Origin of the sequence: Vibrio breoganii, from assembly GCF_001677275.1 — a bacterium.
Taxonomy (GTDB): domain Bacteria; phylum Pseudomonadota; class Gammaproteobacteria; order Enterobacterales; family Vibrionaceae; genus Vibrio; species Vibrio breoganii.
The window spans coordinates 1,152,199-1,209,869 of sequence record NZ_CP016178.1 but is presented as its reverse complement, the minus strand read 5'-3'; the positions used below and the strand labels follow the sequence as shown (position 1 = coordinate 1,209,869).

Below are 57,671 nucleotides of genomic sequence, written 5' to 3'. Positions count from 1 at the left end.
CAATTAGGTTGTGCGCAATCTAATTTTGAGTTCATACTAATTGATAAAATCTAAGTGCGCAAGTATATTGTGCACAATGTAATTGCGGGGCGAGATGAAGATGAGCGATCAAGATGAATACCTAAAGCTAGACAATCAGGTGTGCTTTGCACTTTATAGTGCGTCAAATGCAATGGGCAGAGCTTATCAACCCTTGCTTAAAGCGCTTGACCTTACCTACCTTCAATACATCGTCATGATGGTGCTTTGGGAACAAGAAGAAGTGAATGTGAAAACGTTAGGAGAGAAAACTCATCTAGATTCTGGAACGCTAACACCACTGCTTAAACGCCTAGAAGCAAAAGACTATGTGCGCAGAACGCGAAGTAAAGAAGATGAGCGAGTGCGTGTGATTACATTGACACCAGCAGGTGTAGACTTGAAACAGCAGGCACAACAGGTGCCTGTAGAGATGTTTTGCCTTTCAAAGATGGATGAACAAGAACTTACGCTTTTGAAGAAACAGTGCGAACAGTTGCTGGTAAACTTGCAATCATAAGCCATTGAAAGATTAATTTAAGCCCAGGTCTTATTTACAGTTTTCAGGCTTTTCTAAACATCTGTATTGGTTTTTCTGGGTTGAATTTGAAGTTGCCGGATTGCTTTGGTGCTTGATATGGCAATTACAAATTTAGTGCGACGTGTTTGATCCCTCGCGATACATAGCCGGTTTAATATCTAGAAATGCATGCAATTGAGGCAAAGGAGTTTTTGCTTGCCGGTATTTGATAGTCCACTACACTGTTAGTCGTTGGGAGTGGTTAAGCCGCACTTTTACTTTAAAAAAATGGCCACTAGAGGACTTGTTGCCATTAAATTGTCATATTTTCGAGCTTATTGCGACGAATTGGTAAAAAGCCTGCCGTTCCGATGCAGTTTGTTCTACAATCTGCGACCGTATTTTTGGTTATGCTTTACGTGGTCGTAGCCGCTTAATTTAGGAACACAACAATGTCATTTTCATCTCAGAATTTTTCTCCAGAAATTGTGAAAGCACTGTCCGAGTGCGGCTACGAAAAACTTACTCCTGTTCAGCAGAAAGCGATCCCTCTCGCTCGTAAAGGGCACGATATCTTAGCGAATGCTCAAACAGGGACAGGTAAAACTGCCGCTTTCGCTCTGCCAATTATTCAGCAGCTATTAGACAAGACCAAAGTGACTAAGCACTTTCAAACACGAGCACTGGTTCTTGCACCAACTCGTGAATTGGCTGCACAGATTGCGCAAAGCATTGAAGATTATATCAAGTACACATCATTGAGTGTTGCTGCCATTTATGGTGGCGTGAAAATGTCATCTCAGGTTCAAAAGCTAAAGAACGGCGTCGACATTTTAGTGGCAACACCAGGTCGCTTAATTGAGCATCTGGATGAGAAAAATGTTTCCCTACAGAATCTTGAATTCTTGGTTTTCGATGAAGCTGACCGTATGTTAGACATGGGCTTTATTTCATCAATTGAAACCATTATGTCTGGTGTTTCAACGAAGCCACAGACGATGCTGTTCTCGGCGACGTTCTCATCGCAAATGAACAAACTAGCGGCGGAAATGTTGAATCAACCGAAAAAAGTTTCCGTCACTCAAGAAAACGTGACGGCAGATACTGTCGCGCATGTTGTCTACCCAGTGGACCAAGAAAGAAAGAATGAAATGCTGTCTGAACTTATTGGTCGTAAGAACTGGCAACAGGTATTGGTCTTTGTGAACTACAAAGAAACGGCCAACATGCTATTGAAAGAACTCAAACTGGACGGCATTAAAGCGGTACTCTGTCACGGCGATAAAGCCCAAAGTGCCCGTCGTAGAGCGCTTGATGAGTTTAAAGAAGGCAAGGCACGAGTGATGATTGCAACCGATGTGGCTGCTCGTGGCTTAGATATTAAAGGCCTTCCACACGTAGTGAATTTCGATATGCCATTTTTGGCAGAAGATTATGTCCACCGCATTGGCCGAACAGGCCGCGCTGGTCAAAAAGGTCATGCTGTGTCTTTTGTCAGCCGTGAAGAAGAACTGACATTGCAACAAGTTGAGTCGTTGATTGGTCATACGATTCGACGTGTAGAGCAAGCAGGATACGAGCCAAAAAGCCGTGATGCTCTATTGCAGAAAATGCACAGCAAACCAGCATTCAAAAACCGTAAAACCCGCACGAACAACCCTTCTGATGCCAGTCAGGGTTCTGCTGAGAGAAGCGCACGATTACGTAATATCGTGAGAAATAAAGCTGCAGGCACTAAGAAGTAAGCGAATCAACACACACTAAACGCCGATGATGCAAATCAATCGGCGTTTTTTTTGTTTTGCTCAATGACATCTCTTTCTACTCTCGCTTTATTTCCAACCTTCGAGCTTGTCACAACTTGGCTGTTAAGTTAATTCTGCTTGATAACCGAGCTAATCATGATGTATCGATCACTAATAATTGCAATCAAAGCGAAGTCTTGGAACGGTTTAGCTCTGTGGTAGTAATTCTTTTTTGTCCCAAAGTTTGTTTCGTTATACCGAGCCAGTTTTGTGGGTCAAAAGTTTTGCGATACAAAAACTAATGCCCTTAGAGCATAAAAGGTAACTTGGATAATCAACGTCTGTACAGGATTAATGAGCGTGGGCATAAGTTTCTCGAAAACAGGCTTGTTTACGCTTCTGATACTTCTCGTTTTGTCGCCATGGGATGAAGTTTTTGTCTACCTATCAATGCATTACAATCTGCGTGCAACAGCGATAATGGGAATGAGTTAGTGCAATGTCTCGTTTTTTCTGGGAATAAATGATTTGGTTCAAAACTTTACCTCATAAAAACAATAAGTTGCACTTAGTTTTGTATTATGAGTGACAGGTGCATTTGAGATGTCGCACTATTAAGCTGTTATGCCTCATCGACGCAAGGGTATTAAATGAGCACCACATGGATCGAAGTTGCCGATACGGCGTTAAAAATTGGCCTTGGCGCGATGATTACCGCAGTTTCTGGCTACTTGATGTTAAAAAGGAATCAGAATCACGAGCTAGAAAAGGAAAGGCGCGCTAGATTTTATGATCTACAAGAACAAAAGAAAAAGATCTACGTAGATTTTTTGTCAAAATCTGAAGCTCTGGTTCAGTCATATCTTAGCAGCACCTTCTGTGGCGACACAGAGGACTACAAAGAATACCTGACCTCATTTAACCAAGTGCAAATAATGTCTGAAGATGAAATCAGGATTGCAGCTTATAATTTATTGTCGTCGGTTAATGTGTTTATCTGCAGCAATAAGAATACACCTGACTACGATGATCTAAAGGCCTACAGAACAGATGTAAATGCTAAAGTCGGATTTTTTCAAAAGGTTGTTCAGGTAGAAGTTACTAGAGAGTATGAAAGTGCATAACAAGGGCAGTCACGCAGACTTGTTTTAAGCTGCTTTCGCTGCTCGCTCAATCAACTTAAAACAAGCTGGTGCTGCCGGCGTTATTTCGCAATCAATTATCTAACCTTTTCATAGCTTTAACGTAAACATCGCTTCGTTCTCGTTTTCCTACTGCTAAGACGGTTACAATGACGACATCGTCTTCAACTTTGTAGACGAGACGGTAGCCTGATTGACGCAGCTTAATTTTATATATGTTTTCAGCTCCAGAAAGTCTTGACGCCGGAACATGTGGGTTGTCTAAGCGCTCGATTAGCTTTTTCTTAAATTGTTGTTGTAATGTTGAACCAAGCTTTTTCCACTCTTTGAGTGCGCTCTTTTTAAAGTTGAGTTTAAAGGTCATCAATATTTACCGAAATGCTCTCTTCAGATTCACGCTCTTTAGCAATAGCTAGTAGTTCAAGATCTTCGAGTCTGTCTATCATCATTTCGTACGCTTCGGCAGGTACGCAATAGAATGCTGGTTCATTTCGGTTTAGTACAGCGACAGGTTCGCCATAAGCACTAGTTGCAACTTTCATAGGGTTAGCTTTCAACTCAGTGATGCTTGCGGCAACATCAGCTAAAATTCTAGTGGTCATATAATAGGTCTCTAAGGTGGTCTTTAATTAGGTCATTTTAGCCTCTGCCAAGCGGTATAACAAGGCGATTAATTTCGTTGTCCTATCAAAGAGTCGCTAGGACAACCGGACGCAAAAAAGGCCGCGCCTATTATCTTGGCGTTACCTTTCCCATACATAAGATAATCCGCGAACTACTAAATTAGTAAAACCACTGACACACCTTTGTCCATCTCGAGTCAGCCTATTGTCGGAAAGCATCTGTTGCTCATTTCTATGCGTATAATATATCGTAGTCACACAATTCTCTTGGCATACTGTTTAAATGTTCTGGATAGTCCTATTACTCATAATCGCGATATGCGTCTTCCTGCCGGGCCTGTGGGTCAAGCATGTGATGCAAAAGTACAGTCAGCCGGCTGATCGCTACCGCAAGCAGGGAAGCGGGGGTGAACTTGCTCGCCATCTGCTGGATTGCTCCGGCTTGAGTAACGTCGTGGTAGAGGAGACCTCTGCAGGTGATCACTATGACCCGGTGGCTAAGGCTGTGCGACTGACGCCGGAAAACCACTCAGGATATTCGCTGACAGCAGTGACTGTAGCCGCCCATGAAGTGGGGCATGCCATTCAGGATTCTCGTGGAGAGGCTTTGTTCCTGGCGCGGCAGAAACTCGTAAAGACTGCCATGGTTGGCGAGCGTATTGCCGGAATAATGCTGGTGGCTGCTCCGCTTGTCCTAATGCTAACCCGTCTGCCGCAAGCGGGAGCGATAACGATAGTGATTGGTATTGTTTCAATGGCACTAAGTACTATGGTGCACCTGGTGACTCTTCCGGTTGAGTTCGATGCTAGTTATGGCAAGGCTCTGCCTATCCTCAAGGAAGGCGGCTACCTGCACGATGGTGATCTGGAGCATGCGGGAAAAATTCTCAAGGCGGCGGCGCTGACCTATGTTGCTGCCTCGCTGACCAGCTTGTTGAACTTGGGGCGATGGATCGCGGTGCTCCGTCGGTAATGGGTGCTTGATGTCTGAGGTTTAGCGATTGTCTGTGTCATTGAGCACGTGTGGTATCAACTGGGCGCCTGAGTTAGTACTTCCTTACCTCATATTATCCTCTATGCACTAGATGGGCGTTGTTGACTAAATCAGTTGAACCTTTTCTAAATCCTGCGATCTGATCCCATGTAGTAGAAGCATGGTGGTGTTATGGGTAAATCGAAGAAGAAGATAGTGAATTGGAGTGAGTATAATGAAGCCTTGTGTAAGCGAGGCTCAGTAACGTTTTGGATTGACGACTCAGCCGTTGAAGCGTGGCAATGCAAAAGACACCATGGAAAACGTGGCAGAGGCTTTCAGTTTTCTGATACTGCTATTGAAACCGCTTTGATGGTTAAAGGGATATTCTCACTCCCGTTACGTGCGCTTCAAGGTTTTATCGACTCCATTTTTGCCTTGATGAACGTCCCTTTGCGCTCCCCAAACTACAGCAGTATTAGCAAGCGCTCAAAGACCGTTCAGGTACAATACAAGAACAAATCTAAAGGCTCAGTTCGCCATATTGCTATTGATTCAACAGGTCTGAAAGTCTTTGGTGAAGGTGAATGGAAAGTTAAAAAGCATGGAGCAGAAAAACGTCGGACTTGGCGTAAACTGCATCTGGCCGTTGATGTTGATACTCATGATGTGATTAGCGCAGAAGTCAGCCTCGTCAATGTCGGTGATAGTGAAGCTCTCCCAACATTGCTGAATCCGCTTCGTAGAAAAGTGCATTCTGTATCAGCAGATGGTGCTTACGACACGAAAAAGTGCCATGAAGTATTGCAGAATAAGGGTTGCAAACCTCTCATACCTCCTCGGAAAAATGCTGGTTATTGGGAAGAGGGACACCCTCGGAATAAAGTGGTCGATGCACTTAAAAGCGATTCGTTAGCTCAGTGGAAAACTGACTCTGGCTATCACGACCGTTCAATCTCTGAGACGGCAATGTCCCGATATAAAGGACTGACTAGCGGAACATTGAGCTTGAGATGTTATAACGCTCAAGTTGGTGAGGCGTTGGCAAATGTCAAGGCGATGAATAAAGTCCTAGGGCTAGGTATGCCCATTAGAAGCTAGCTGGCAAGTTCCGTAGGATAGCTACGTCCTTTTCCTGATTTGATCAACAACGCCCACTAGATGACTAAAACATCCAACACGCAAATGTCCAAAAAACTACAAGTGAGGTACTCCTCCAACATAACTAATCTCCAATCCCAGTCAGTTACATTCCCACTTTTCCCTTTTCCAAGCACTTGTGCAAGATCTGCATAAGTCTTATTCCATTCCGCTAGTTTTTCAAAACCCCTCGCTCTCTATAATGCCCGACATCCGCTACAGCGAACAAGATTCACTAACGAGAGTGTCGAGTATGACTAAGAAATATGAAAATGCAGTGCTGGATGACCAAGCACTGATTGATGGCCTTAAATCAATCAATCCAGTATGGGGCGATATGACAGTGCGCGTTGCTGGAGAAGCATGGGGCATGCCTTTAATTGACCAGAAAACTAAAGCACTAATCACCATCGTCATTGACCAAATGGCGTTGAGTGTAACGGGGGAAGGTAATCCATTTGGAGCCCACGTTGATATGGCGCTTAAGCAAGGTGCTACCTATGCAGAGCTTGAAGAATTAATTGTGTTTGCATCGGCATACACAGGCTTCAATAAGGGTGCGACCACTATGGGTGCATTAAATAAGATTCGTCACGAACGAGGAGATTTCTAATGGCTATTCCAGGCTTAAAAAAACCAGACCACATCGGCTTCACGGTTCCAAATCTAGATGAGGCGATTACCTTTTTCCAAGAGCTCTTTGAGTTTGAATTGGCGTACCAGTTTGGCCCATTCGCTTCAGATGATAATTGGATGACAGATCACCTAAATGTTAATCCACGCGCTGAGATCACCAAAATAGCGGTGATGAATGCCAAAGGGATCAACTTAGAGATCTTTGAATACGCAGACACGGTAGAACGCAACAAAACTGTGCCTAATAACGCAGACATTGGCGGTCATCACCTCGCTTTTTATGTTGAGGATATGAATGCCGCAGTATCGTATCTAAGAGAGCAAGGTATTCAAGTCCTTGGAGAGCCGACCACTATGACGGAAGGTCCCACAGGTGGCGAGTCTTGGGTCTACTTTATGGCGCCTTGGGGGATGCAGTTAGAGCTTGTCTCTTATCCGAACGGCAAAGCCTATGCTTATCACTCAGCAGTAGCGCTGTTTGATCCACGATGAACATTATCTTTATTGTTCTGATCGTGATTGCAGGAATGGGGCTGTCTTTCGAGGCAGGCCTGTTAGGCCCTCTAGGCGAGCAAGTTGGTCATCTATGGGCAACATTGAGCATCTTTGGTGTTGGTACTGCGCTCCTTTGGATTATCCGCCACTTCACACCGCAAGGAAAGTTTAAGGCTTGGAATACGATTCCAAAATGGCAGCTTGTTGGTGGCTTGCTGGGGCCCGTGTACGTGGTGATTCTTACGTTATCGACACCCATTTTAGGTGTGGCGATGACGATGGTTTGTGTCCTGTTTGGGCAAATCACAAAGAGTTTTGCCATCGATTACTTCGGTTGGTTCTCTATGCCAAAGCAAGCAACAAACCCATTGCGTGTGCTTGGCTTGATGTTTATTTTTCTAGCGCTTTGTTTTGTCTACTTAGGGGGACAGCAATGACCTTAATTATTTTACTGGCGATTGCGTCAGGTATGGCGCTTAGCGCTCAAGCGGCGATAAATGGGCAACTTGGCGCCAAAGTGGGTGTGATTGAGAGCTCGCTACTGACATTTAGTATGGGTACTGTCATTACCGGTTTATTGATCTTTTTCTTTGAACCTAGCTATGACGCCACACTGTTGACGGTTCCCAAATGGCAACTGGCAGGGGCACTGTTTGGCATCTTTTATATGATCGTTATGGTTGCTGCGGTACCCAAGGTTGGTGTTGCCATCGCAACAGTAGCGACTATTTTGGGTCAGATGATCATGAGTCTGGTGATCGATACTCAGGGCTGGCTCGGTAATGCTCCAATTGAACTGAATTACTGGCGCATTGCCGCCATGGTGTGTATTGCATGCGCTTTGCTATGCATCTATTTAGCGAATCAACAAACACAATCTGTGTTGGATGCACCTGTAGCAAAGCCAACAATTATCAAGGAAACACTGCATGTCAGCTAAAACACTGATCGTATTTTTTAACCTAAAAGCGGCAACAGACGAAACACAGTATCTGCAATGGGCCAAAGAGTCCGATTTACCCACGGTAAACAAGCTCAGCAGCGTGTCATCGTTCGAAGTATTCAAAGGGATCAGCATGTTTGGCCAAGATAAACCCTCACCATGGGATTACTTTGAGGTAATACATATTGAATCTGAGGACGCATTTCTGAGTGATATCCAAACCGAAGAAATGCAAAAGATTGTCGACCAGTTTCAGTCTTTCGCTGAGGATGCTCACTTTATCGTTGCCGAGAATATTCTCGCTGCATAATAGATAAAGGTTAAGGCAAGCTAAGTATTAGCTTGCCTTTTTTTGTGTTTAGAACTTAATCTTTGTTTATCGCTGGTAGGAGAAATTTTGTGAATTACGATGTGTCTTTATTGGAAATAAAATTGTTTTTGATGACCACCCAGTTTGGCAATTTTTCTGAAGTGGCACGTCGGCAAGATATGACGCCATCTTCGGTGTCTCGTAAAATGGCGCATCTAGAAGAGAAAGTCGGAACCAAGTTATTGCACCGCCATACTCGCTCCATATCACTGACCGATGAAGGCATCGCGTTTCATAAGCACTGTGCCGAAATCATTAACCAATATGAACGTGTCGTTGAACATATTGAACAGCGCGCAAATACCCCTCGCGGCACAGTAAAGATAAGTGCTCCAGTTGCCTTCGGACGCCTTCATATAGCGCCATACCTCACGGAATTACTCGAACGTTATCCACTTCTCAAGGTTGAAATCCAGCAGACCGATGCCTTTGTAGATCCCGCCGCCGAGGCGATTGATCTGATGATCCGAATCGGTGTGCCCCAAGACTCCTCACTGAGAATGAAACGTTTTGCAAAGCAATGTTATGTGATGGCGGCAAGTTCCAGTTATCTAAAGTCTTATGGCGTACCAAGCACACCCGAAGAGCTCAAACAGCATAACTGCTTAGTGTTTAAGGGGACCAATGGCTTGCAGCGCTGGTTTATCGGTAAGGATAAATTAGAGCCGTATGAGGTTACAGGCTCACTTTACGGCAATAACGCGGAAACCTTAGTGACCAACGCGGTGGACGGCAGTGGTATTGTGGTCTTTCCCACTTGGTTGATTGGTAAAGAGCTAAAGAGTGGCAAACTAGTACCTGTGATGGAAAACTATCAAGTATCGACCAGTTTGGAGCAGCAAGTGATTGGTGCTCTCTATCTTGAGACCGATAATCTTGCTGCAAAGGTGAGGGTGGTGATTGATTTTTTAGCGGAGAAATTCAGTAGCACAAACGATAAAGACAAATGCTACTGGGATGATGTTTAGCCAAATGCTCTTGCCGTGAGATTGTTTAAGCAAGGGAGAAAAACAGACACTGTGCATGCCACGATTGCCACAATAGACGCATTAATGCGCAAAATACTACCAATTAGCGCTTCTATCCTGCCTATACTGAAAATACTTAATCTTTGAAATAAAATATTACAATTATAATGGTTTCGTGGGGTGTTAATATTATTCACGGTATGCCTTAGAGCGTGAAAATTGATTCTATTTTAAGTTGTAATAGTCGGATTTTCCGATGGTTAAAGTCAGCCAAATCATATGCTTACATGTATTTTGTTCTGCTTTCGTACTACACGGCTTGCCACTGCATAACTGGCTTTACTAACTGGAACTTTTGCTTTTTACAAGCCTATGTTGCCTGAGGTTCATTTGTATTATTAAATTATTTGAAGGTGTCCACAAAATGATAAATTAGGTTGGTGTAAGTAGACATTTCTGGGCAAAAGAGAGTTTCTATAGATGCAACATGTTGCTAATCTCGCGCTCAACGGAAACACCTTATAAAGAGATACTTATGAAAAAGTCACCAATTCTATTAATCGCAGGTTCACTACTATTAGCGGGTTGTACTTCAAATCAGGGAAGTACAGTGCCAGTTACTCAGTCTACATTCATCATGGTAGACCAAGGCGTTGCTATGGCTTCTATGCAAGAGGTTTTAGAGCTACGAGAAAGCATTCTTAACGCTCAAGATGGCGACGTAATCAGCATCAAAGAAGGTCGTTATAAAGACCTAGGTAGTGTTACGCTAACTGCGAATAACGTAACCATTAAAGCTGAAAAGCCAGGTTCTGTTATTTTTAATGGTTCGACTCAATTTGTGATCAAGGGTAACAACAACCTAATTGAAAGCTTGGTATTCACTGACGGTGGCGCGACACTAAATACAGAAAGCCATGGTGCAAACATTATGGGTGTATTTGGGATCTTCGGTAAAAACAATACGCTAAACAACTCTGTGATCTACAAGTTCAATGACTATGAATACGTTGCAGACGAGAAAGGCAAATACCCTAACATCCGATGGGTAACTGTTGGCGGCGAGAACAACAAGATCACCAACAATACCTTTGAAGGTAAGTACAAGCGTGGCGCTATGCTTGTGGTTGCAACTTCAGACAAGCTAGAAAAGACATTGATTGAAGGTAACATCTTCAAAGACTTAACTGCTTTGGATATCGAACTGATCGAAAACTCTGACCCTAAGATGGTGAGAACAAACCGTAACGATCGTCAAGCAATCCGAGTAGGTGATAGTCACAACTCTCTGTTTGATTCTCAAAGCATCGTAAGAAACAACTACTTTGACAACATTAGTGGTTATGTAGGCAAAAATGGCTCTGGCGAAATCGAGTTAATCTCAGTTAAAGCGAGTGGCATTACATTTGATGGAAATACCATCAAAAACAGTACTTCAATGATCTCTCTAAGACATGGCCACAATAACGTCGTAACAAACAACGTTATCTTGCCTGGCGATACACCAAACTCTGGCGGTATTCGAATCTATGATGAAAACCATATCATTGAAAACAACTACATCGAAGGAACGTTAGGCAAAGGTACATACCGAGGTGCGCTTGTTCTTAATACCGGTATCATCGATGTATCTAAAGGTGAAGTACTAAGCAAGGACTCTACAGACGGTAAAACGCTACAAAAGCAGTGGACGCCTAAAGATATCGTTGTTAAGAACAATACTTTAGTGAATAACACTCAAGGCATCTTTGCTAGTAATGCGATTCACCGCGTAAGCCTAACTGACGATGCTCGTGTAGAGACTATCTTCCCAGCTGTTGATACATTATTTGAAAACAACTTATCTATCGCTGCAAACGAAGGTACCAACGCGTTCAGACAATTTGAAGGCGAGAAATTCCAAATGGTTGGCTCTGAATATGTGAACAATATCTTCTACGGTCAGGTTGACGGGCTTGAGCCACTTCCTGCAGGGATCTCAACGGAAGCGCCAGCGATGGAAAGAGACGAGCAAGGCTTGATCAAAGCGGTAGGTACAGTGGGTGCAACTAACCTAACGGTGCTAACCGAAGATATGGTTGGTTCTTCAATCGTATTCAAATAGTAAAACTATCTAAAGTCTAAGGCGTGTCATTCACTTTTTACGAAGGTACAAAGTGAATGACACGCCTTTTTGTATGTCTAGAATTTGGCGTTCGCTACGGATTTAGAACACTACGCTAACCGTTTATCTGCAACATGAAGCTCGATGGTTGCAATGCCAATGAAATTCCTAGCTACAGGCAAACCTTCAATTTACATGTTAGGTTCCGCAGAACTGGTTTTCGGCAGATCTAGACTATTGAAGATAGTTTGATATAGAGCTGAGGTATCATTTGGCAGCATAACGATAATTTAGCGGTTCATTTCATTGATGATCAGCAAGTCGAATTAGGCTTTACTATTGCCCCTGACACTCAAAAGTTAGGCTTCTATTTTGTATTAGAGGTAGAGGTGCTGTGCTTCCCAAGAGAAGCGCACTTTGTTCAGAGTGTTTTTGCAAAGGCGCTTGGGCGAACAATATCAATATACTGCCTATGTCTCAAAATCTACAGCAGAGAATAGAGCGTGTGGTGCTTCACTCATAGCGGCCCAGTACTTGTCTCCATAAGACCAGTGCCACCATTCAAATGGGTAATTAACAAAGCCCACCGACTCCATGCATCCAAATAGAATCTCTCGATTCTTTAGAACATTCGGTGGTAGGTCATCGAAGAAGGAGTAACACTTGCCACTAGATGCGGTTGGATCCTCATCGTACTTGCAACCAAGGTCAATCTCAGCTCCATTTTTGTCTATCAATGACACGTCAACGGCTCCACCTGTTGGATGACCGGCGACATTAGGTGGTGCTATATATTCAGACGTAAGCTTATGAACCTGAGCAGATGAAAGGTTCTTATGTTCTTGCAGGCAGAACAGTTTAATTAGTCTTCGATTATAAATAAAAGACTGGAATGACTTAGGTCTATGGGTCTCTTTTACCAATAGATAGAGCCCTTCGGGAAGAAGAAGTGACGCTTGCTTTAATCTATCCACTACGCTTTTTCGCGCTATAAATTCGTTCGCATATCCCAGTTCTACATCATGGTCTAAAACCAACTTAGCCCCCTGCAGTGCTATTGAGATCATTGGCTCATTGTTTTCAATGACAGCCATTTTCTGAACGCTAGGGTGCAGTAAGTTGATGTTATCCAATGTAAATATCCTACTGATAGAAGTGAAAAAAGCGATGAATGATAGGTTTTGGGAAATGTTCATGCAACAAAAAGTTTGTGGTCATCACAACGTGCTTAGAGGCTTAGGGGAAATCTCGTGCTATGGCTGCAACATGATAGTCGAGTAAAAGAGTGGTCGAGCCCTTTAAGTCCCATGAAACGTTTCATGAGTATCACTTCTTTCATAATTTGCGATGCAAATAAAGTTTATCTGTTACATAAAAAGGTGATGCAGGTCTTGTTGTGAACTTATAAATAAGGCTTTACCTCTGTCTTTTTATGGCTAAACACCTAGTAAGCCTAGGGTGAGGCTCTTTTTATTTTTTCGGCTTTATTAATCGGAAATGAGCTGTGAAGGCCTTCAATATTTTCGCGTGTTTCATTCCATATAATTTTCCCGTCCTAAAACACATTCAAAAATTGGGAAATAATAATAATGAAACAATTTAATCTTTTACCTGTATCTTTAGCTGTTGCAGCCACTTTGGTCGCAGCACCTTCTTTTGCGGACACTGAACTGGAAGAACTAAAACAACGTTTGGCGGAGCTAGAATCCAAACAACAAACTTCTAGCTATGCAGATGATCAACAACCACTCGTACTTTCTTCCAAAAGCGATGTTCCTGATGGCGTAGTCTTTACAGGTTATGCTCGTTACGGCATGCAATATGCTGCAGATGATGCGGGGCGAGTTACCACTGATGGCGCACTCACAGGTAACTCGACAGGTCGTCTAGGTAACGAAGGCAATGGTGGAGAGTTCCAGTTTGGTAAATTCTTTGAAAGTGATGGTGGGGCGATCTGGGATGTACAGGTCATGCTTGAACACTGGCAAGGTGATGCTGATGGCGATGCGGTAGGCCTTAAAAAGTTCTATGCCGGTGTTACTAATCTGTTTGAGTCTCAACAGGATCTCTATATCTGGGCTGGACGTGACTTCCACCAACGACCTGCAACAGACCTAAACGATTACTTTTGGATGATGCACGATGGTCAAGGTGGTGGTTTCTATAACCTTGACCTAGGCGGCGTGAGCTTTGATATGTCTGTGGTTGGCCAAGTTGATGGTGCTTCAGTTGAAGACAACGGCCGCTATGCGGTGACCTCTAAGTTGCACGGTATCTCTTTGGGTGAAGCTGATTTTAGTTTCTACGCTAACTATGGTTTTACATCGAAGGATGATTTGACCAATATTTCTGAAAAAACAGGAAGTAGCGTAGATGCTGCTAGCAGTGCTTACCAACTTGTTGGCCAGCTGGGAATGTATGACCAAAACTTTATTGTGCGTTACTCGAACAACGCCCTTGATAGTGTTTTTGATCTAGCCGAAGACCAAACAGCGCTGTTGTTTAGCTTTGATGGTAGTTACTCATTTAACGACCAGTGGGGTGTTGAATACCTAGCAGCCTACCAATCACTGGAAGGCAAAGATGTCGAAGACCGCGTAAATACTAACTTCATTGTACGCCCGACCTATGCCTGGAATGATGTCCACTCTACATGGTTAGAGATGGGTTACAGTGTCGTAGAGTTTGACGATATTGATGCCACGAACTCATCTTGGAAGACGACTCTGTCGCAGAATATCTCATTTGGCGATATGGGCACGGCGCGACCAATGCTTCGCTTCTACGCGACTGTGGGTAACTCTGATAACGAGTACACAATTAACCACAGCGATCCAACCTACGTTAGAGATGAAGACACTTTAACTGTTGGCGCAATGTTTGAAGCTTGGTGGTAAATAGCCACTGTTTAACAATAGGGCTAAGATATTATTTCTTAGCCCTATTGACTGTAATTATTAATATTAAAACTGAATAATTGATTGAGATTATTAATTAATGAGGTGGTTGTTTGTCGTTACAATTATTAACTTTTTTAATTAGCAAATATGTAGTATTTAAATATCTATAATAAAAGATTTAATTGCGCGAGTAGTGAATTTCTCACTTCAATATTAATCACAGAGGATTAAAGCGCCCTTAGCAATGGATGCATTTTTACTTTAATAGAGGTAACCATTCTATGGCGACAATTCGAGACGTTTCAGAGCGTGCAGGTGTATCTGCTGCGACAGTATCAAGAGTCATCAATGGCACTAGCCATGTATGTCATGACAAAAAACTAAGAATTGAAAAAGCGATCAGAGAACTCAATTATAAACGAGGCTTTACCCGCTTATCACCACGCCTTAACCGCAATGGGGGCATCGGCATTGTGGTTCCTGAACTAGGTGGACCAATTTACGCCAGCATATTCCAATCAATCGAGGAATGCTTTTGTCAGTTTGGGTATCACATCATTGCCACTTCAGGCTCAAATGATTCGAGTAAGCAAAAAGAATCCATTGAATACCTTTTGAGCCGTAGAGTAGATGCAATCATTCTGTGCAATCTAGACCTCGATGACGACTACCTAATGGAAATTGAGAAACGAGGTGTCCCATTAGTGATCTTGAATCATTATGTCCCAGAACTTTCAGAGAGCTGTATTAGTATTGATCATCATTCGGGTGGACGGATTGCAACGCAGTATTTGCTCAATAATGGGCATACTCAAATAGCCTGTATTTCTGGGCCACAAAACAAAGCAGGTGCTAGAGCAAGACTACAAGGTTATAAAGACGCGCTAACATCGGCAAATATAGAATACAACAATGACCTAGTGTGTGAAGGGGACTATCTAGAAGCTTCCGGTGCCAAGGCGATGGAGCGGATACTCAAACGAAAACAACCGTTTACCGCTGTATTTGCCTCGAATGACAGGATGGCTTTTGGCGCGATGCAAACCCTGCGCAAACATGGTTTGTCAGTACCTGAGGACGTTTCATTACTAGGATTTGATAATTGGAGTTTTAACCAATATATCACCCCTGGCATTACTACAATCAATATTCCTCTTAAAGAAATGGCATCAGAAACCGTGCAGCTTATCTTGCAAAAACTCTCCAAGAAGCCCTGTAGTGTTGATTTTATTCTGCAGCCAACATTGGTTATAAGAGACTCCGTTCAATCATTGGTGGTGCATTCATAACGTCTGTCGTAGACAAATAACAAAGCCTCCAAAATGGAGGCCTAAGCTAACGATCTACTTTAATTTATGCAGGCTGATAAAGCATGAAAGCCACTACAAGCGCAAGGCTTCCTCCTAGACAGCGGTTCACGATCATCATCTGTTTAGGTGATTGCAGTAGCTTTTTAAGCATAGTGCCGCAATATGCCCATACCAACATACAAGGTACACCGGTTATGACCATGCCGCTAATGATGGTCACGACTTGAATTAGGTAGTCCGCATTTGGGGTGATGAACTGTGAGAATACGGTTAATGAAGCAATCCAACCCTTAGGGTTCAATACTTGAACTAATACGCCAGAAATAAAGCCTGAGCGTTTGTCCGTGGTGCTTTCTTCTATTTGAAGGTTGGCAATAGACCATGCCATGAACAACAAGTAAGCCGCACCTGCGTATTTCAAAATCGTGTACAGCTCTGGGTAAAGGCTAAACAGGCCCACTAAGCCAACGCTAGACCCTGCCAGTACGATGATAATGCCAAACGCGTTGCCCGAGATAAATGGCAAAGTCGCGGCAAACCCATAACGACTTGATATCCCAAGTAATGCGATATTTCCTGCCCCAGGTGTAATTGCGATAGAGGTTGAAAACAGCAAGAACGCCAGCATTAACTGAGAGCTCATTCCTCTCACTCCTAATTGATAAAGTTTTGATGCGCAGAGTCTACCGATTTGACTGGGAATTAAATTGCTAAATGCGCTAGTATAAAGACAGTTTTGAGCAATATATTTCTAAAAGTGGCATGAAAAAGAAAGAATCAACCAATGAAGTGCTCGATGACACAGATGTTGCCATCTTGGGTCATATTCAACAAGACGGGCGCATGAGTAATAGCAAGCTTGCCGAAAAAGTTAACCTCAGTGAAACGCCTTGTTGGCGTCGTTGGAAGCGCATGGAAGATACCGGCTATATCGATGGTTATGCGGCTAAGTTGAATCGTAAAAAACTGGGTTTTCATGTGGCTGGTTTTACTCTTGTCACCTTAGGGAACCACGAAGTAGAAAACACCGAGCCGTTTGAAGAGTTTGTAGCCGTCACCGACTGGATCCCAATGTGCCACTGTATTGCGGGTGGAGCAGACTACATGGTTCAAGTGCTTGCCAAAGATTTGGAAGAGTACTTTGAGCGTATTAGTTCAATCAGGCGGGTAAAAGGCGTCAGCGCAATTCAGTCCAACATCTCAGTGAAAGAGTTGAAGAATAGCTATGCGCTGCCTCTTGGTGATTGAACGGCCGTTGTATATCAATACGAATTGCGCTTATCGTGTAAAAAGAGTGGATTGATAAACGTTAAGAAGTACTCACAATCCACTCTATATACTGGGGGTTATACACAGGGTGACCGCATGAGTGCCTAGTTTTTCACCACTCGAGTAAAACCAGCACTTAATACTGCCTCTAGCATCGATGTATTCATCATGCAGCGCTTTTGCTTACCAACAATGCTTAGCTTGGTTGGCTCTTCTCGGAGCATGTTCAAGCTCATATGACGTAGGCATGATAGGTTCTCTGCACCGTGATCTTTGTATATCAGGCATGCATCTTCATTCATGGTGACATCAAGTACCCAGTGCATTGACTCTATGCCCCAATGTTCTCTGACAGCCATAGCAGCTTGCTCTGCACTAAGCTCTTTGGAGCTGATGTAATAACGGTACTCTAGGTCGACAGATTTATCTTTCTCAAGGCGAAAGTTTTCAACCATCACAATGCTCTTCAAGCCTTTCCAGCGAGAGAAATTACCTTCAAGTTTTGCACTGTCAAAAACATAGCATTGACGAGACTCTATACGGCCATGTCCTTGCTCAAGAGAGATGTTATCAGCCACATTGGCTCGCTGAGAAGAGAATGCCTTTTCTATTGCTTGTCGGAGTTTTCCTTGGTTGCTCTTTACGGCAAGCAGGTAGTCTCCACCTTGATCTACAATGGCTTTAGCAATCTTGGTTTGACAGGCCATAGCATCAATTGTTACTAGGGCCCCCTTGATATCGAGCATCTTTATCAGTTCAGGGATCGCTGTAATTTCATTGCTTTTTTGTTCGGTTTTTAGCTGTCCCAGTACGAGCTTGTTGGACGACGCATAAGCACTAATCATATGAATGGTGCTCTTCCTGTCTTCACGATTATATGAGCCGCGAAGTGTTTTGCCATCAATCGCAATCACTTGACCTTCGGTGAGAGTATGAATTGATGACATCCAGTTAATGAAGCACTCATGGAACTGTTCGGGTTCAATGGTAGAGATGATACGAGCTATTGTGTCATCAGCAGGAATACCATTCAAAAACAAGTCATTATGCTTAAACCAATCATGATGACCGAGAATGTATTCACGAATATCGAACCAACCTTTCGCGCCTGCAATCACCGCACATAGCGAGCCAAAAAGGACTTCAAACAGGCAATATGTGACCTTTGCACCTTGGCGTTGGTCGATAATCGTTTGAAAATGTTCTTTGAAGTGGTCAATGTGCATGATGCTCTCCCTAAAAAGGGAGTATATGATCACAGCTAAATGTGATCGTCAAATCGATTGTGATTTTGATTAAAAAACGTTCACGATCTCACCCTGCGACTGCTCCCAATCAGAAGACTGTGCACTGACATTGGGAGCAAATACATCAATCCGCCCAATCTCACCAACCCAAGCCTTGAAATCCTCGGCATGCGTAACGGCCAATTGCTTGGCATGCAGGTGGGAATATTCTTCAAGCTCACCCAAAAGAGTATCGATCTTTGTTTGGTCACGCCCGCAGAAATAGACATGCGCCCCTTCTTCTAAAAAGGTCTTAACTATCGCCGCCCCAATACCAGAAGAGCCGCCAGTAACAACAAACTTGAAAAACACCGGGTGTTTCTACTCCTGAGTATATCGATAGAACGTATATGATTTTAAACCGCGGGGTTGGTTATGGCCTATGTGGATTAATGGATATTGTAGGTATGGTGACGTTACACAACGTATTCTCTTATTGGGGGAAGAAAAATAATGACCTTCAAATGAGCCTCAATGCAGAATACCTTAAGACTCACTTTGTTGATACAAACTTGCTCGGGCAAAAATCGGGTGAAGGTTATTATACTTATCCAGCACCTGCTTATAGTGCATCAAATTTTTTAGCGATACCTGATATATCACAAGTTAAAGAAATAGCTAAGCTTGCTATTTTTCAAGAATAAATACCAGAAAATGAGGCGATAAATTTCGATTTAATCATGACGTTAATATTTTTTTGGTGGGAGTTAGTTGAATGATTTTTATTTGTTATTAATGTGTTAATGTACTAATGTACTAATGTATTAATGTATATTTTTCAATATGATATCTACAATTTAAAATTAAATGAGAATAGGAGCCTAATATGACAGAAGAAGCACATAGCACCAAAGGTGGTACCCTTTTTTTTGATGCGAAAAAATGTATTCACTCGCGTAACTGCGTATTGAATCGGCCTGATGTTTTTGTCCCAAATGTAGAAGGTGAATGGATCCATCCTGAACGTGCCAGTAGCGATGAATTACATGCTATTGCTGATAACTGCCCTTCAGGTGCAATACGTTTTGTTGAAAACGATAAAGCACCCAAAGGCCCGCTGATTAATACCCTGCATATACGAGAAAATGGCCCTTACGCATTAAAGGCTACTATTCAAATGAATGGTGAACCTGAAAACTCGACTAACCTGACGCTTTGTCGTTGTGGCGCCTCTAAGAATAAACCTTATTGTGATGGCTCTCATAGTGCAATGCCCTTTATTTCAACAGGCGAGGTAAAAACACTCGATTCAGAACCACTAGCAAGTCGTAATGGCGTGGTTATTGTAAAACCCGCTAAAGATGGGCCTTTATTTCTTTATGGCAACCTTGAGGTCTGTTCAGGTACTGGGCGAACGGTAAACAGAGCCGAAGAAGTTCATTTATGCCGTTGTGGGCACTCTAAGAACAAACCTTATTGTGACGGTACCCATGCAAAAATTGGTTTTAGCTCTGAGGATTAATAAATATGAGTAATAGTAAACAAACAGGTAATACGTGGGAAACTGAAATAGGTGATGACGGTGCGTTTAATAGAGAGCTCACCGAGTTTCGTCATACTATTACGCCAGATGGGCCTTTTACAGCAGAGAAAGGCCGATATCATTTATACGTCTCTTATGCGTGTCCATGGGCACATCGAACACTCATGGTGCGTAGCTTAAAAGGCTTACAAGATATTATTAGTGTTGATGTGGTTGCACCTTTTTTACCTGATACTGGCTGGTCTTTTAAAACGGATGAAGCGGGTGCAACCGGCGACCGAGTTAATCAATTTGATCACCTACAGGAAGTTTATTTTAAAGCGAATAAAGACTTTAAAGGCGTGATTACCGTGCCGGTTTTATGGGATAAAAAATTAAAAACGATCGTCAATAATGAATCCGCCGAGATAATCCGCCTATTAAATACGGGGTTTCAGGAGTTTGCTGAAAATCCTCAGCTTGATCTCTACCCGCAACATTTACGAACGGAAATAGACGAGCTAAATACGTGGATTTATCGCGACATTAATAATGGTGTTTATCGCTGTGGTTTTGCAAGAACACAAGCCGCTTACAAGAAAGCGTTTAATATTTTATTTCCGGCACTTGATAAAGTGGAAAGTATATTAAATAAAACAAAATACCTTACAGGCGATCAACTTACCGAAGCGGATGTTCGGTTATTTACTACCCTAGTAAGGTTTGATGCTGTGTATTATACCCACTTCAAATGTAATGCTAAACGTATTGTTGACTATCCATCAATATGGCGTTTTGTCCGTGATATCTACAACGAAAAAGGTGTTTCAGAAACCGTCAATATGGATCATATTAAGAAGCATTATTTTCAATCTCATACGCATATTAATCCGTTTGGTATTATACCCGAAGGGCCTGAGATCGACTTTAGTCTTTAACTTTTCAGGGGCTTATCAAAGAAGAAAAGCCCCGTTATTTATCTAGATTCAACCTAGTTAACATTGAGCTAACTAAACTGAATTTATACATTCACGAGGTTTGTCATTTCATGTCTCATGACACCATTAAAAAAGCAAATTGGTTAGAATTATTTTTTGACTTAATTTTTGTTTTCGCTATATCTACCGCAACTCATCTGCTTGCCCATGTCCACAATGGCCACCTAGCAATAGAAGATTACCTTACCTTTGTATTAGTGATCATACCTATTTTATGGGTTTGGACTGGGCATACATTATTTTCAACCCGCTTTGATACTGGGGATAAGTGGCAACGCTTTTTAACCTTTGTCGTTATGTTCTTTGCAGTTTTTTGGACTGCATTCATCAATAGTGATTTTGATAGTTATTACCATGGCTACCTGGCATTTTATGTTTTAGCTCGTACAACACTCATCATAATGTATTGCAACGCGGCAAGGGTAAATGCAGAGGCCATTCCTGTTGCAAAAAACCTAGGTATTGGTTTTGCCATTGGCTTAGCTATTTGCATTTCTTCTGTGTTTTTTGAGCCACCTTATCGTTATATTGTTTTATATTTGGGGATTGGCGTTGAAATTATCACGCCTCTGCTACGACGAAGCGTATTAAAAGCAGTCCCCGTTGCGTCGCATCATTTACCTGAGCGATATGGGATATTCGCCATTGTTTTATTAGGTGAGTCGGTGATTATGTTAGCTGCAAATTTAGGGAAGTCAGATTTGACAATACCGGTTGTTGGTACCGTTATTTCTGGATTCGTACTCATCATCACATTATGGTGGTTATACTTTGACTTGGTCGATAACTATTCGGTAGGTAAGCATTTAGGCACTGGGCAAAATATTGTTTATGGGCACTTGTTTATTTATAGCGGATTATCATCCATTGCCGTATTTATCGCTTTTAGCATTAAACCTGAGTTGCATCTTAAGGATCATATTATCTTAGGTGTATTTGGCTTTTTGGTCTTTATCATCGGTCTTTTAATTACTTTTAAGTGGCATAGATTAGTGCAAAAAAAATACCTAATAGAATATTTTTTGTTGACGATATTTTCTGCAATATCATTATTTTTATCACATGGGCTTGTAGATTAATTATTGACAAAAATTTCTGTCTTCGTTGCAGTTCTAACACTAGGGAAAGTCCGTTATTAAAGAAATTAATAGCATGTCTGCATTCAGTTTTAAAAACGGATTAACATTATTTTTTCATCTTATTGTGTTTAATAAATATTTTAATAAATTCACTCTTTGTTATTTTTAATACACAGAATTATTTACCTAAAAACACCTCACTTGGTAATGCTTGTATCTGCTCTATAAACCAAGCGAGCGCCTTGCCTTTATTATCCTTTTGCCATGCGACACATAAATCTATCTCTCTTACCTCTGGTTTTGCTACCGTTAATGCGACCAACTCACCGCTATTTAATTCTTCTTGTATCCGATGCACAGGTAAATAACCAACACCCAAGCCTAATAATTGTAAATCAATTTTTTGAATAATATTGCCCACGGTAATGCGAGGTTGTCCATCAAGTAGACCGGCTGAACGAGTAGCAAGCTGTCTAGAACTATCTGCGACAACAATAGAGGGGTATTGTTTAATTGTTCTTGCGCTCAGTGGTGGTGGTAATTGACAAAGCGGGTGGTCTTTTGCAACGGCAAAAACAAACTCTAATTCGCCGATAGAATGAGCTTTAAAATTGTTATTACGCAGGTCGCCTGCGACACCAATAATAAGATCACTTCGTCCCGCAGTTAGAGCATCCCAAGTCCCCCCAAATATCTCTTCAGTTATTTTAATGTCAATCCATGGGTTAGTGGCTTGAAATTGTTCAATCAACGCATAGATTGGTTTAAAACAGAGAATGCTATCGATAGCGATACGTATCTCTAACTCCCACCCGCTTGCAGATTGCTTTGCCATATAAGTGAGTTCATTAGTGGCCTCTAAAATCAACCTGCCTTGTTCCACGATCAAATGACCAACGGGCGTCAAGTCCGCTTTGCGCTTGCTCCGGTCAAATAAAGTCAGATCTAAATCTTCTTCAAGTTTATTGACGGTATAAGAAATAGCAGAAGGAACGCGAAATAGTTCATCGGCTGCAGCAGCAAAGCTTTTCTTACGCTCAATCGCATCTAGTACGCGTAATGCATCTAATGTAATGGGTGAAATCATTAGTTCAATCCTTTTGAATTGGTTGTTCAGTTTTAATCGTTATTAATAACCAGAAGCTTTAAATATAATAGCTTCAACATTCAAAAACAACGAACCAACTAACAACTTAGGAGAATAAAATGTCTACATCTTTACTTAATAAAATAACTCAATCTACAGCGAACTGGTCAGCATTGGTATTAAGAATTCCAGTGGGGGGTATTTTTATGGCGCATGGCGCACAAAAGTTATTCGGGATGTTTGGGGGGTACGGTCTTGAAGGAACGGGTCAGTGGATGGACTCAATTGGTTTAGGGCCTGGTTATTTAATGGCCTTAATGGCTGGTAGTGCAGAATTTTTTGGCGGGTTATTAATCATTGTTGGTTTATTAACACGACCTACAGCCTTGGTCTTAGCTTTCACAATGATAGTAGCGATAGTGACAGTGCATTTAGAAAACGGCTTATTCATGAGTAACAATGGTTATGAATTTGGTTTGTCATTAGCGGTGATTAGTTTTGCCTTAATGTTCCAAGGTGGCGGTCGTCTAGCGATAGATAACCTGATCGCAAAACGCACACAATCATAATCAATACGACTAATCAAAAATATAAGAATTATAAGAGAGAAATAAAATGATCAAACATTATGAATTTAAAAGTTTAGGTAAAGCAAGTCACGGTTGGTTGGAGTCAAGCCATCACTTTAGTTTTGCAGACTATTATAATCCGGCGCGTATGGGGTTTGGTGTACTTAGAGTTGTTAACGATGATTGGGTTAAACCGGGCACGGGCTTTCCAACTCATCCGCACCAAAATATGGAAATTGTTAGTTTTGTACGCTCTGGCTCTATTACCCATAAAGACAGTGCAGGAAACAAAGGCATAACGCCCGCTGGTGAAGTGCAAGTGATGAGTGCTGGAACTGGTATTAGCCATTCAGAATATAACTTAAGTAAAAATCCACTGACGTTTTATCAGATTTGGATTGAGCCTAACAAGATGAATGTTAAACCTCGATGGGAAAGTAAAGTGTTTAGCAGTGAAAGTGATGGAAATTCATTACCATTGTTAGTCTCTGGTTACCCGGAAGATAAAGGTCATGCTTTGTTTATCAATCAATTGGCACGAGTGTATGGCGGTAAAATTAAAAAAGGTATGCGCTTTACTCAATCGATTGACCAGCAGATGTATGTTTTAGCGTCTGCAGGTAGCTTTAAGGTGATTGATAATCAAACTGAAGTCGTGATGCAAAAAGGAGATGGCGCAGAAGTGACAAAGCAAAAAGAAATCATCATTGAAGCGCTTGAAGATAGCGAAGTGATTTTACTGGATGTACCTGCTAGATAAGGTCTATTCCACTGATATATGACTAAACAGAAAGAGGCGAAAGCCTCTTTTTTATTGCTAATTTTTAATTGTCGAAATTGAGTCCATCGATAGATGCCCCCTTTATATTTATGATACATCAATAGGCCAAAAGAGAGGCATTGGCCAAGTTGGGCTTATCCCATCACATCTACATTGAAGAACTAATTAATAATCTTTTTTATCAATTAGTTGACAGTTACTTTTTTGCCTCCCATATCTACCCCCTTGCACAGGGTGAGATCGTGAACGTTTTTTAATCAAAATCACAATCGATTTGACGATCACATTTAGCTGTGATCATATACTCCCTTTTTAGGGAGAGCATCATGCACATTGACCACTTCAAAGAACATTTTCAAACGATTATCGACCAACGCCAAGGTGCAAAGGTCACATATTGCCTGTTTGAAGTCCTTTTTGGCTCGCTATGTGCGGTGATTGCAGGCGCGAAAGGTTGGTTCGATATTCGTGAATACATTCTCGGTCATCATGATTGGTTTAAGCATAATGACTTGTTTTTGAATGGTATTCCTGCTGATGACACAATAGCTCGTATCATCTCTACCATTGAACCCGAACAGTTCCATGAGTGCTTCATTAACTGGATGTCATCAATTCATACTCTCACCGAAGGTCAAGTGATTGCGATTGATGGCAAAACACTTCGCGGCTCATATAATCGTGAAGACAGGAAGAGCACCATTCATATGATTAGTGCTTATGCGTCGTCCAACAAGCTCGTACTGGGACAGCTAAAAACCGAACAAAAAAGCAATGAAATTACAGCGATCCCTGAACTGATAAAGATGCTCGATATCAAGGGGGCCCTAGTAACAATTGATGCTATGGCCTGTCAAACCAAGATTGCTAAAGCCATTGTAGATCAAGGTGGAGACTACCTGCTTGCCGTAAAGAGCAACCAAGGAAAACTCCGACAAGCAATAGAAAAGGCATTCTCTTCTCAGCGAGCCAATGTGGCTGATAACATCTCTCTTGAGCAAGGACATGGCCGTATAGAGTCTCGTCAATGCTATGTTTTTGACAGTGCAAAACTTGAAGGTAATTTCTCTCGCTGGAAAGGCTTGAAGAGCATTGTGATGGTTGAAAACTTTCGCCTTGAGAAAGATAAATCTGTCGACCTAGAGTACCGTTATTACATCAGCTCCAAAGAGCTTAGTGCAGAGCAAGCTGCTATGGCTGTCAGAGAACATTGGGGCATAGAGTCAATGCACTGGGTACTTGATGTCACCATGAATGAAGATGCATGCCTGATATACAAAGATCACGGTGCAGAGAACCTATCATGCCTACGTCATATGAGCTTGAACATGCTCCGAGAAGAGCCAACCAAGCTAAGCATTGTTGGTAAGCAAAAGCGCTGCATGATGAATACATCGATGCTAGAGGCAGTATTAAGTGCTGGTTTTACTCGAGTGGTGAAAAACTAGGCACTCATGCGGTCACCCTGGGAGCAGTCGGTTAATACTGACTTACTGGCATCAGTGCGTAATATCGAAAGCGTAATTCCGGTAATGACAGGGAGCAATCCTGCAGTGACATTTATAGGCTCCACCAGTGCTTCGGTGAGTGAGAGTAATGGCAATGCCTACGGAGCAATCAAAGCTGCGGTTACCCATTACGTTCAATCTTTATCAAAGGCACATGCGGGGACTATTCGCTTTAATATCATAGCGCCTGCCTCAACGTTATTTGCTGGTGGCGGTTGGGATAAGTTTCGAATAGCAGCCCCAGAGCGATTTGCTGAGAAAGTAAATAAACTGCCAATGAAGCGTTTGGCGACACCGCAAGAAATCGCAGGTAGCGTCGTCTTTGTGTCATCAATGCGTGCAAGCTATATATCGGGCGAAGTGATTCATGTGGACGGTGGGGAAGGGAGTTCAATTACTCTTTAGTTTCACTGTGTGTACTTAGTTACTCGAAGTTCCGGACTCCAATTAATAAGAAGGTGCTATGTCAGATTTACCAGATGAAAACCAAAAGCGATACGTTGCAATTCTAAGTAAAAAGATGGATCTAGGAAGATCACTGAACGTCTTAGGGCACTTAAGTGTTGGCCTATCTAATCTGCTTGAAGATAGCGAAGGTCAGTATGTTGATTATCAAGATATGGATGGCAATGTGCACCCTAACTTATCGCATTACCCTTTCATTGTTTTAAAAGCAGATAACTCCAACAAGCTTCGAAAAGTCAGAGACGAAGCCATCAGTCGCAATATCAAATTTACCGATTTTACTAGTTCAATGATTGAAGGCGGCTCAGTTGAGCAGCAACAGAGAACAAGGGAAACCAAAGAGGCTGATCTCGAGTATCTAGGTGTGTGCTTGTTTGGTGATACAGATGTTCTGCGTGAGATTACGAAGAAGTTTAGTTTGTACAAATAAGTTTATATATAACAGATAGTTATTGTCTTCTCGATGCTAGGGGTAACTCAAAGTTGAAGTGGTGTGCAACTTTCAAGGCATGGGAATCGTCACCATGCCTTTTTAATATTCGTAGATCCGTCTTTATTAAGGATTCTGCTCCGCATTAATACTCGCGTAAGTATGCAGCAGCTCTGTCAGTGTTTTTACCCAACCGAAGGCATCTTGAGGTGGGTTAACTAAGATTTTTTCTACCTGTTCGCAGTGGGTTTCTAGGGTGATGGCTTCTTCTAGGTTGAAGGAGATAGCGTAGAAGTGCCACAGAACCAAGCGCGTCATTCGCACGCTGTTTTGCTTGGCATTTTCTGAATCATCAAAGGCTTGCTGAACTTCACTAAGAGCAATTGCAGTCATGCGTAGGGTTGCATCAAGGCGCGCTGACATCATGCGCTCTTCGCTATCCACTTCTTCATGATCAAAAGTGAAAAGCTCGCTCATCACGTCTTCTGGCACCATTTTACTGATCATTCGTGCGCCAAACTCTTCAAGTTCGTGGCGGGGCATGGTGACAAGGCAATCGAAGGTGTAATCACGAAGCATAAAAATCGCTCTAGTTAGCTGTTGAATAGAACCCGCATTCTAAGCCTTGTGGGCGATTTTACCAGTGTTAGATGCTATTGCTCAGCCCTATTTCTTAGGCTTTCTGGGCTCACGCCCAATACCTTTTTACACATCTTAGATAAACCAAAGCCATCTTTATAACCGACTTGCTCGGCGATAACCGCAAGGGGCCAGTGGGTATTGAGTAGCAAGAACTGTGCGCGTTTGATTCTGAGTTCGATGACCTTTTGCTTAGGACTCTGCTGATAGGTGTTTTTACAAAGGCGGTGCAAGGTGGGCTCTGAAATGTGCAGCTTCTTTGCCATGACTTGTGTGGTCCATGGGAAATGCAGCTGCTGATCAACCTCTAGGAACAGACGCTCTAGTTGCCCTTCCATATCTGGCGCATCGAATTGAATGATGGATTTTTGAATGTAGCGATGGATGTCTTGATTGAGGATCTTTCGAGTTTCAAATGGCACATCCAGTGTCAGCAAGTGCAGCATGTGCTTTAAGTTATCGTTGTAGTGACCCTTCCCCAAAGAGAGCGGCAGCGAGTTCATTCCTGCCCAGTTAGAGGTGGGTTCGAGAATAAACCATACAAAGTCCCAGTGGTTGTCCGTTTTGTAGTACACAAAATCAACATCGTGTTTGAGCAGCACCATGCTAGAGGCGGTCAGGTTTATAGTTTGTCCTTCACTTTCCACCGTAGCCTTGCCTGAGAGGGTAAATAGCAAGGTGTGATGATCCGGATTTTTCCTGGAGCAAAGGTATTCATCAGCCACATGAGTCACCCCCGCCATTCGTATCTGCTGGCTGGCAAAAAGCGGCGCGTTGTCTTGTGAAATGAATAACTCTGTCGAGTTTTTACCCAATTTGAATTTATTTGACACCATCGACGTTATTGCTCGCTTGATAGTTTATGACATGCTCAAGAGAGATTGTGCCATAGAATGAGTTGATGAATACATTAAAGTGTCAAACAAGCCGTGTATACGGACATAACAGAAAATAATAAAAAATAGGGCACAATAAATGTCGAACTCTTTAGATAGAACAGCAAAGCTTAGCCTGCGTGAAAAGCTAGGTTATGCCATAGGTGACTCTGGCTTCAACTTCTACTGGATCATCATCGGATCTTACTTATCTTACTTCTACACAGATATCTTTGGTTTATCTGCCGCTGCCGCAGGTACCATGTTTTTGGTTACTCGAATCGTCGATTCAATCTCCGACCCATTGATGGGAGCTATCGCTGACCGCACTCAATCTCGCTGGGGTAAATTTAGACCTTACCTAATGCTTGGTGCTCTGCCGATGGCAGGCGCGGCAGTACTGACAATGAGTACTCCCGATTTAGGTGAAGGCGGAAAGCTTCTTTGGGCATATGGCACTTACACACTAATGATGCTGTGCTACACCATTCTTAGCACGCCATATTCTTCTCTTGCAGGGGTTATTACCGCCGATACCGAAGAGAGAAACTCTCTGTTTGGTCTGCGTTTTTTCTTTGCGTACTCAACCGGCATCTTAGTAGGTGCGTTCACTCCTGAGCTTGCCGACTACTTCGGCAATGGCGATGACGCGAGAGGCTGGCAGTTAACCATGGCATTGTATGCGAGCGTGGCGACTGTGTGTTTCTTTATCACTTTCTACACCACCAAAGAGCGTGTAGTACCGCCTGTTGGGCAGAAGACCAACCCAATTTCTGACATCAAAGACCTAATGAACAACAAGCCTTGGGTGATCTTATTTGCTCTTGCGATGATCATCATGATGACCATTGTTTTCCGTGGCAGCAGCGCAACGTATTACTTCAAATACTTTGTTGAACGCCCAGACCTTATGGGTTCGTACATTGGCTTGCAGATGGCGGCTTATGCGGTGGGTTGTCTGGCGACGCCTTACCTAACACGCAAGGTTGCAGATAAAGCCAAGCTTCTGATGATCCTGATGGGGATTGTCGGTTCTCTAAGCCTAGCGTTTGCATTCGTACCAAAACCTGCGGCAACAGGCGTTGTAACTATCCCTTCAAGTGAGGCTATTACATTAACAGCGACTGAAGTACTGGGTGAATCAACACGTGAAGGCGAACACATTCAGTGGATAGAGCACCAAAAATCATTCTGGATATTCAGCGATAAAGTCGTGGTTGCCCAAGGTACAGAAGAGCTCAAGCTTGATGATGCTCGCGGTACGGTCATTAGTATTCAAAAAACCTTGGCTAACGGTGAGGTGATGAACAGCTCAGACCTACCGATAGAGATTATCACCATGTTTGTGCTGAACATCTTAATCAGCTTGGCACTAGGGCCTAAGTCTCCAATTACTTGGTCAATGTACGCTGATGCAGCTGACTTCAATGAATGGAAAACAGGCCGCCGCGCAACGGCAATGACCTTCTCTGCAGCGACCTTCTCTCAAAAATTGGGTGGCGCTATCGGTTCGGCAACGGTGCTTTGGGTGCTCGCCGCCGTTGGTTACTCCGCGAATGAAATTCAAGATGGCGCTTCACTATCAAGCATTGTCTATCTGCAAACCATCGTACCTGCGTTCTTTGCCTTTATTGCAATTTGGGCATTGCGTTACTACGACCTAACAGCAAACAAGATTGAGACCATTCAAATAGAACTAAAAGAACGAGTAGCGATTTAAAAACGCAGCGGGTTAAAAATTATTAAGAAAGGCTAAGCAAAATGTTGATTACCACCAAACAAAATGGCGAGCGAGTAGAGCTTTTAAGCCCAACAGAGATGCCAAGGGCTTCAGGGTTTCTTTGGAATAAAAAGATGATGATTCAGGTAAATTGTCGTGGTTATGCCACCGCACAATTTATGCAGCCAGAGCCTGCAAAATACATGCATGCTCCAAACCTTGAAGCAAAGAGCTTCATGCAACCTGAGCAGCCGTATTTTGCACATCACCCTGGGCGCTTCTTTTACATCAAGGATGAAGAATCTGGAGAAATCTTCTCGGCACCTTATGAGCCAGTGAGAGCAAAGCTAGACAAGTACTGCTTCTCATTGGGACAGTCTGATATCCAATGGCAGATTGAACATCTAGGTATAGAAATAGAGCTGTGTCTTAGCTTACCTGAGGATGATGTGGTCGAACTGTGGCAATTAAAGGTGAAGAACGTGTCTGGGCGTGCGCGAAAGCTTAGCGTGTACCCATACTTCCCCATCGGTTACATGAGCTGGATGAATCAGTCGGCGAAATACCGTCAAGATCTGGGTGGTGTAGTGGCTAGCTGTGTAACGCCGTATCAAAAGGTGGCCGACTACTTTAAGAATAAAGACCTGAAAGATAAGACATTCTTCCTTCATGACCGAGCGCCGACGTCTTACGAAACCATTCGTGAGGTGTTTGAAGGTGAGGGGGGCTTACACAATCCTACCGGAGTTCAGCAAAGCACTTTGGACAACGGCGATGCCTTGTATGAAACGCCTACCGCAGCTCTTCAATATCAGATGGAATTGGATGCAAATCAACAAGAGGATTATCGATTCTTGTTAGGCCCAGCCTTTGATGACGCAGAGATTGAGCTCAAGCGTGATCGTTACTTTGCTGATGCAGAGTTTGCTAACACCAAACAGAAATACGCCGCTTATGTGGCGCAAGGCAAGGGCAATATAGAGATCAATACGCCAGATACTCAGCTTAATGAGTTTGTGAATAGCTGGCTACCGAGACAGATGTTCTATCATGGCGATGTAAACCGTCTAAGTACCGACCCGCAGACACGTAACTACATCCAAGATGCGATGGGTATGGTGTATATCAAGCCCGACGTGACTCGCGCTGCGTTCCTGCATGCTCTTGCTCAGCAAGAGGAGTCAGGGGCTATTCCCGATGGGATTTTGCTCACCGAAGAAGCGGAGCTTAAATACATCAATCAGATCCCGCATACCGACCACTGTATTTGGTTCCCGGTGTGTTTGCGTGCCTATCTTGATGAAACCAACGATTACGCCATCTTTGACCAATCAGTTCAGCAGTTCAAAGGTACTGAAACTAAAACCGCCTTTGAGCGTATTAACGATGCCATGCGCTGGCTGTTCAACGAGCGTGATCATCGAGGCCTAAGCTATATCGCGCAAGGTGATTGGTGCGACCCAATGAATATGGTGGGCTACAAAGGCAAGGGTGTATCGGGCTGGTTATCTATGGCCGCCGCCTATGCGCTGAACATTTGGTCTGATATCTGCCAGCAACTCGGTGAAGATGAACTTTCAGCTGAGTTCAAACGCAACGCTGACGCGCTCAATGAAGCGGTGAATAAGCACATCTGGGACGGTGATTGGTACGCGCGTGGTATCACCGATGATGATGTGGTGTTTGGTACCAGTAAAGATGAAGAAGGGCGCATCTTCCTTAATCCGCAAAGCTGGGCAATCTTGGCCGATACGGCAGACGCGGACAAGCGTGAAAAGATGATTAAGCAAGTAGAGCAGCAACTCGAAACGCCTTATGGGGTGATGATGCTTGCGCCAAGCTTTACCGGAATGCGAGATGATGTTGGCCGTGTAACGCAAAAGCATCCAGGCTCGGCTGAAAATGGCAGTGTTTATAATCACGCTGCGATTTTCTATATCTTTAGCCTTTACCAAGCGGGTGAAACAGACCGTGCATTTAAGCTAATGTCGCAGATGTTAGCCGGTCCAGATGAGGCGGATTATGTTCAGCGTGGCCAGCTTCCAGTGTTTATCCCTAACTACTATCGCGGCGCCTATTATCAGCACCCAAGAACGGCCGGCCGTTCGAGTCAGTTGTTTAATACTGGCACAGTATCTTGGGTCTACCGCTGTATTGTTGAGGGTTTATTTGGTCTGAAAGGCTGTGCTGGTGGCTTATCTATTGAACCTCAACTACCTGCAGATTGGGATAAAGCCAGTGCCGTTCGCAGTTTCCGTGGGGCAACGTTTGAGGTGACCATTCAGCGAGCCGATGTGACACAAACTCAAGTGAGTGTTGATGGAGTGAAGCTATCGTCCACTATGATCGAAGAGTTCGAACCAGGAAAAACCTATAAGGTTGAGGTCTTGATTGCTTAGCTTTGGTAAAGCTTGATTCGCTTTTAAATAACGAAGATAAGTAATAAAAGGTCGCCCTTGGCTTCATTGGCAAGGGCGCTTTTCTTTCATATTTCAGAGTGGGTTTATTCACGGGATTAAGTGGCTGCAGCATCTCTAACGGTTCTTAAATTTTTTCATTTCTTTGATGAAGAAATCCATTGCAGGGTTTAGCGCTCTTTGTTTCTGCCAGATAAGGTTTGTCGCCCATTGAGATATACTGTCAGTACTTTCTTGATAAAGCACGACATCGCCGTTTTGTATTGCGTGTTCACAGGTAAATCTGGGTAAGTAAGCCCAGCCAACACCCGCCTTAATTAAGTTCAAAATTTGAATACCACTGTTTGATAGCATGTATCTATGGCTCGATACATCGGCATTACGCATACCTATATCATCTAAAAACGACAGGCTCAGCTGTAGCTTATCGTTTAAGGCATCTATGTCGACTTCTGCGGGTAGTGACCAGTTGTTGGGTACCACTCTTACCACATCGAAGGAGTAGGCTTTTTCCATCGCTAACTCATCGTGGAGATAAACTGTATTGAAAATCAGCCCAATATCGACGGTGCCTGAAAGCACTGCACTCTTAATCTGCGTGGTGTCATTGCTTTGCACCTTCAAAGAAATATGTGGGTAGGTTTGCAAAAGTTGTGCGAAGAGCTGGTCAATTTGGCTATCTAACAAGCCACTATCAACTGCAATGGTCAGTTTATCGGGTATGCCTTGCAGAATGCTCTCAACATTGGCATCAAACAGCGCCGACTCTTTAAGCATCGCAATGGCAGATTTATAAAGCTGTTTACCTTCGGGAGTGACCTCTAGTGAGCGAGGGTGCCGGATAAAGAGATCTAATCCAGTATCTATCTCTAGTGTATTGATCTGCTCACGAATAGTAGAAACGTGTTTCCCAACCTGTCTAGCGGCCTGCGCCATTCCCTTGTTGTCCACGGTAGCGACAAAAGCTCGAAGCTGATCTAATGAAACGGACATACAGTTCCTTTATTGAATTGCCAATGTGTTTAGAGGGGGTTTACCTAGTCTCAGCGACTTTGGAATACGATAATAATAGTAATAATAGACTCATTCCTAAACGGAAACCTTCAAATTTAAGTGAGACTATTATGAAATCTTTCAAACTAAACAAAATCGCAACAGTAGCACTGGCAGCAGCTTCATTGGCAGGTGCAGTAGGCACAGCAAGCGCATGTTCACGCTTTACACTGGATACACCACATGGTGTTTCAACGGTTCGTTCTTTAGATTGGGGCGATCAATTAGGCAACGTGGCTCAAGTTAACCCTGTGGATGTTCAAAACACATCAGAAACGCCAAGCTACAAGAATGCAATGAGCTGGACAACTAAGTACCATGCGATTTCTCAGATGGAGTGGGATGTGTTCCATGGTGTTGCTTCAGATGCAATTAACTCAGAAGGCCTAGCGGCATCGTTACTGTACATGGCGGATTCAAAAGAATTCATTAAAGATTACAAAGATACTGGCGCACCGGCTGTGAGCTTCCTTGATGTGATTCGTTACATCACTGAGACCTACTCTACAACGGAAGAAGCTGTTCAAGCATTTAACAACAATGAGTGGCAAATCGCTTGGGCTGACGGTCTTCACGGTGCTTTGCATGGTCTACATATCTCTATACAAGATAAAACGGGCGATATTGCACTTATGCAGCTGAACGAAGGCGGTAAGATGGTAGTGCACCGTGGTGATACATCAAGTGACCTGCGTGTCATGGCGAATGCTCCTCTTCAACAGGATCACAGAGACTATGTAGCTAAAGTAGACCTTGCTGACCTGAAAGCGAAAGATATTCCAAGCTCAATTAGCTCTGCTGACCGTAATCTTCGTGGTTTGTTTAATACACAACACGTTACGTTTAAAGAAGATGCATCATGGGCACAAACGCGAGGTAAATTGTTGAGCACATACAACGCTGGCAACTTGGTACCACAAGATTTGGTTGACCCAGTAAATGGTGAGACATACGCGACTTGGACTCAGTTTACTTACAACCATGACAACGGTGATTTCTTGTTCAGTAACTACGACACTCGTACTCAGATTGGTTACAACTTTAGCGAAACGCTGCATTTCACCAAGACCATGTGTGCAGATACCGTTGAGCAAGCAAATGGTGGTCTAAACAAAGCGGTATTTACTGAGTGTGCGACTCACTAATATACTGACTTTGAAATCAATATTGTGAGTTAGAAAGCTCCTGTATTACTAACGCCACCCAATCTAGGGTGGCGTTAACATTTGGGCCTAAGCTATTTTAAACAGAAATCAGTGTCTAGGGCTGGTGGCAAAATAGAGGTTTACATACACAATTGAGTGAGGCTCTAATTTCTTACAAATCTTTATTTTTGAGATTCTTGATGTGTGTATAATTCGTTGTCTTATTGATAGCTATCACTATCACTCAATTAGACAGGGATTCTGGTGCAAAAATGCAGTTAAAAGAAATAGATAAAAAGCGATACCGTTCACGATTAAACGTGGTGATTGTTGCCTGCATCGTCAGCCTAGCGGTGCTGAGTTTATCTATATCTCAGACATTGATTTACCTCTTCCCCTCAGAGGCGGGTTCTCACTTTCATTGGAACTTACTGGGAGTGGTAGTCAGCGCAATTGCAGTAGGTATGACGCTACGCAAACTCAAGAGTCATCCCAAAATGTTTGAGGTGGCTTATATTTGGGATTTGAAGCATCAGCTGAATTTGATCTACAGAAAGAATCGCAAACTCCTTGCCGCAGCAGAGCAAGGCAATAAAGAGGCCATGTTAGCCCTGCAATTTAGCTATCAAGGTTCTCGCCAGTTATGGCAGATGGATGACAACACCATTACCATGAGCAGTCTGAATACCGCGCAAAATCAACTGGATAAATGGGTTGAAGAGTACGATGTGCAATTGGATATTTCAGACTATCACTCAGGTTTACTTAAAGAGTTTTAGCCGTAATACAGGCGCTAATTGTGCTCTGGACTTTTAATGTAAAAAAGCCCGCTTACTGCGCAATGAGTAAGCGGGCTATCTGTTATCTAACGCTTTTCTTAGTTCTTACTTTTTATAGTGATCGGCGATGGCTTCAAATGCCGCCAGTCTTGGTAGGTTAGTCGCTCTTGCCGCGTTGGAGGCTGACTCCGCGGAAGAGAAGGTGGCAATGACTAGGTTTTTCTCTTGGTTAATGTACAGGTGCTGTCCATACACTCCGCGGAATGTCGCAATGCCTTTCTCGCTATCATGAACCCACAGGTAGTTTTTGTAACCCTCTAACCATTGGTCATAAACGCCTGAATCGCGGTCTTTATACACGCTGCGATCCATGTGTGACTTTTCATCGTCAGTGAGAGCGAAGGTATCTTTAATCCACGCTTCTGAGAACACTTGCTGTCCGTTGTATTGGCCATTGTTAGCCATGGCGATCCCGACTCTTGCAAAATCTCTCAATGTTGTCGTAAAGCCACCCGTTGCAATGGGGGTAAATGTCATGTCCGCCATGAAACCAGCATCGTGCTCTACACCTAGCTTAGACCAGATATTTTCAGCAACGAACTTTTGAAGAGGTTGCCCGGATACTCGAGCGATCAGCCAACCAACAACATCTACATTAGGTGAGTGATATTCGTATTTATAGTTTACCGCAAGATCTGAGTTTTGCGTAAATTCAGGAGCAAATTCTAATACGCCGCGAGGTGTGTCGTCTTTGGTTGGATCGATCGCCATGAGATCATAAGCAGGAACTAAGCCTAGTCTGCGGAAGTACTCAAAGTGCATCGTTCCTGGAGTGATATTGGCATAGTCTTCGCTGTAATCTAGGGCCGATGTCATGTTAAGGACTGTTCGAACGGTTTGCTTACCAAAGTGACTACCTTTTAGTTCCTCTATGTAACTCTCAACTGTCTCATTAGGGTCGATCTTACCTTGCTCAACTAAAAGGCCGATTGCTTGACCAGTCATAGACTTGGTGCTTGATGCCCACATATGATGATCTTTAGGGCCAAACGTACCATAGTACTCTTCATGAACAACCTCACCATCTTTGATAATGATATAGCCATCAGTGCGGTCGTTGATCATCGCTTCTTCAACTGTGTAGCTTGCGTCAGCATGTTCGAACTTCAGTTTTGCGATGCTAGGGTCTAGTTTGTTTGGTAGAGCAGAAATATTGCCATCTCTAGGCACCATTACCGTTGGGTGAATGCCGATATTCTGAAATGCCCAGTGATTGTAATCAGGTTGTGTCCAGTTACTCAATGTCACCTGATCTTCTGCTGCAACAGGTACTGAATACATTGCTTGAGCCTTGTCGTTAGCACTTACTGACAAAGCCGATAAAGATACAGTAATCGCAAGTAATTTTAGTTTCATGTCATAGACCTTTATTTGTTGTTTTGAGTATTAGAGAAAAAATTTGACGCCGATTTCTAGATTGAGCTCACTGTTACCTTTGACTTCTTGGCCACTTGAGTTAGGTCTGCTGGATTAATGGACTCATCTTCTGCCTGCTGCACCCAAGTCGGTATCAATGAAGCAGCAGTGAGAGCTGTAATCTTTAGTAGTTTGTGCATCATTTCTTTGGACTCTAACTGTATGGGTATACGATTTGATAAATGTGATTCCTACATGCGGTCTCACTTCACGAGCGGATAATATGGCTTATAATTGATACAATCGAATCCATAATGGATGGATTGTGCATACATAAATTTTGGTGAGATAAACGATGATTACGTTAGAGCAGCTTGCATGTTTTAAAGCGGTGTATGAACTGAGCAGTTACAGCAAAGCGGCTAGAGAAACCAATAAAACCCGAGCCACAGTGCGAGAGCGGGTAAAAGCATTAGAGGATGTACTGGGTTTTGAGTTGTTTGAAGTCGTTGGGAAAACCCTTTTCGCAACGGAGCAAGCGAAGCATTTGTACTCCAGAGCGGATAACCTCACTAGGCAAGCAAAAGAGTTTTATAGCGTGGCTCTATCCACCTTTTCAACAGAGATCACCTCAATCGTTTTGCATCATGACGATCTGATACCCTTGTGCTTGTTATCCGATATCGATGACGCTATTGAGCATGAGTTTCCACATATATCGATCAATTGGTTGCAGAGGGATAGAGAGTCAAGCTTTAAGGATATTGAAAGTGGCAGTGCGCTGTTTTCAATTATGCCCACCGTTGGAAAGGTTTATCCTAGCACTAAGGTAGGGAGCGTAAATTTAGGGACGTATCAGTATGCAACGTATACGTCAGTAAAATCCAGCATTCCCAAGCACCCTATTGACCTTATTCAGCTCGCGACTGAAGATTTTCTTGTGACAGAAAATGCGGTGCTGAACGAGATGCGCTACGCAAACATTAGTAACCATAAGCATCTGATTTCAAACAACGATATGTTGATGCATAAGATTCAAAAGAAGGGGTGGACCTTATTGAGCATCGCTAATGCCGAAGACTATGTGGATACAGGGAAACTTCGAACCATTAAAGTGAAAGAGACACTAGGTAACTTAAGGCAAGAGATGGTCTTATTCTATGGATTGCATTCAGAAATGGATGCAGCAAGAAGCCGCATCATAGATATCGCCAAGCAGTGTGCGGCTAACTTTGCTAAAGGGCCTTATGCCTAGAGAGGACTAAACATGTCAGAGCAGGAAAATGGGCTCGATGAGCACGGGTATATCGAAAACAGTTGCTCATTGGATAAGATTCAGCCTGGGTTTCATGCAGTAGTGAATGCGGTGATTGATGAATTGTGTCTACGCTTCCCAGGCAGAATCGATGGAATTTATCTCTATGGCAGCGTTCCAAGAGGCACGGCTAGAACAGGGGAATCCGACCTTGATGTGTCTATTGTGTTTAAAGATGAAGTGACCAGCAACGATAATGAAGCCCTGAGTTCAATTTCTTTATCATTATCCAGATTACATCGTGAAATCAGTAAATTAGATTTAGACCCTGGCTCTCTTCAGGACATATTGCAGCCCCAAGAAAAATACCATTGGCAGTTTTGGCTTAGGCATTGCTGTTGCTGTGTTTGGGGTAACGATCTCTCACGTCAATTTCCTCAGCTAAAGCCAAGTCTGCATATTGCACGCGCTCTGAATGGCGATGTCGATGATTTTGTTGGGCAAATGGCAGATAAGTTTGAACGCATGTCAGCGGGGGAAATGAGTCGGGTTGTGGGCAAGAAACTTTTGCGCTCAGCTTATTATCTCATTGCGGAGCAAGATGGCAGCTGGCATACGGATCTCGCCCTTTGCACAAAGGTTGCCAGAAAATATTACCCACAGCATAAAGATGAGCTACATCTAGCCTATCAGTTAGCAACGGGTCATTTATCGTCAAAAGAGCAAGCCTTATCACTTGCTCACAAGTTTAAAGAGACACTGAATGCAGGCCTAATCAGCTAACTTAATGGTTTTAATTATTGAATGAATGTTTAGATCGCAATGACTTTTCAATATTCGCTATTGAAATACCGCAACGATCTGGATATTTTGTGTCACCTTACAAAGGGCAGAACACTACCGCACCCTTTGTGATATTACCCTCACGCTCTGCAACATATAAAAAGGCATTCAGTGTTTAAGAACAGCACCTACATTAAAAAGAACATCAAGATGGCTTGGCCGATTGCGATCAATGCCTTGTTAATGCAGGGCATGCTGATGATTGATACTTTGCTTATTTCGCCATTGGGAGAGGGCTCTCTGGCGGCAATGGGGATTGCGAGTACCATCGTTGCATTGATGCTAGGGGTTCAAAATGCATTAGCGAATGGCTCGCAGAACGTGTTATCTCGCGCCTTTGGCTCAGGTAAAGAGAGCTTGTTATCAAAATCTTTCCTCTCTGGCATGATTATCAATCTGTCGGTTGCTGTATTGTTCTTCGCTTTGGTGACGGTATTCAAATGGCCACTGATCAAGCTGATCAGTCACGATACTCATTTGTATTCGGACATCGATGCGTACCTGTCTACGATCAAATATGCCTTGCTACTGACCGGCATCTCTCAGGTATCCATTGCCCTGTTCAATGCTATGGGCAAGACCAAGCTGCCACTGCTCAGCTATTTGCTTACCATGCCAGTCAATGCATTGGTTTCTTATTATCTGATCTACGGGTTCGGTGATTTTACGGGTATTGGGATCTCGGGCGCAGCCTTAGGTTCTGTGATTGCGCTTGGGCTGAGAATGCTTTTCTTGTTGGTGTGTTTGCGATACCAAAAGACCTCGAAACTCTCGTTTAAGCAGGCTAGCGACGGCGTTGCGCGTAACGTTAGGCTGCACTTTAAAGAAACCTTCCCGATTGCGGCCAACATGATGGTGTTGGCGATGGGCCTTGCTGCCTATAACCTCTTGTATACGCAGTTGCCCACTGAAGCGTATGCGGCCATCGTTATGATAACGCCTTGGCTTTCGGCGCTGTCGCAGTTTGTTTTGGCGTGGGCGGTATCTTCTGCTATTACGATTTCTCAGGCTATCGGTTCAAACAATCTAGAGACTTTGGACTCGGATGTGAGCCTGAGCATTAAGGTCACTATTGCGGTATCTGGGATTATTTCCTTTGCCTCTTTTATCCTGAGTTTGGTGATAGACAAAATCTACCCAGGCCATTCACCAATCACCTATCAAGCGTTAGCGGTGATCGCTCCTTTGTACATCTTGATGCCTTTGATACAAGGCTATACCACAGTGCATGGTCAGGTACTTCGTGCGTTGGGTAAGACGACAGCAGTCTTTAATATCAACTTTATTACTCGTTGGCTTATTGCCTTACCGCTGTGTGCCTTTGTTGTGCTCGTTCTAAATGCATCAATCTTCTGGGTTTATGCGGTGGTTGTGTTTGAGCAGGCCTTGAAAATAGTGCCAATGCGTTACCAAGCGCGTAAGTTCTTGCGAGAGTTTGATAGCAAAAAAGCAAAAGAGCTCATGTACGACTGATCGCGTGAGTAAGCGTTAACTTTCTCTGCTCGCTACTGCTTCGACAGCACCTTTTCCAACTCTTCAATGCTCTCGTCAAAGTAGGGGTTGAAGGTGAGCCTTGCGTGGACTTTTCCTGGTTCTAAATAGCCATAGGAAGAGTACCAAACTGGCTCACCAGACTGGCATTTCAGTGTATCTTCAATGGGTTGCCCATTATCGCAGATGCGAACCTTGCCCTCGATGCCATATTCTTTATTATCCGGTGAGAACAACCCGCCCATATGTGAGCCCTCACTAACCCGAAAAGAAGGGAGGTTCATGCTATAGGCTGATACGCGTTGGTCTTTGGGTGGATTATCCCCAAGCCAAACAAGGTGCGAATTGGGGTTGGTAAAGGTCGTTGTAAACTGCTGCACAGCAAAGCTTTTATCGATGACAGTGTCCCCTTCGCTGAGAAGCATGAAAACTGGCTTATCATAATTTCCCGCCTTTGAGAGCTGTTGTTGAACTTGCTGCGTTGTCTCGTAGTAACTGGCCGCCGCTTTCATTGGTAAAGAGCCGTAGCGTAAGTAGTTATCCTCTGGGTCTTGGTCAGCCCAATCCATAAAGTATTGTGCCCATTGGGTCATAGGAGCAAGGTTAGACTGAGCTTTAAATGCAGGAGAGAAGAGGATCAGACCGTTAAGCGAGTCATCGTTCAGTGCGTAACTGGTCACAAGGTTTGCGCCAGTTGAATATCCCCCAAGCCAAACACTGTTTACTTCCATCTTTAGCAGTTTGATCTGCTGCTCTACGCTTTGCTGCCACAACTTCGCAGAAACCAGTTTTAAGTCGCCAACCTTAGTGCCGTGACCGGGCAGTAGCATGGTTCTAACCAGATAACCTTGAGCAGAAAGTCGCTGCGCAATATCGATAAAGGAGTAGGGAGAGTCACCCAAGCCGTGAACCAGTAAGATGGCCTCGCCATTCATTTTGGAGGGACGGTATTCCTTAGGGGAATTCAGCGCTATCTCGCGTTCTTTATCTTCCGTTAAGTAATACCGTTCAGCGCGCATCCAGGCCTGTGTCTCAGAGACATACTCCTCGAAGGTATTCTGATCAAACGAGCTTAGGCTTTCACCGCTTTGATAATAGAGAGGCTCATTATGATTAGAGCCACACGCCGCCAAGGTGGTAGCCACAATAGCAATGGTTAAGTGTTGAGTCTTTTTTAGCATGGATAAAATCTATTTCCTTATGGATTTTCCATTTATACGCACAAGTTTACCTGAGCAGAACAAGAATAGCAGTGTAAAGGTGCGCTTAACCTCAGTGTCGATTGACTGTGACTAAATCCACTTCTAAAAGTCATTGCATCGATCATCGACCGTCAAAAATTTAGACTGTATTTGTTTTTAAGGACCCAGGGTCCTAGGCCCTAGGATCCTAGTTACCTAGAACCTAGAACCTAGAACCCAGAACCTAGAACCTAGAACCCAGAACCTAGAACCCAGAACCCAGAACCTAGAACCCAGAACCCAGAACCCAGGGCCGGGTTCTAATCCCTAAAACCCCGTCCCCACTGTAAAATAGAGTGCTTGCTCTTCATCACTAAAGCCTAAGTCGACGCCCATGTGTAAGCCGTAGCGACGAGCAATTTGGTATCTGAAACCGGCGCCATAGGCGTCAACGGTTGTTGATGATGTTTTCGAGGTGAAGCAGTTGCTTGGGCACCCGCCAAGGTCGAATCCGGTGGTTTCGTTGCGAGTATGGCCAACACCGTAAAAGCCTAAGATCGTCCAGCGATTGTCGATACGATACATCAACTGCGTTTGCGCTGTGGCCACTTTATCCCCTTGATAGCGAAACAATGAGATGCCTCGCAGGTCGATGTACGGGTTCGAAGTAGGAGTGAGCATGGTTTCGTCACTACTAATGGAGTCGTAACTTCCGGCAAAGGCAATGATCCATTTCTCGCCAATAGGAACAAAGGCTTGCCCTTCGATAGAGAGAGTATCGTAATCGTGATCAGCACCTATCTCTTTTCTATGCCACATATAATCTGCGTTGAGAGAGTAGCCCTTGGTAGGGAAAAACATGTTGTCACGGCTATCGTATTCCAACACTAAGCCTAAGCCTGAATTGATGGTTTCATCTAAGTCCATGAATTGCAGTGTTTTATCAACCACGCCATTAGAAGACTCTAGGGTCGATTTACTCCATGTTTGCTTCGCACCTAACAGCCAATTGGTGTTCGGGAGGCGAAACTGTATTTGCTGTAACAACACGGCAAAATCGGTTTCGGTATCGAACTTAAAGGCTTTGTCTGGAGGGAGTAGACCGCCAAAATCATTGTAGATATCGATGTTTGCATGACCAATAGCGCCGCCACCCATATAACGAATACTGTCTTCTTTCCAAGTGCGTCGGTGACCTGCGGCTATCACCCATGTGCCATTTTCGGTTCCTGCAGCAGCAACGGCCGTCATTGCGGGTGGGATTAGCTGCGCACCACCATCGAGGGATTCTTTGGCCAATCTCTGACGTGTCTCTTTTTCTTCATCGGTTTCGTGCAGAAACAAACCCGCAACGCCACCGCCATAACCCACAGCAGGCTCGGTTATGATGATGGGAACGGGAAGAAAGCCATAAGCGTTATCAGCGAGATAATCACCCATATCAAATCGCCCATCGACGGGATCGGTAAACGAAGCGAATGCAGCCGAAGGCAATACGCTTAGAGACAAGAGTGCAGCAAAAGAGGTGTGTCGAAAATTGGTCACTGTAGAGCTCGGTTCAGGTTGAAAAACGAGCTGATTTTACGGATCTAGGCGAAAGTGCAAACTACCGTTTGATGGACGGCTTCCTACATAAGAAACATCTAGGCTAGATTTAAATCGGTTGAATTATGTCCAAGAGGTTTCGTATCATTGCAGAATTAATGGGAGTTTTGTTCGTTAATTTTTTGGCCTGAATTTCTTTGAATTCACTATGCAAGAGAATTTACATGTTTTTAGTTGTAAGTCACTCTGAGTCCGCTTACGATGCTCTCGTCGAATGGTGAGTTCGATTTATTTCAGATGAGAGTTTCATGCCTTTATTTACTATCAGACAATTCGTTCTACTGCTACTTGTAGCAGCGCTTGCTCCTATGCAAGCACTCGCGTCTGATGCAAAGGCGCCAGGGTTTACTGCCGAACAGCTCGTGGCTTATAGCCAGCTATTGGAAGTAGAATCCGCTCCTACCTCTGAAATACCTGCAAGCACCTCATACGTGCAGCACAATACCCTGGCTATTGTGCAAAACCAGCGCAGTGTTTTTGCTCCTAAGCAAGAATTAGACAGCAATAATTCAACGCGCAACACCTCAAATCCAAACGTATTTTGTTTCAATGATGACGCCTATGCATTTACTGCTAAATGGCATGCATCTCGCGCTGCGTTTCATCATGATAAGAGTGCACACAGGCTTGGTGGCTGGAAAGACAGTAATGCCCTGTATGTCGCTCTAAACGGCCAATACTCTTCATAGTTCCAATCGCTTAATTTTTCGTGTGCTAGCTAGATTTTATCTACTGGTTACAGCGAATCTCCAATGACACTCAGCTCAAACCTACCACTATTTAAATAGTGCGATATCGCCTGTCTGTCATAGCCCAAATTAATTGAATTTACTCTGTCCTTAGGGATGGAGGGATAGCTTATATATGAAGAACAAAGCCATAACTCATAAAAGCAGAAAGCGCATCAATCACTATTCTGCTTGGAAATACGTCGTACTTGTTGCCACTGTGATCATCCTTACGCTCAGTGCCATTCCTACATGGTTTGGTGAGAAGCCAGCAATACAGATACAAGTGCCTGAAAAGGCGATATTTACTACCTCAGTTCAGACCTTAAAACGTTCACTAGAAGATCAGGGTATCCCTGTTTTGTCTGCTACGGAGCAAGACAACCAGATCTCGCTACTGTTTGATAATGAGTCTGACCAAACACACGCTCGTACCATTCTAAACAAACAGTATTCTGAAGAATCCATTGCCTACTCGTATCAGTCAGTAGCACCGCAATGGCTGTCTAATATGGGTATGAACCCGATTAAACTAGGGCTCGACCTGCGTGGTGGTGTGCAATTTTTGTTGCACGTTGATGTTGATAAAGCGATGCAAGAACAACAATCCACCATAGTAGAGGACATCAAGGCGCATCTGCGTCAGAACTCCATTAGAAATGTACAAGTCCGAGTAAGTAGCGCTGATGCTATCAATGTGAATGTACGTGCTTCTAAGGCTCAGCAACAACTGATGGAGTATGTACGCACTCACTTCCCTGATTGGCAAATCAGTGCAAGTTCGAGTGGCTTCAGTTTGGCTCAAAATGAACAAAGCCGAACCGAACTCCAGTCCACTATCGTGCAACAAAACTTGCAGATCATGCGAGGCCGAATCGAAGAGCTAGGTATTACTGAGGCTATGGTGCAAAGGCAAGGTACGGACAATATCCGCATCGAGCTGCCCGGCGTTCAAGACCCCGCTCAAGCTAAGAATGTGATTGGCGCTACTGCCAGCCTTGCATTTTATGAGGTCAAAAGTGGCTCTTCAGCCTACAGCCGTCAAAACTTAGTACTCAAAGATAATGATGGTCGCTCGGTTGTCCTTGAGAAGAGACCTGTGCTTGCAGGCGAGCATATTACCAATGCGCGCTCTGGCATGGATGAGATTGGGCTTTCAGAAGTGAACATCACCCTTGACCACGCTGGTGGCAAGAAGATGAGTGACTTTTCCGCTACGCACATTGGTAAGCCTATGGCGACGGTCTACCGAGAATACCAAACCAATGAGCAAGGCGTGACTGAACGTAGTGAGCGAGTGATCAGCGTCGCTACTATTCAATCTCAGCTAGGCAGTCAGTTTAGAATCACCGGATCTGGCTCAATGCAAGAAGCACAAGAGTTGGCAATGTTGTTGCGAGCGGGCTCTTTGACTGCGCCGGTTACCATAGTGGAAGAGCGCACTATCGGTGCTTCGCTTGGTGCTGAAAACATCCAAAATGGTTTTGCTGCTTTGGCATTTGGTATGGGTATGACGCTGCTGTTTATGGCCGTTTGGTATCGTAGACTTGGCTGGGTGGCCAACGTTGCACTGTGTAGCAACATGCTGTGCTTGTTAGGCCTTATTGCACTGTTGCCGGGCGCGGTTCTAACGCTGCCAGGTATTGCGGGCTTAGTTTTGACCGTGGGCATGGCAGTCGATACCAACGTTATTATCTTTGAGCGAATCAAAGACAAGATGCGAGAAGGCCGCAGCTTTGCTCAATCTATCGATGCCGGGTTTGATAGTGCGCTTTCTACCATCTTAGATGCCAATGTCACCACCATGATCACCGCAGTGATCCTCTATTCCATCGGTAATGGTCCTATTCAAGGGTTCGCATTGACCTTAGGTCTTGGTCTTCTGACCAGTATCTTCACTGGCGTTTTTGCCTCAAGAGCGATGATCAATTTAATCTGGGGCCAAGATGCCCGCCGTGAAGTGAGGGTGTAATCATGGTTAAGTTTTTTAAACACAATATTCGTAAAGTTCGTTACTTCACTACTGTTGTCTCAGTACTACTCACAGTGGTTGCTATCGCGGCTATTGGCCTTAAGGGGCTAAACCTTGGCTTAGATTTTACCGGCGGTATGGTCACTGAAGTACAGCTCGACAAATCACTGTCGAGCAACCAAATAATGAAACAGCTCCAGCCTGAAATGGGAGAGTCTGTGAGTGTCACCTCTGCCGGAGAAGAGGGGCGTTGGGTAATTCGCTACTCGGTTCCTGAAGATGGTTCAGATGCTGTGGATGTAGGCTCAGTGCTATCGTCTTACTCTGATCAGGTGGATGTAGTGAGCAATAGCATCGTTGGTTCTCAGGTAGGACAAGACCTATTTGAGCAAGGTGGGTTGGCATTGATGATCTCAATCTTGTCGATACTGGGTTACCTTTGCTTCCGATTTGAATGGCGACTGGCGAGTGGTTCGTTGTTTGCGCTATTTCATGATGTGATACTGGTACTAGGCTTCTTCGCGCTGGCTCAGATGGAGTTTAACCTCACGGTATTTGCCGCTATTCTGGCGATTCTTGGGTACTCATTGAATGACTCAATCATCATTGCCGATAGGATTCGTGAACTGCTGGTGGCCAAGCAAGATAAGAGTGCCAAGTGGGTCAACGACCAAGCGGTTATTGCGACCTTCTCACGCACTATGGTGACCTCGGGTACTACCTTGATTACGGTTGGGGCATTGTGGGTGATGGGCGGTTCTGCGCTGGCAGGTTTCTCCACCGCAATGTTCATTGGTGTCCTTTCAGGTACTTGGTCTTCAATTTCTATTGGTACTGTATTGCCTGAATGGTTGAACCTAGAAGCGAAGCACTATCAACCTGTTGAGGTAGACGCCGCGCCTTAAAACTTAGCCATCCAAGAACACATTACAACGCAAATCAGCAGCCTTAATTTAGCAGAGTTAGGGCTGTTCGTCTGTGCTTCTTCTTCATCTGACCCTTCCTTGCTCAATCTTTGCCTACCTCTAGCGCATAAAGTTATTTAGATATGATAAATCGGCCGTTTAATATGGCTTCGTTAGCAAAGTTTATCGAACTAAAATCATTGTAATTCTTGGTTTAACCAACTGTATTTAAACGTTTTATATTAACCTTAGCGATTATTGATTCAATATTATGCGCTAATGATTTATTGAATCCTCAACCACATAGAATTCTTCACCTCAACGCACTGAGGTGCATAACGACTTCCTAGAAATACGAATACGGGGAGTGACAATATTGAATTCCAACACTGAGGTTACCATGAAGCTACATCACCTATTCTTACCCCTGTCTTTGCTTGTTACTGGTTGCGCGAGTTCGCTGCCAAATACCGAAGAAATGAAAGATATTGATACCAAACACTACTTCGTAGAAAGCAATTTCAAAGATGGCAATGCTGGCATGTCTTGGATTGTAGAAGGTGCCGACCAGTTTGAATTTAATGAGTTTACCTTCGAAAAAGTAAACATCGATAAGACCGGTGTTAATGGTCATACTTCAGGAGCGGTGCAGCAAGAATTCGCAACTAAATTACAAGATACCTTGTCTCAACGCATTGCATCCAAACTGCCAAGTTATCAAACCAAGATGTTACCAAATCGGACCATGGATGTGAGCGTGACTTTGTATGACATTGAAGATATTCCGGAAGACTTGCGTGTGACTGAGTTCATTCCTGTGGGTACGGTAATTGGTGCGATTAAATACGCCACTGGTATTCGAGATCGTTCAGTTCGAATGGTTGCAAGCGTTGATCTAGTGGATGAAAAGAGCAAAGAGCTTATCGGTCGACGCGTCTTTGTAGTGAATGACAATGGCGTTCTCGAAAATGACGACTCTAAAATCACCCTAAAGATGTTGGAAAAGAACGTTCAGCAGATCACGAGCCAAACCATCGACTTTGTGATGCATGTAGCGTATGAAGAAAAGAGCTAGATAGCCATGATTAGATAATCTTGGGTAACGCAAATTACGGGTTACTTGGGCGGTGATCTATCGAGTCTAATCAAGTGAAATGAAACCCCTCAATATCCTAGTTTTATTCGGATATGGAGGGGTGATGTTTAGTTGGATTGAATCTTAGCTTCGATATCCTTTAGATTGCTGTGGAAGAATAACTTTCTCGCTAAATCGAGAACAGCGGGTGATCCTGACTCTCGAATTGTCTCATAATAGTATTCTTCCGCTGATGCTGGATTGCCTAAGCTTTCCTCTATCTTCGCGTAGATCACCGTTGAGAACATACTGTAGTGATGATTCGGTATCTTATCTAGATAACCTCGAGCTTTGAGTGGTTCATCCAACGTTAAATAATAGGCGGCAAGAGCGTCATAGACTCGATATGAATCTGGAGCAGCCTCCATACTCATTAATTGAGATTTCATTTCTTGATTTAGCTTCTCAACCTTTGCTTTGGAGGCTGAAGCTTGCGTAACGAAGATACTAGAAAGCTCGAAAATGTATCTATCTGATGCGATCAAGTGGTTATCGGGTTCTATTTCATAGGCTTTCCTAACACTTTTAATGGATTCGGCATATTCCGCCAGAAGCCCATGCCCAAGGGACTCCATTATGTGGTGCAGAGCTGCTTGGTTATCCGGCAATTCACTCACTTGCTTGGCGATGACAGGTTTTGCGATATCAATCTTAAACGCATCGAGAAGGTCATCAAGCATCACTGCCATGGTTGAATGCAGGGCAGTAGTAGGCTCAATCAAATAGCTACGATCCAAGTGCTTAAAGTCTGATGTGCGATTAAAATAAGCCACTTCCAACGACTTCCGGTCACCATTAATTATGGGATTGAAGGTAATAACATTGGCTGCATTAGGTACGTATTCTTCGTCATAAACAATTCGATAGTCTTTGTAGACGGTGAGGAAATCCAATAGCTTTCTGATAATACCGATAGTAAATGGGTCTTCTCTAAGCGCTTCGGGCAAGTCGACAAAAATATATCTTGGCTCAAGAGAAAGGTAGTGGATCTCTTGCGAGTTTGAGGCCACTTGATTCGATGTCACATCTGCCGGCTGATTTCGCTGCAAACAGCATCCCGATCAGAATCACTACAGCAACGGCAAGCATGTAAACGAGAGGAGACCCCTTGGCTGCCTTCTCTGACTTCGCAGGTTTTTTGACTGCAGGCGTAGGTTTTGTATCGGCTACAGATTCTTCTGGGGGAGTTGTAGCTACGGATTGTTGCTCTTCCTCTTGCCCTGGTATTGGCGCGTCACTGATCGTTGGCGCGGCTTCCTTTTCTACTTCTACACGAGTCGCTGTAGATACCTTCGGCTTATCGACTTTTTGCTCAATATGCTCAATTTCAAACTTGTAGCCGCGCTTAGGCACAGTGACTATGTAGCCCATTGCGTGTCGATTGGGAGATTTTAAGGTTTTACGAAGCTCGAATATGGCCTGGGTAATCACCTGATCAGTAAGGATTGAGCCGTTCCATACCTCATCAATCAACTCGTTACGAGAGAAGACAGTGTTAGGGTTCTGACAAAAAAAGTGGAGCAATTTAGAAAGACGGTTGTCTAGGGTAAAGGTTTCACCTTGATAATTGAGCTTGTCTTCGTCTGGCGTGAATACCCAGCCATCGAAGCGATACGTCACATACTCTTTATCCATAATATTCTTATTTTATCCATTAAATTGAGAGAGATTTTCAATGCTAAGCGGTCAATGGTTCCTTTCATGACCTTGTGAGGCAATCGAGTGACTGACGATTTTGAGTGCTGGATTTTACTAAATCTCAAACAATCAATCATTGAGTCTCTGAATGAGATTACCTAATGATAAGGATGTACAAGTAAATATAGTCAATTATCGCACAATGTCATAAAAAACAGCGAGATAAAGTAATCTTTATGTTCGTCGACGAAGAAGGCATTATCAGTGAGGAGAGAATATCGAGATGACAATAAAGGTGATTAAAAAATGAAAGCCCTAAAGCTGTCGGGCTTTAGGGCTTTGTTATGAATGACAGGTGACTAGCGACGCTGTTTAGTCGCACTATCCATCCATACTGCTAATAGCAAGATCGCGCCTTTAACAACGTACTGCCAGAAGGTCGGAACGTCCATCATGCTCATTCCGTTGTCTAGAGAAGCCATGATAAATGCACCAATCACAGCGCCGATAACAGTACCAACACCTCCAGCCATACTTGCGCCACCAATAACACAGGCTGCAATGGCATCCAGTTCGGCAATGTTACCAGCAGAAGGAGAGCCTGCGCCTAAGCGTGAGCTCAGTATGAGACCGGCGATAGCAACCAAAAAGCCGTTCATTGCGTACACTTTTAGCTTGGTTTTCTCGACATTGATACCAGAGAGTCTTGCTGCATCAATATTGCCACCAATTGCATAGATGCGACGCCCAAAGCGGGTCTTCGAAGCCAATATTGTGCCAGCAATTAGGAATATGGTTAGCAGTAGTACTGGTGTTGGCACACCGCGATAATTATTTAGCACCAAAATCAGAGATAGAGCCGCGATACCAATAAAAGCGCTTTTAAACAGTGATGTGCCAGTTGCACTAGTCGGTAAGTTATATTGAGCTCGATTGATGTTTTGCTTTTTCTGCCACCCAAAATAAAGCGCAAGACAGGCGGTACCCAGAATTAAACTGAGCAGGTTAGGCAGGTAGCTTTGACCAATCAAAGACATGGCCTCTGAAGTTGGGGCTACCGTTGTACCGTCGGTAATACCAATAAGGATACCGCGAAACGCCAACATACCGGCGAGCGTTACAATGAACGAAGGTACCTTACGATACGCAACCCACCAACCGTTCCATGCACCCAGCAGAAAACCAGCGGTAAGGGTAATTGCTATGGTCAGTGGCAGTGGCAGGCCAAACCACACATCCATAATGGCAGCGCAGCCGCCGAGTAACCCCATCATAGAGCCCACAGACAGGTCGATTTCACCACTAATGATCACAAACACCATGCCGATGGCCAAGATACCGGTAATTGCCGTTTGTCGGAATAGGTTAGAGATGTTCCTTGGTGTTAAGTAACTCCAGTCGGTCATGATGCTAAAGAACAGCATGATGAATAGGATGGCACCTGCCATGACGAGCAGTTGCAGATTCATGCTTTTCAGTTTGTCCAGCCAACTCTCATTGTTGATGGCATTGATTTCTTTTGATTGCTCCATTATGCAATTTCTCCTTCAGATAATGCACAATCCATCACGATCTCTTGTGATAGATTCTCATTAATTAGATCGCCTTTAATTCGGCCTTCATGCATGACAAGCACGCGGTCGCTTATTCCAAGTACCTCAGGTAGCTCAGACGATATCATGATGATACTTATGCCTTTTTTGACTAACTGAAACATCAGCTTGTAGATTTCGTATTTGGCACCAACATCAATACCGCGTGTTGGCTCATCCAGAATAAGCACACTTGGATTGATCATTAAAAAGCGGGCTAGGATTGCCTTTTGTTGGTTACCACCGGATAGATTTTTTATGGCGGTTTCTGCATTAGGGGTTTTTACGGTGAGTTTCTTGATCGAATCGCTGATGGCATTGGCTTCCGCAGACTCATCAAGAAAGCCGAGGCTTTGGAATTGGTCGATTCCAGCTAAAGAAATATTCTGACCTACGCCCATAATGGGCACGATGCCGTGACGCTTTCTATCCTCTGGCACCATCGCAATGCCTGCATTCAGCGCATCTCTGCTACTGGCGCAATTCAGGACTTCGCCATTGAGGTAAAATGTCCCATTGTGTTTGCCTTGATAACACCCGTATAGACACTCCATCAGCTCAGTTCGGCCTGCGCCTACCAAGCCGGAAACACCCAATATTTCGCCACGGCGCAAAGTGAAGCTGGCATTTCTCACCTTCGGTATGGATGAATTGGCCTTGTCCCATGCATTGATGTTTTGTGCCTCTAACACCACCTGTCCTATGTCGTGGGGCTCTCTAGGAAATAGCTGTTTCATCTCACGACCTACCATCATAGTGATGATGTCATCGGTGGACATATCTGCCGCTTTACGAGTGCCAATATGCTTACCGTCTCGGATCACGCAGATTTGGTCTGAGATCGCTTTCACTTCACCTAATTTGTGAGAGATGTAGATACAGCTGACTCCAGAGGAGCGTAGATCTTTAACCAGATCGAGTAAGATATCGGTCTCGGATTCTGTAAGGGGAGCGGTAGGCTCATCAAGAACAAGCAGTTTTGCGTTCTTTGACAGGGCTTTTGCTATCTCTACTAATTGCTGCTGACCTACGCCAAGGTCCTCAATCTTTGTTTCTGGGGATACCGAAAGCTTTACTTTCTTTAATAGAAGCTCGGCTTCAAAGTGCATCAACTCAAAATCAAGAAGCCCGTACTTTGTCAGCTCGGCTCCTAGAAATAGATTCTCAAGAATCGACAGCTCTTTTACTAAGGTCAGCTCTTGGTGAATGATGGCAATACCAAGAGCCTCGGTATCTGCAATGCTTTTGGGTTGTATGTTTTCGCCGTTATAAGAGATTGTGCCTTCGAACTCTCCATGAGGGTATATTCCACAGAGCACTTTCACTAAGGTTGATTTTCCGGAACCATTTTCTCCACATAAAGAGAGAATCTCGCCTTTTTCTAGGCGAATACTGACACCATCTAATGCTTTCACTGGTCCAAAGCATTTGACGATATTTTTCATTTCTAACAAGGACATCTTGCACCTCTAACCATTCCAAGACCCATCCTGTGCTATTCACTTAGCAACGAATAGATGACAAATCTGCAATTGCGCCAAGCTAGGCTCGGCGCAAATATCGCTAGGGTTTACTGTGTATAAACATCAGATTCTTTGTGGAATTTGTCCGCAATAACGGTAGTTTTTACGTTGGTTCTGTTTACTGGAATAGGCTCTAGTAGGAAAGAAGGAACGTCTTTGATACCGTTGTTGATAGAGAAGTTAGAGGTTGGAGATTGGTCTTCACCTAACTCAACAGCAATCTCAGCCGCTCGAGTTGCCAGTGCAGAAATAGGCTTGTAAATGGTCATAGTTTGCGTGCCATCGACAATACGGCGGATTGCAGCTAGGTCAGCATCTTGCCCTGAGATAGCGACTTTTCCTGCGAGCCCTTGTGCGTCTAGTGCTTGAATTGCACCACCTGCAGTAGCGTCATTTGAAGCGACAACAACATCGATTTCATTTTGATTAGCCGTTAGGGCATTTTCCATGATTTTGAGAGCATTCTCTGCTAACCAGTAGTCAACCCATTGGTCACCAACAACCTTGATTTCGCCTGAGTCGATCTTAGGTTGTAGAACGTTCATTTGGCCTTGACGGAACAGCTTGGCATTGTTGTCCGTAGGAGAGCCACCCATCAGGAAGTAGTTACCTGTAGGTTGTGCTTCAACAAGTGCTTTAGCCTGCAGTTCGCCCACTTTTTCGTTATCAAAAGAAAGATAGAAGTCGATTTCGGCGTTATTGATCAGGCGGTCATATGCAAGAACATTGATGCCATCACGCTTCGCTTCCTTAATCACGTTAGAAAGGACCTCACCATTGGTTGGAATGATCACTAGCACATCTACACCGCGGGAGATCATGTTTTCAACTTGGGAAATCTGGGTTTGTTCATTACCGTTTGCAGATTGAACGTAAACCTTTGCACCCAGTTCCTCGGCGCGATTCACGAACATATCTCGGTCTTTTTGCCATCGTTCAAGCCTAAGATCATCAATCACCATACCAATCTTAACCTGAGCAAAAGCAGGGGTGGCGAAGCCAATGATTAGAGCGCATAACATTATTATTTTTTTCATTACACTATCCTTTGATTCACGTTTATTATTGAAATTCATTATTTTTTGAATCTCATATATATTTTAAATCAATAGGTTGCTGCATTCTTTTGTCTGAAATGAAAATAGGTTTACGTTTTCTTGTATTTGTATCAAATTGTGATAACGCTTAACATACAAGCAATATGTTTAATATTTAAGCTGCTAAAGATCACTAAAATTAGCCCTAATTTCATCTTGAATGTGATCTTTAAATCTCAGTGAGAACGGAAAAGCAGTGTCAATGGGATTATTTGGCCATTAAGTTCTGAAGTCATGCGTAGGAAAATAGAAGTCATTAGCAAATGACAAAGAAAATTATCTGGAGTCTTGTCTTAATTTTCTAAACTAGAGATCTAAATGCGTGGTCAGCTAGAGTAAAATAGTCGGGTTAGCTTGGTTAAAAAGAGTAGAGGAAAAGACAATGCTGAAAGCCGTACTGTTTGATATGGATGGCCTCATCTTCGACACTGAATCTGTCTATAAACAAAGCTGGCAGTTTGCCGCACAGGAGCAAGGGCTTCGCATTACCGATGACTTTTATCAGCAGTTCATTGGAGTTCAAGACCCTGAGTGCGAACGCATCCTCGCAGAGCACTTTGGCTCAAGGATGGATATGACCCGTTATTGCATGGTGAGAGATAAGCACTTCCATGCATTAAGAGACAAAGGCATTGCTTACAAGCCCGGTTATGACGCTCTGTTTAAGGCAATTAAGCAGCGTGGGTTAAAAATGGCGATTGTGACCTCCTCACATCTGCCAGAGGTTCAGCATAATTTCCGTGATAGTGAATACTTATCGGATTATGACCTAGTGATTACCGCCGAAGATGTCGCTCGCGGTAAGCCAAACCCAGATTGCTATCAAATGGCCTATCAAAAGCTAGGCCTTGAAGCCGAGCAATGCCTAGTATTGGAAGACTCCAACAATGGAGTACAAGCAGGCCTTGATGCCGGTTGCCATGTAGCGATGATTCCTGACTTATTGCCTCCAAAAGAAGACTTTTTGCACAAAGTGAGGGTTCTAAAGCAGTTAGATGAAGTGATAGAAATACTAGAAAGCAGCTGTTAAGAGCTAGGCGAACCCCAGATAACGCCTTGTGTTCGCATGGTTTTTGCTCATTTAGGGTAAAAAGCGCGCGAACGCTCATAAACAGTGAAATTAGGGCTTTTAATTTCTCATCGTTATGGCATATTAAATGCGTCTACACGATGATGCGTGCATCGTATAATGGCTATTACCTCAGCCTTCCAAGCTGATGATGCGGGTTCGATTCCCGCTGCACGCTCCAATCGCCTCTCCTAGATTTAAAATTCTAACTATTTGGAAATGATACGCTTTATTGCGTGTTTTTGCGTGCCTGTTAGTTTATTTATATTGGCCATTTACCCCTAAATTATTCTGTGTTTAACTGCCCAACAACCACAAACGAGAACAGAATATTATGATTAAATCAATGATGTTTTCTCTCTGACTTTGGTCTCGTATTCTAATCTCGTTATAAAAAGTCGTCCCACCGCACCCTACAAAAGATCTCGAACTCTATAATACGACATAGCTAAAAGTAGCGCCGGTGTTCGCAATAGACGTCCGCCGGGGAAGGGCATATGAGGGATTTTGTCGAAGATCGAAAAGCGCTCTGCGGTAGTCGCAACACACTCTGCCATAAGCGTGCCTGCCATACCGGTTGCTGCAATGCCGTGACCGGAAAAACCTTGTGCGAAATAGACGTTTGGCTTTAAGCGGCCAAAGTGGGGGGCTCGGTTCATTGTTATTGCCACATTGCCACCCCATGCGTAGTCAATTCTTGTATCTTTTAGCTGAGGGAAGATATCGAGCATTCGTCCTTGCATCGCTTTTTCCAAATTAACGGGTGCAACACCCGAGTAGCTTACTCGGCCGCCGAATAACATGCGGTGGTCCCCAGAGCAGCGATAGTAATCGAGGACAAAATTAATATCACAAGCCGAGATATGGTCTTTCATCAGTGCACCGGTCACCTCTTCACCTAGAGGCTCAGTGGCACAGATATACGTACCTACTGGCATGACTTTATTTTCAAGCTTTGACTCAAGCCCTTTCATATAGGCGTTGCAGGCCAAAATGACATGGTTTGCTTTTACTGTTCCCTCTTTGGTAAACAGCGTCGCTGGATCACCGTGCTTAATTTGGTTCACCGCGCTGTCTTCATAGAACTCGGCGCCAGCCAATTTTGCGGCGTTCACTAGGCCTAGTGTGTAGTTTAGAGGGTGAAGGTGGCCACTGTTGCTATCGAACATGCCCGAGGTATATTTGTTACTGGCTATTCGGCTGCGGACCTCATCTTGGTCCCACATTTCGAGTGATTCATAACCATAGTTTTCTGTAAGATCGTCGTGCCAAGCTTGAAGCTCTTTATCGTGGCGCGGTTTCATACCCACATGCACCATTCCATCACGCCAATCACAATCGATGTTGTATTTGTTGATGTTGGATTTAGTTAACGCTAACGCTTCAACAGAGATATCCCACAGCTTTCTCGCATCGGATTTACCCACTAGTTTCTCAAGGGTATCTTGTTCCGACGCCCAACCAAAAATGGCTTGCCCGCCGCTACGTCCAGAGGCACCCCATCCCACGCGTTTTGCTTCTAACACTATGACCTTAAAGCCTTTATTGGCGAGTTCTAATGCAGCGGTGGCTCCGGTGATTCCAGAGCCAATCACACAGACGTCGGCAACATGTTCTCCCGTGAGTGTGGGAAAATCAAACTGCTGATTTTTTGATGCTGCGTAGTAGGAGTCTGTGTGTTTCACTTTCATTGTGTGTCCTTACTTATTTGTACCACTGATATTCTAAAGGAGAGACTTGCGCTGAGAAGCGCGCTTGTTCGTGTTTTTTATTGGCTAGGTAAACCTTACAAAACTCTTCGCCAAAGCTACGCTTCATAAATTGGCTATTCTCAAATTCATGCAAAGACATATCCCAAGATATCGGCAGCATTGGTAGCTCTAATAAGGTTGCATCGCCTTCAATTGGCGGTGGTGGAGTCAGTTTATTCTCAATACCGTCGAGTATTGAGGCAAGCAACACGGCGACAGTTAGATAAGGGTTAACATCAGCGCCTGATAGGCGGTGTTCGATACGCTTGTCCGTCTCTCCACTTGCGGGGATACGCACTGCGACTGTGCGATTATCCCAGCCCCAAGTAGAATGAAGGGGGACAAACATATTGGGTTGAAGCCTGCGGTAAGAGTTCGCGTTTGGTGCAAAGATGGCCATGCTATCCTCAAGGTGAGCAAGCACTCCCGCGACGGCATTCAATAACACTTCTTCATTCTCACCAAAGATATTGGTGCCCAGTTCATCTTGAAGACTGATGTGCACATGACAGCCATTTCCGGCATATTCGGTATAAGGTTTTGCCATAAAGTTGGCATAGAAACCGTGCTTCTTGGCAACGGATCGTACCACTCGTTTGAGTAGCATCGCCTGATCGCACGCTAAAAGGACGTCATTGGTGTGTTTTAGATTAACTTCGAATTGCCCGGGCGCATATTCGGCGGTAATGTTTTCGGCAGGAATGTTCTGTTCGTTGCAAGTTTCGATTATCTCATCGAGGAAGGACTTAAATTCATCAAGTTCTTCCAGAGAATAGACTTGTGTTTGAGTCATCCTTTCGCCGCTAATAGGCATCAGTGGCGGTTGAGGATTACCGGCTTCGTCATGCTCCAGGTCTTGCAGGTAGAACTCGAGCTCTACAGCGATGCAAGGCTTTAATCCTTTAGATGCGAATTTATCCAGTTGCACCTCTAGCACATGGCGCGGGTCGGCAAAAAAGGGTTGATTGGAGGTGGGTTCGAACATGGTCACGATAGCTTGCGCGCTGTTTTCCTGCCAAGG

Annotated in this window: 56 protein-coding genes, 1 tRNA gene and 1 pseudogene (1 of these 58 running past the window's edge); 37 read left to right on the top strand and 21 right to left on the bottom strand. The window is 43.8% G+C overall.

All coding sequences use genetic code 11. The features are described 5' to 3' along the window. Window positions 1-100 precede the first annotated feature (100 nt). The 3 genes from ohrR to A6E01_RS18240 all read left to right on the top strand — a co-directional run bounded on the left by ohrR (window position 101) and on the right by A6E01_RS18240 (window position 3,407). Window positions 101-538 (top strand): transcriptional regulator OhrR, encoded by a 438-nt coding sequence (ohrR, locus tag A6E01_RS18250; protein WP_418368974.1) that lies wholly within the window; start codon window positions 101-103, stop codon window positions 536-538. 452 nt (window positions 539-990) lie between these two features. Then, window positions 991-2,283 carry a DEAD/DEAH box helicase gene (locus A6E01_RS18245; RefSeq protein ID WP_017028228.1) on the top strand — a complete coding sequence of 431 codons (1,293 nt, stop codon included), beginning with the start codon at window positions 991-993 and terminating at the stop codon, window positions 2,281-2,283. A gap of 650 nt (window positions 2,284-2,933) precedes the next feature. Continuing rightward, the gene (locus A6E01_RS18240; RefSeq protein ID WP_065210945.1) at window positions 2,934-3,407 is read left to right on the top strand and encodes a hypothetical protein; all 474 of its coding nucleotides are present in this window, start codon (window positions 2,934-2,936) and stop codon (window positions 3,405-3,407) included. Window positions 3,408-3,498: 91 nt separating this feature from the next. Here the strand turns inward: A6E01_RS18240 and A6E01_RS18235 are convergent, their stop codons facing one another. Both A6E01_RS18235 and A6E01_RS18230 read right to left on the bottom strand, forming a co-directional pair. Next, window positions 3,499-3,789 (bottom strand): type II toxin-antitoxin system RelE family toxin, encoded by a 291-nt coding sequence (locus A6E01_RS18235; RefSeq protein WP_017028226.1) that lies wholly within the window; start codon window positions 3,787-3,789, stop codon window positions 3,499-3,501. Beyond that, window positions 3,779-4,027: a type II toxin-antitoxin system Phd/YefM family antitoxin gene (locus tag A6E01_RS18230; RefSeq protein WP_017028225.1), complete on the bottom strand. Its 249-nt coding sequence runs from the start codon at window positions 4,025-4,027 to the stop codon at window positions 3,779-3,781. The genes A6E01_RS18235 and A6E01_RS18230 overlap by 11 nt, the downstream gene beginning before the upstream one ends. Window positions 4,028-4,331: 304 nt before the next feature. On the opposite strand from A6E01_RS18230, the gene A6E01_RS18225 reads away from it, so the two are divergent. From A6E01_RS18225 to A6E01_RS18185, 9 genes are all read left to right on the top strand, one after another. Continuing rightward, complete coding sequence (locus A6E01_RS18225) at window positions 4,332-5,021, top strand: zinc metallopeptidase (protein ID WP_065210944.1); 690 nt, start codon at window positions 4,332-4,334, stop codon at window positions 5,019-5,021. A gap of 192 nt (window positions 5,022-5,213) precedes the next feature. After that, complete coding sequence (locus A6E01_RS18220) at window positions 5,214-6,122, top strand: IS5 family transposase (protein ID WP_017027019.1); 909 nt, start codon at window positions 5,214-5,216, stop codon at window positions 6,120-6,122. 292 nt (window positions 6,123-6,414) lie between these two features. Beyond that, window positions 6,415-6,774 carry a carboxymuconolactone decarboxylase family protein gene (locus A6E01_RS18215; protein ID WP_065210943.1) on the top strand — a complete coding sequence of 120 codons (360 nt, stop codon included), beginning with the start codon at window positions 6,415-6,417 and terminating at the stop codon, window positions 6,772-6,774. Further along, on the top strand, window positions 6,774-7,289 hold the full coding sequence (locus A6E01_RS18210) for a VOC family protein (RefSeq protein WP_017028222.1): 516 nt from the start codon (window positions 6,774-6,776) through the stop codon (window positions 7,287-7,289). Before A6E01_RS18215 ends, A6E01_RS18210 begins: the two co-directional genes overlap by 1 nt. Further along, the gene (locus tag A6E01_RS18205) at window positions 7,286-7,729 is read left to right on the top strand and encodes a DMT family transporter (RefSeq protein WP_017028221.1); all 444 of its coding nucleotides are present in this window, start codon (window positions 7,286-7,288) and stop codon (window positions 7,727-7,729) included. The genes A6E01_RS18210 and A6E01_RS18205 overlap by 4 nt, the downstream gene beginning before the upstream one ends. After that, window positions 7,726-8,232, top strand: a complete 507-nt coding sequence (locus A6E01_RS18200; RefSeq protein WP_017028220.1) for a DMT family transporter — start codon at window positions 7,726-7,728, stop codon at window positions 8,230-8,232. The genes A6E01_RS18205 and A6E01_RS18200 overlap by 4 nt, the downstream gene beginning before the upstream one ends. Continuing rightward, window positions 8,222-8,545, top strand: a complete 324-nt coding sequence (locus tag A6E01_RS18195; RefSeq protein ID WP_017028219.1) for a hypothetical protein — start codon at window positions 8,222-8,224, stop codon at window positions 8,543-8,545. Before A6E01_RS18200 ends, A6E01_RS18195 begins: the two co-directional genes overlap by 11 nt. Before the next feature lie 89 nt (window positions 8,546-8,634). Then, complete coding sequence (locus tag A6E01_RS18190) at window positions 8,635-9,573, top strand: LysR family transcriptional regulator (protein ID WP_017028218.1); 939 nt, start codon at window positions 8,635-8,637, stop codon at window positions 9,571-9,573. Between the two features lie 535 nt (window positions 9,574-10,108). After that, window positions 10,109-11,677 carry a polysaccharide lyase 6 family protein gene (locus A6E01_RS18185; RefSeq protein WP_065210942.1) on the top strand — a complete coding sequence of 523 codons (1,569 nt, stop codon included), beginning with the start codon at window positions 10,109-10,111 and terminating at the stop codon, window positions 11,675-11,677. Between the two features lie 470 nt (window positions 11,678-12,147). On the opposite strand, the gene A6E01_RS18180 is transcribed toward A6E01_RS18185, so the two are convergent. Beyond that, window positions 12,148-12,810, bottom strand: coding sequence for a M15 family metallopeptidase (locus A6E01_RS18180; RefSeq protein ID WP_065210941.1), 663 nt, complete (start codon window positions 12,808-12,810; stop codon window positions 12,148-12,150). Window positions 12,811-13,266: 456 nt separating this feature from the next. Between A6E01_RS18180 and A6E01_RS18175 the strand changes: the two genes are divergently transcribed. Beyond that, window positions 13,267-14,574, top strand: a complete 1,308-nt coding sequence (locus A6E01_RS18175) for a carbohydrate porin (protein ID WP_017028214.1) — start codon at window positions 13,267-13,269, stop codon at window positions 14,572-14,574. A 284-nt stretch (window positions 14,575-14,858) separates the two neighbouring features. Beyond that, window positions 14,859-15,866 carry a LacI family DNA-binding transcriptional regulator gene (locus A6E01_RS18170; RefSeq protein WP_065210940.1) on the top strand — a complete coding sequence of 336 codons (1,008 nt, stop codon included), beginning with the start codon at window positions 14,859-14,861 and terminating at the stop codon, window positions 15,864-15,866. Window positions 15,867-15,930: 64 nt separating this feature from the next. Here the strand turns inward: A6E01_RS18170 and A6E01_RS18165 are convergent, their stop codons facing one another. Continuing rightward, window positions 15,931-16,530, bottom strand: a complete 600-nt coding sequence (locus tag A6E01_RS18165) for a LysE family translocator (RefSeq protein ID WP_065210939.1) — start codon at window positions 16,528-16,530, stop codon at window positions 15,931-15,933. A 119-nt stretch (window positions 16,531-16,649) separates the two neighbouring features. On the opposite strand from A6E01_RS18165, the gene A6E01_RS18160 reads away from it, so the two are divergent. Next, window positions 16,650-17,135: an Lrp/AsnC family transcriptional regulator gene (locus A6E01_RS18160; RefSeq protein WP_026012866.1), complete on the top strand. Its 486-nt coding sequence runs from the start codon at window positions 16,650-16,652 to the stop codon at window positions 17,133-17,135. Window positions 17,136-17,260: 125 nt separating this feature from the next. Here A6E01_RS18160 and A6E01_RS18155 read toward each other — a convergent pair whose 3' ends face one another. Together A6E01_RS18155 and A6E01_RS18150 are read right to left on the bottom strand one after the other, a co-directional pair. Further along, window positions 17,261-18,382: an ISAs1 family transposase gene (locus A6E01_RS18155; protein ID WP_065209685.1), complete on the bottom strand. Its 1,122-nt coding sequence runs from the start codon at window positions 18,380-18,382 to the stop codon at window positions 17,261-17,263. Window positions 18,383-18,451: 69 nt separating this feature from the next. Continuing rightward, window positions 18,452-18,754 carry an SDR family oxidoreductase gene (locus A6E01_RS18150; protein WP_065210938.1) on the bottom strand — a complete coding sequence of 101 codons (303 nt, stop codon included), beginning with the start codon at window positions 18,752-18,754 and terminating at the stop codon, window positions 18,452-18,454. A gap of 14 nt (window positions 18,755-18,768) precedes the next feature. On the opposite strand from A6E01_RS18150, the pseudogene A6E01_RS18145 reads away from it, so the two are divergent. The 4 genes and pseudogenes from A6E01_RS18145 to A6E01_RS18130 all read left to right on the top strand — a co-directional run. Then, window positions 18,769-19,086, top strand: a pseudogene (locus A6E01_RS18145) (3-hydroxyacyl-CoA dehydrogenase family protein); the annotation flags it as partial. 182 nt (window positions 19,087-19,268) lie between these two features. Then, window positions 19,269-19,904, top strand: coding sequence for a CDGSH iron-sulfur domain-containing protein (locus tag A6E01_RS18140; RefSeq protein ID WP_065210936.1), 636 nt, complete (start codon window positions 19,269-19,271; stop codon window positions 19,902-19,904). Window positions 19,905-19,909: 5 nt separating this feature from the next. After that, window positions 19,910-20,842, top strand: coding sequence for a glutathione S-transferase family protein (locus A6E01_RS18135; protein WP_065210935.1), 933 nt, complete (start codon window positions 19,910-19,912; stop codon window positions 20,840-20,842). A gap of 110 nt (window positions 20,843-20,952) precedes the next feature. Continuing rightward, entirely contained in the window at window positions 20,953-21,981 is a 1,029-nt protein-coding gene (locus A6E01_RS18130) for a low temperature requirement protein A (RefSeq protein ID WP_065210934.1), read from the top strand. A 178-nt stretch (window positions 21,982-22,159) separates the two neighbouring features. Here the strand turns inward: A6E01_RS18130 and A6E01_RS18125 are convergent, their stop codons facing one another. Beyond that, the gene (locus A6E01_RS18125) at window positions 22,160-23,068 is read right to left on the bottom strand and encodes a LysR family transcriptional regulator (protein WP_065210933.1); all 909 of its coding nucleotides are present in this window, start codon (window positions 23,066-23,068) and stop codon (window positions 22,160-22,162) included. Window positions 23,069-23,187: 119 nt separating this feature from the next. On the opposite strand from A6E01_RS18125, the gene A6E01_RS18120 reads away from it, so the two are divergent. The 5 genes from A6E01_RS18120 (at window position 23,188) to A6E01_RS18100 (ending at window position 26,821) form a co-directional block, all read left to right on the top strand. Further along, entirely contained in the window at window positions 23,188-23,637 is a 450-nt protein-coding gene (locus tag A6E01_RS18120; protein ID WP_065210932.1) for a DoxX family protein, read from the top strand. Window positions 23,638-23,683: 46 nt separating this feature from the next. Beyond that, window positions 23,684-24,397 (top strand): pirin family protein, encoded by a 714-nt coding sequence (locus A6E01_RS18115; protein WP_065210931.1) that lies wholly within the window; start codon window positions 23,684-23,686, stop codon window positions 24,395-24,397. A 347-nt stretch (window positions 24,398-24,744) separates the two neighbouring features. Continuing rightward, complete coding sequence (locus A6E01_RS18110) at window positions 24,745-25,866, top strand: ISAs1 family transposase (protein ID WP_065209685.1); 1,122 nt, start codon at window positions 24,745-24,747, stop codon at window positions 25,864-25,866. 6 nt (window positions 25,867-25,872) lie between these two features. Beyond that, window positions 25,873-26,331 carry an SDR family NAD(P)-dependent oxidoreductase gene (locus A6E01_RS18105; RefSeq protein WP_082961405.1) on the top strand — a complete coding sequence of 153 codons (459 nt, stop codon included), beginning with the start codon at window positions 25,873-25,875 and terminating at the stop codon, window positions 26,329-26,331. 58 nt (window positions 26,332-26,389) lie between these two features. After that, entirely contained in the window at window positions 26,390-26,821 is a 432-nt protein-coding gene (locus tag A6E01_RS18100; RefSeq protein WP_065210929.1) for a DUF2000 domain-containing protein, read from the top strand. 126 nt (window positions 26,822-26,947) lie between these two features. Here A6E01_RS18100 and A6E01_RS18095 read toward each other — a convergent pair whose 3' ends face one another. Both A6E01_RS18095 and A6E01_RS18090 read right to left on the bottom strand, forming a co-directional pair. Continuing rightward, on the bottom strand, window positions 26,948-27,400 hold the full coding sequence (locus A6E01_RS18095) for an exoribonuclease R (RefSeq protein ID WP_065210928.1): 453 nt from the start codon (window positions 27,398-27,400) through the stop codon (window positions 26,948-26,950). Between the two features lie 74 nt (window positions 27,401-27,474). Beyond that, complete coding sequence (locus A6E01_RS18090; protein ID WP_065210927.1) at window positions 27,475-28,296, bottom strand: AraC family transcriptional regulator; 822 nt, start codon at window positions 28,294-28,296, stop codon at window positions 27,475-27,477. A gap of 139 nt (window positions 28,297-28,435) precedes the next feature. Between A6E01_RS18090 and A6E01_RS18085 the strand changes: the two genes are divergently transcribed. Continuing rightward, on the top strand, window positions 28,436-30,055 hold the full coding sequence (locus A6E01_RS18085) for an MFS transporter (RefSeq protein ID WP_065210926.1): 1,620 nt from the start codon (window positions 28,436-28,438) through the stop codon (window positions 30,053-30,055). A 41-nt stretch (window positions 30,056-30,096) separates the two neighbouring features. Beyond that, entirely contained in the window at window positions 30,097-32,454 is a 2,358-nt protein-coding gene (locus A6E01_RS18080) for a GH36-type glycosyl hydrolase domain-containing protein (RefSeq protein ID WP_102489874.1), read from the top strand. 135 nt (window positions 32,455-32,589) lie between these two features. Here A6E01_RS18080 and A6E01_RS18075 read toward each other — a convergent pair whose 3' ends face one another. Next, window positions 32,590-33,465, bottom strand: coding sequence for a LysR family transcriptional regulator (locus A6E01_RS18075; protein WP_017028945.1), 876 nt, complete (start codon window positions 33,463-33,465; stop codon window positions 32,590-32,592). A gap of 131 nt (window positions 33,466-33,596) precedes the next feature. Between A6E01_RS18075 and A6E01_RS18070 the strand changes: the two genes are divergently transcribed. Together A6E01_RS18070 and A6E01_RS18065 are read left to right on the top strand one after the other, a co-directional pair. After that, a complete protein-coding gene (locus A6E01_RS18070; RefSeq protein WP_065210925.1) occupies window positions 33,597-34,670 on the top strand; it encodes a linear amide C-N hydrolase in 1,074 nt (357 codons plus the stop codon). Between the two features lie 272 nt (window positions 34,671-34,942). Further along, a complete protein-coding gene (locus A6E01_RS18065; protein WP_017028947.1) occupies window positions 34,943-35,449 on the top strand; it encodes a DUF3087 domain-containing protein in 507 nt (168 codons plus the stop codon). Window positions 35,450-35,554: 105 nt separating this feature from the next. Here A6E01_RS18065 and A6E01_RS18060 read toward each other — a convergent pair whose 3' ends face one another. Then, window positions 35,555-36,865, bottom strand: coding sequence for a serine hydrolase domain-containing protein (locus A6E01_RS18060; protein WP_065210924.1), 1,311 nt, complete (start codon window positions 36,863-36,865; stop codon window positions 35,555-35,557). A 56-nt stretch (window positions 36,866-36,921) separates the two neighbouring features. After that, window positions 36,922-37,068: a hypothetical protein gene (locus tag A6E01_RS21330; protein WP_156744634.1), complete on the bottom strand. Its 147-nt coding sequence runs from the start codon at window positions 37,066-37,068 to the stop codon at window positions 36,922-36,924. A 152-nt stretch (window positions 37,069-37,220) separates the two neighbouring features. Here A6E01_RS21330 and A6E01_RS18055 point away from each other — a divergent pair, with 152 nt between their 5' ends. From A6E01_RS18055 to A6E01_RS18045, 3 genes are all read left to right on the top strand, one after another. Then, window positions 37,221-38,120: a LysR family transcriptional regulator gene (locus tag A6E01_RS18055; RefSeq protein ID WP_065210923.1), complete on the top strand. Its 900-nt coding sequence runs from the start codon at window positions 37,221-37,223 to the stop codon at window positions 38,118-38,120. Window positions 38,121-38,132: 12 nt separating this feature from the next. Continuing rightward, window positions 38,133-38,903, top strand: a complete 771-nt coding sequence (locus tag A6E01_RS18050) for a nucleotidyltransferase domain-containing protein (RefSeq protein WP_065210922.1) — start codon at window positions 38,133-38,135, stop codon at window positions 38,901-38,903. Window positions 38,904-39,113: 210 nt separating this feature from the next. After that, window positions 39,114-40,436 (top strand): MATE family efflux transporter, encoded by a 1,323-nt coding sequence (locus tag A6E01_RS18045; protein ID WP_017028952.1) that lies wholly within the window; start codon window positions 39,114-39,116, stop codon window positions 40,434-40,436. A gap of 32 nt (window positions 40,437-40,468) precedes the next feature. On the opposite strand, the gene A6E01_RS18040 is transcribed toward A6E01_RS18045, so the two are convergent. Both A6E01_RS18040 and A6E01_RS18035 read right to left on the bottom strand, forming a co-directional pair. Next, a complete protein-coding gene (locus A6E01_RS18040) occupies window positions 40,469-41,635 on the bottom strand; it encodes an alpha/beta hydrolase (protein ID WP_017028953.1) in 1,167 nt (388 codons plus the stop codon). A gap of 327 nt (window positions 41,636-41,962) precedes the next feature. Continuing rightward, complete coding sequence (locus A6E01_RS18035) at window positions 41,963-43,180, bottom strand: BamA/TamA family outer membrane protein (RefSeq protein WP_065210921.1); 1,218 nt, start codon at window positions 43,178-43,180, stop codon at window positions 41,963-41,965. Window positions 43,181-43,488: 308 nt separating this feature from the next. On the opposite strand from A6E01_RS18035, the gene A6E01_RS18030 reads away from it, so the two are divergent. The 4 genes from A6E01_RS18030 to A6E01_RS18015 all read left to right on the top strand — a co-directional run bounded on the left by A6E01_RS18030 (window position 43,489) and on the right by A6E01_RS18015 (window position 47,920). Next, window positions 43,489-43,929 carry a hypothetical protein gene (locus A6E01_RS18030; protein WP_065210920.1) on the top strand — a complete coding sequence of 147 codons (441 nt, stop codon included), beginning with the start codon at window positions 43,489-43,491 and terminating at the stop codon, window positions 43,927-43,929. A gap of 175 nt (window positions 43,930-44,104) precedes the next feature. Continuing rightward, window positions 44,105-45,940 carry a protein translocase subunit SecD gene (gene secD / locus A6E01_RS18025; protein ID WP_065210919.1) on the top strand — a complete coding sequence of 612 codons (1,836 nt, stop codon included), beginning with the start codon at window positions 44,105-44,107 and terminating at the stop codon, window positions 45,938-45,940. 2 nt (window positions 45,941-45,942) lie between these two features. Continuing rightward, window positions 45,943-46,845 (top strand): protein translocase subunit SecF, encoded by a 903-nt coding sequence (gene secF / locus A6E01_RS18020; RefSeq protein ID WP_065210918.1) that lies wholly within the window; start codon window positions 45,943-45,945, stop codon window positions 46,843-46,845. A 400-nt stretch (window positions 46,846-47,245) separates the two neighbouring features. Next, entirely contained in the window at window positions 47,246-47,920 is a 675-nt protein-coding gene (locus A6E01_RS18015) for a DUF3313 family protein (RefSeq protein ID WP_017028446.1), read from the top strand. A 128-nt stretch (window positions 47,921-48,048) separates the two neighbouring features. On the opposite strand, the gene A6E01_RS18010 is transcribed toward A6E01_RS18015, so the two are convergent. From A6E01_RS18010 to xylF, 5 genes are all read right to left on the bottom strand, one after another. After that, window positions 48,049-49,029, bottom strand: a complete 981-nt coding sequence (locus A6E01_RS18010; RefSeq protein ID WP_156744633.1) for a hypothetical protein — start codon at window positions 49,027-49,029, stop codon at window positions 48,049-48,051. Next, window positions 48,950-49,615 carry a winged helix-turn-helix domain-containing protein gene (locus A6E01_RS21675; RefSeq protein ID WP_065210916.1) on the bottom strand — a complete coding sequence of 222 codons (666 nt, stop codon included), beginning with the start codon at window positions 49,613-49,615 and terminating at the stop codon, window positions 48,950-48,952. Before A6E01_RS21675 ends, A6E01_RS18010 begins: the two co-directional genes overlap by 80 nt. 362 nt (window positions 49,616-49,977) lie before the next feature. Continuing rightward, window positions 49,978-51,150, bottom strand: coding sequence for a sugar ABC transporter permease (locus tag A6E01_RS18000; protein WP_065210915.1), 1,173 nt, complete (start codon window positions 51,148-51,150; stop codon window positions 49,978-49,980). Continuing rightward, the gene (locus A6E01_RS17995; RefSeq protein WP_065210914.1) at window positions 51,150-52,670 is read right to left on the bottom strand and encodes a xylose ABC transporter ATP-binding protein; all 1,521 of its coding nucleotides are present in this window, start codon (window positions 52,668-52,670) and stop codon (window positions 51,150-51,152) included. Before A6E01_RS17995 ends, A6E01_RS18000 begins: the two co-directional genes overlap by 1 nt. Before the next feature lie 110 nt (window positions 52,671-52,780). After that, on the bottom strand, window positions 52,781-53,770 hold the full coding sequence (gene xylF, locus A6E01_RS17990) for a D-xylose ABC transporter substrate-binding protein (protein ID WP_065210913.1): 990 nt from the start codon (window positions 53,768-53,770) through the stop codon (window positions 52,781-52,783). A 442-nt stretch (window positions 53,771-54,212) separates the two neighbouring features. On the opposite strand from xylF, the gene A6E01_RS17985 reads away from it, so the two are divergent. Continuing rightward, window positions 54,213-54,860 (top strand): HAD family hydrolase, encoded by a 648-nt coding sequence (locus tag A6E01_RS17985; protein ID WP_065210912.1) that lies wholly within the window; start codon window positions 54,213-54,215, stop codon window positions 54,858-54,860. A gap of 145 nt (window positions 54,861-55,005) precedes the next feature. Continuing rightward, a tRNA-Gly gene (locus tag A6E01_RS17980) sits at window positions 55,006-55,080 on the top strand. 232 nt (window positions 55,081-55,312) lie between these two features. Here the strand turns inward: A6E01_RS17980 and A6E01_RS17975 are convergent. Further along, window positions 55,313-56,590 (bottom strand): NAD(P)/FAD-dependent oxidoreductase, encoded by a 1,278-nt coding sequence (locus tag A6E01_RS17975; protein ID WP_065210911.1) that lies wholly within the window; start codon window positions 56,588-56,590, stop codon window positions 55,313-55,315. 13 nt (window positions 56,591-56,603) lie between these two features. After that, a protein-coding gene (locus A6E01_RS17970) for a glutamine synthetase family protein (RefSeq protein ID WP_065210910.1) crosses the window boundary here: on the bottom strand, window positions 56,604-57,671 show its 3' portion. 345 nt of this gene lie beyond the right edge of the window; 1,068 of the gene's 1,413 nt are visible here — the last part of the coding sequence; the start codon falls outside the window, past its right edge — the gene reads right to left on this strand; it ends in the stop codon at window positions 56,604-56,606.

Bases quoted from the DNA above. Each gene is read 5' to 3' on its own strand.
- A6E01_RS18160 (WP_026012866.1), top strand. From the start codon at position 16,650: ATGAAAAAGAAAGAATCAACCAATGAAGTGCTCGATGACACAGATGTT.
- A6E01_RS18215 (WP_065210943.1), top strand. From the start codon at position 6,415: ATGACTAAGAAATATGAAAATGCAGTGCTGGATGACCAAGCACTGATT.
- xylF (WP_065210913.1), bottom strand. From the start codon at position 53,770: ATGAAAAAAATAATAATGTTATGCGCTCTAATCATTGGCTTCGCCACC.
- A6E01_RS18135 (WP_065210935.1), top strand. From the start codon at position 19,910: ATGAGTAATAGTAAACAAACAGGTAATACGTGGGAAACTGAAATAGGT.
- ohrR (WP_418368974.1), top strand. From the start codon at position 101: ATGAGCGATCAAGATGAATACCTAAAGCTAGACAATCAGGTGTGCTTT.
- A6E01_RS18245 (WP_017028228.1), top strand. From the start codon at position 991: ATGTCATTTTCATCTCAGAATTTTTCTCCAGAAATTGTGAAAGCACTG.
- secD (WP_065210919.1), top strand. From the start codon at position 44,105: ATGAAGAACAAAGCCATAACTCATAAAAGCAGAAAGCGCATCAATCAC.
- A6E01_RS18130 (WP_065210934.1), top strand. From the start codon at position 20,953: ATGTCTCATGACACCATTAAAAAAGCAAATTGGTTAGAATTATTTTTT.
- A6E01_RS18120 (WP_065210932.1), top strand. From the start codon at position 23,188: ATGTCTACATCTTTACTTAATAAAATAACTCAATCTACAGCGAACTGG.
- A6E01_RS18235 (WP_017028226.1), bottom strand. From the start codon at position 3,789: ATGACCTTTAAACTCAACTTTAAAAAGAGCGCACTCAAAGAGTGGAAA.
- A6E01_RS18165 (WP_065210939.1), bottom strand. From the start codon at position 16,530: ATGAGCTCTCAGTTAATGCTGGCGTTCTTGCTGTTTTCAACCTCTATC.
- A6E01_RS18040 (WP_017028953.1), bottom strand. From the start codon at position 41,635: ATGCTAAAAAAGACTCAACACTTAACCATTGCTATTGTGGCTACCACC.
- A6E01_RS17975 (WP_065210911.1), bottom strand. From the start codon at position 56,590: ATGAAAGTGAAACACACAGACTCCTACTACGCAGCATCAAAAAATCAG.
- A6E01_RS18085 (WP_065210926.1), top strand. From the start codon at position 28,436: ATGTCGAACTCTTTAGATAGAACAGCAAAGCTTAGCCTGCGTGAAAAG.
- A6E01_RS18095 (WP_065210928.1), bottom strand. From the start codon at position 27,400: ATGCTTCGTGATTACACCTTCGATTGCCTTGTCACCATGCCCCGCCAC.
- A6E01_RS18230 (WP_017028225.1), bottom strand. From the start codon at position 4,027: ATGACCACTAGAATTTTAGCTGATGTTGCCGCAAGCATCACTGAGTTG.
- A6E01_RS18175 (WP_017028214.1), top strand. From the start codon at position 13,267: ATGAAACAATTTAATCTTTTACCTGTATCTTTAGCTGTTGCAGCCACT.
- A6E01_RS21330 (WP_156744634.1), bottom strand. From the start codon at position 37,068: ATGATGCACAAACTACTAAAGATTACAGCTCTCACTGCTGCTTCATTG.
- A6E01_RS17995 (WP_065210914.1), bottom strand. From the start codon at position 52,670: ATGTCCTTGTTAGAAATGAAAAATATCGTCAAATGCTTTGGACCAGTG.
- A6E01_RS18110 (WP_065209685.1), top strand. From the start codon at position 24,745: ATGCACATTGACCACTTCAAAGAACATTTTCAAACGATTATCGACCAA.
- A6E01_RS18195 (WP_017028219.1), top strand. From the start codon at position 8,222: ATGTCAGCTAAAACACTGATCGTATTTTTTAACCTAAAAGCGGCAACA.
- A6E01_RS18225 (WP_065210944.1), top strand. From the start codon at position 4,332: ATGTTCTGGATAGTCCTATTACTCATAATCGCGATATGCGTCTTCCTG.
- A6E01_RS18050 (WP_065210922.1), top strand. From the start codon at position 38,133: ATGTCAGAGCAGGAAAATGGGCTCGATGAGCACGGGTATATCGAAAAC.
- A6E01_RS18115 (WP_065210931.1), top strand. From the start codon at position 23,684: ATGATCAAACATTATGAATTTAAAAGTTTAGGTAAAGCAAGTCACGGT.
- A6E01_RS18015 (WP_017028446.1), top strand. From the start codon at position 47,246: ATGAAGCTACATCACCTATTCTTACCCCTGTCTTTGCTTGTTACTGGT.
- A6E01_RS18220 (WP_017027019.1), top strand. From the start codon at position 5,214: ATGGGTAAATCGAAGAAGAAGATAGTGAATTGGAGTGAGTATAATGAA.
- A6E01_RS18030 (WP_065210920.1), top strand. From the start codon at position 43,489: ATGCCTTTATTTACTATCAGACAATTCGTTCTACTGCTACTTGTAGCA.
- A6E01_RS18125 (WP_065210933.1), bottom strand. From the start codon at position 23,068: ATGATTTCACCCATTACATTAGATGCATTACGCGTACTAGATGCGATT.
- A6E01_RS18000 (WP_065210915.1), bottom strand. From the start codon at position 51,150: ATGGAGCAATCAAAAGAAATCAATGCCATCAACAATGAGAGTTGGCTG.
- A6E01_RS18055 (WP_065210923.1), top strand. From the start codon at position 37,221: ATGATTACGTTAGAGCAGCTTGCATGTTTTAAAGCGGTGTATGAACTG.
- A6E01_RS18170 (WP_065210940.1), top strand. From the start codon at position 14,859: ATGGCGACAATTCGAGACGTTTCAGAGCGTGCAGGTGTATCTGCTGCG.
- A6E01_RS18045 (WP_017028952.1), top strand. From the start codon at position 39,114: ATGGCTTGGCCGATTGCGATCAATGCCTTGTTAATGCAGGGCATGCTG.
- A6E01_RS18090 (WP_065210927.1), bottom strand. From the start codon at position 28,296: ATGGTGTCAAATAAATTCAAATTGGGTAAAAACTCGACAGAGTTATTC.
- A6E01_RS18100 (WP_065210929.1), top strand. From the start codon at position 26,390: ATGTCAGATTTACCAGATGAAAACCAAAAGCGATACGTTGCAATTCTA.
- A6E01_RS17985 (WP_065210912.1), top strand. From the start codon at position 54,213: ATGCTGAAAGCCGTACTGTTTGATATGGATGGCCTCATCTTCGACACT.
- A6E01_RS18155 (WP_065209685.1), bottom strand. From the start codon at position 18,382: ATGCACATTGACCACTTCAAAGAACATTTTCAAACGATTATCGACCAA.
- A6E01_RS18080 (WP_102489874.1), top strand. From the start codon at position 30,097: ATGTTGATTACCACCAAACAAAATGGCGAGCGAGTAGAGCTTTTAAGC.
- A6E01_RS18210 (WP_017028222.1), top strand. From the start codon at position 6,774: ATGGCTATTCCAGGCTTAAAAAAACCAGACCACATCGGCTTCACGGTT.
- A6E01_RS21675 (WP_065210916.1), bottom strand. From the start codon at position 49,615: ATGGATAAAGAGTATGTGACGTATCGCTTCGATGGCTGGGTATTCACG.
- A6E01_RS18240 (WP_065210945.1), top strand. From the start codon at position 2,934: ATGAGCACCACATGGATCGAAGTTGCCGATACGGCGTTAAAAATTGGC.
- A6E01_RS18185 (WP_065210942.1), top strand. From the start codon at position 10,109: ATGAAAAAGTCACCAATTCTATTAATCGCAGGTTCACTACTATTAGCG.
- A6E01_RS18070 (WP_065210925.1), top strand. From the start codon at position 33,597: ATGAAATCTTTCAAACTAAACAAAATCGCAACAGTAGCACTGGCAGCA.
- secF (WP_065210918.1), top strand. From the start codon at position 45,943: ATGGTTAAGTTTTTTAAACACAATATTCGTAAAGTTCGTTACTTCACT.
- A6E01_RS18105 (WP_082961405.1), top strand. From the start codon at position 25,873: ATGCGGTCACCCTGGGAGCAGTCGGTTAATACTGACTTACTGGCATCA.
- A6E01_RS18060 (WP_065210924.1), bottom strand. From the start codon at position 36,865: ATGAAACTAAAATTACTTGCGATTACTGTATCTTTATCGGCTTTGTCA.
- A6E01_RS18200 (WP_017028220.1), top strand. From the start codon at position 7,726: ATGACCTTAATTATTTTACTGGCGATTGCGTCAGGTATGGCGCTTAGC.
- A6E01_RS18205 (WP_017028221.1), top strand. From the start codon at position 7,286: ATGAACATTATCTTTATTGTTCTGATCGTGATTGCAGGAATGGGGCTG.
- A6E01_RS18140 (WP_065210936.1), top strand. From the start codon at position 19,269: ATGACAGAAGAAGCACATAGCACCAAAGGTGGTACCCTTTTTTTTGAT.
- A6E01_RS18075 (WP_017028945.1), bottom strand. From the start codon at position 33,465: ATGTCCGTTTCATTAGATCAGCTTCGAGCTTTTGTCGCTACCGTGGAC.
- A6E01_RS18065 (WP_017028947.1), top strand. From the start codon at position 34,943: ATGCAGTTAAAAGAAATAGATAAAAAGCGATACCGTTCACGATTAAAC.